Origin of the sequence: Bacteroides caccae (genome assembly GCF_002222615.2) — a bacterium.
GTDB classification, from domain to species: domain Bacteria; phylum Bacteroidota; class Bacteroidia; order Bacteroidales; family Bacteroidaceae; genus Bacteroides; species Bacteroides caccae.
This window is the reverse complement of record NZ_CP022412.2, coordinates 1,384,118-1,441,788: the sequence shown is the minus strand read 5'-3', so window position 1 is coordinate 1,441,788 and position 57,671 is coordinate 1,384,118. Positions and strand designations below refer to the sequence as shown.

At 39.9% G+C, this 57,671-nt stretch carries 58 protein-coding genes and 2 tRNA genes (2 of these 60 running past the window's edge); 20 read left to right on the top strand and 40 right to left on the bottom strand.

Features of this window, described 5'->3' with window-relative positions; genetic code table 11:
- The 5 genes from CGC64_RS05605 to CGC64_RS05585 form a co-directional block, all read right to left on the bottom strand.
- On the bottom strand, positions 1 to 401 hold the beginning of the coding sequence (locus CGC64_RS05605) for a penicillin-binding transpeptidase domain-containing protein (RefSeq protein WP_005679029.1). The gene continues 676 nt to the left of window position 1, outside the view; 401 of the gene's 1,077 nt are visible here — the first part of the coding sequence; the start codon lies at positions 399 to 401; its stop codon lies beyond the left edge, outside the window.
- Positions 402 to 422: 21 nt separating this feature from the next.
- Complete coding sequence (locus CGC64_RS05600; RefSeq protein ID WP_005679028.1) at positions 423 to 767, bottom strand: hypothetical protein; 345 nt, start codon at positions 765 to 767, stop codon at positions 423 to 425.
- 89 nt (positions 768 to 856) lie between these two features.
- A complete protein-coding gene (locus CGC64_RS05595) occupies positions 857 to 1,210 on the bottom strand; it encodes a hypothetical protein (RefSeq protein WP_005679027.1) in 354 nt (117 codons plus the stop codon).
- A 578-nt stretch (positions 1,211 to 1,788) separates the two neighbouring features.
- Positions 1,789 to 2,376 carry a tyrosine-type recombinase/integrase gene (locus CGC64_RS05590; protein WP_005679026.1) on the bottom strand — a complete coding sequence of 196 codons (588 nt, stop codon included), beginning with the start codon at positions 2,374 to 2,376 and terminating at the stop codon, positions 1,789 to 1,791.
- Positions 2,377 to 2,767: 391 nt separating this feature from the next.
- Positions 2,768 to 3,784 carry a DUF3871 family protein gene (locus tag CGC64_RS05585; protein ID WP_004323047.1) on the bottom strand — a complete coding sequence of 339 codons (1,017 nt, stop codon included), beginning with the start codon at positions 3,782 to 3,784 and terminating at the stop codon, positions 2,768 to 2,770.
- 665 nt (positions 3,785 to 4,449) lie between these two features.
- Between CGC64_RS05585 and CGC64_RS05575 the strand changes: the two genes are divergently transcribed.
- Positions 4,450 to 5,040, top strand: coding sequence for a putative polyvalent protein kinase domain-containing protein (locus CGC64_RS05575; RefSeq protein WP_005679024.1), 591 nt, complete (start codon positions 4,450 to 4,452; stop codon positions 5,038 to 5,040).
- Between the two features lie 191 nt (positions 5,041 to 5,231).
- On the opposite strand, the gene CGC64_RS05570 is transcribed toward CGC64_RS05575, so the two are convergent.
- The 13 genes from CGC64_RS05570 to prmC all read right to left on the bottom strand — a co-directional run bounded on the left by CGC64_RS05570 (position 5,232) and on the right by prmC (position 14,378).
- On the bottom strand, positions 5,232 to 5,906 hold the full coding sequence (locus CGC64_RS05570; RefSeq protein WP_005679022.1) for a hypothetical protein: 675 nt from the start codon (positions 5,904 to 5,906) through the stop codon (positions 5,232 to 5,234).
- Entirely contained in the window at positions 5,836 to 6,027 is a 192-nt protein-coding gene (locus CGC64_RS05565; protein WP_008649611.1) for a hypothetical protein, read from the bottom strand. Before CGC64_RS05565 ends, CGC64_RS05570 begins: the two co-directional genes overlap by 71 nt.
- Positions 6,028 to 6,029: 2 nt before the next feature.
- Positions 6,030 to 6,203, bottom strand: a complete 174-nt coding sequence (locus CGC64_RS18920; RefSeq protein ID WP_005679021.1) for a hypothetical protein — start codon at positions 6,201 to 6,203, stop codon at positions 6,030 to 6,032.
- A gap of 277 nt (positions 6,204 to 6,480) precedes the next feature.
- A complete protein-coding gene (locus CGC64_RS05560; protein ID WP_005679020.1) occupies positions 6,481 to 8,304 on the bottom strand; it encodes a DEAD/DEAH box helicase family protein in 1,824 nt (607 codons plus the stop codon).
- Between the two features lie 3 nt (positions 8,305 to 8,307).
- Positions 8,308 to 8,775 carry a hypothetical protein gene (locus CGC64_RS05555; protein WP_005679019.1) on the bottom strand — a complete coding sequence of 156 codons (468 nt, stop codon included), beginning with the start codon at positions 8,773 to 8,775 and terminating at the stop codon, positions 8,308 to 8,310.
- A gap of 83 nt (positions 8,776 to 8,858) precedes the next feature.
- Positions 8,859 to 10,064, bottom strand: coding sequence for a site-specific integrase (locus tag CGC64_RS05550; protein WP_005679018.1), 1,206 nt, complete (start codon positions 10,062 to 10,064; stop codon positions 8,859 to 8,861).
- A 158-nt stretch (positions 10,065 to 10,222) separates the two neighbouring features.
- A tRNA-Leu gene (locus CGC64_RS05545) sits at positions 10,223 to 10,306 on the bottom strand.
- A 16-nt stretch (positions 10,307 to 10,322) separates the two neighbouring features.
- Positions 10,323 to 10,395: transfer RNA gene (locus CGC64_RS05540), tRNA-Gly, on the bottom strand.
- Between the two features lie 92 nt (positions 10,396 to 10,487).
- Positions 10,488 to 11,828, bottom strand: a complete 1,341-nt coding sequence (gene argH, locus CGC64_RS05535) for an argininosuccinate lyase (RefSeq protein WP_005679017.1) — start codon at positions 11,826 to 11,828, stop codon at positions 10,488 to 10,490.
- A gap of 11 nt (positions 11,829 to 11,839) precedes the next feature.
- Entirely contained in the window at positions 11,840 to 12,250 is a 411-nt protein-coding gene (locus CGC64_RS05530) for an SRPBCC family protein (RefSeq protein WP_005679016.1), read from the bottom strand.
- Between the two features lie 94 nt (positions 12,251 to 12,344).
- Complete coding sequence (gene pyrE, locus CGC64_RS05525) at positions 12,345 to 12,983, bottom strand: orotate phosphoribosyltransferase (protein ID WP_005679014.1); 639 nt, start codon at positions 12,981 to 12,983, stop codon at positions 12,345 to 12,347.
- 79 nt (positions 12,984 to 13,062) lie between these two features.
- Positions 13,063 to 13,545 carry a regulatory protein RecX gene (locus tag CGC64_RS05520; RefSeq protein ID WP_005679012.1) on the bottom strand — a complete coding sequence of 161 codons (483 nt, stop codon included), beginning with the start codon at positions 13,543 to 13,545 and terminating at the stop codon, positions 13,063 to 13,065.
- Positions 13,542 to 14,378 carry a peptide chain release factor N(5)-glutamine methyltransferase gene (gene prmC, locus CGC64_RS05515; RefSeq protein ID WP_005679010.1) on the bottom strand — a complete coding sequence of 279 codons (837 nt, stop codon included), beginning with the start codon at positions 14,376 to 14,378 and terminating at the stop codon, positions 13,542 to 13,544. Before prmC ends, CGC64_RS05520 begins: the two co-directional genes overlap by 4 nt.
- A gap of 54 nt (positions 14,379 to 14,432) precedes the next feature.
- Here prmC and ribD point away from each other — a divergent pair, with 54 nt between their 5' ends.
- The 12 genes from ribD to CGC64_RS05455 all read left to right on the top strand — a co-directional run bounded on the left by ribD (position 14,433) and on the right by CGC64_RS05455 (position 27,310).
- Entirely contained in the window at positions 14,433 to 15,479 is a 1,047-nt protein-coding gene (gene ribD, locus CGC64_RS05510; RefSeq protein ID WP_005679009.1) for a bifunctional diaminohydroxyphosphoribosylaminopyrimidine deaminase/5-amino-6-(5-phosphoribosylamino)uracil reductase RibD, read from the top strand.
- Positions 15,480 to 15,612: 133 nt separating this feature from the next.
- Complete coding sequence (locus CGC64_RS05505; protein WP_005679008.1) at positions 15,613 to 17,106, top strand: DUF6242 domain-containing protein; 1,494 nt, start codon at positions 15,613 to 15,615, stop codon at positions 17,104 to 17,106.
- Positions 17,107 to 17,132: 26 nt separating this feature from the next.
- Positions 17,133 to 17,867, top strand: coding sequence for an isoprenyl transferase (locus CGC64_RS05500; protein WP_005679007.1), 735 nt, complete (start codon positions 17,133 to 17,135; stop codon positions 17,865 to 17,867).
- A gap of 30 nt (positions 17,868 to 17,897) precedes the next feature.
- Positions 17,898 to 20,552, top strand: a complete 2,655-nt coding sequence (locus CGC64_RS05495; protein ID WP_005679006.1) for a BamA/OMP85 family outer membrane protein — start codon at positions 17,898 to 17,900, stop codon at positions 20,550 to 20,552.
- A 26-nt stretch (positions 20,553 to 20,578) separates the two neighbouring features.
- Positions 20,579 to 21,094, top strand: a complete 516-nt coding sequence (locus CGC64_RS05490; protein WP_005679005.1) for an OmpH family outer membrane protein — start codon at positions 20,579 to 20,581, stop codon at positions 21,092 to 21,094.
- 56 nt (positions 21,095 to 21,150) lie between these two features.
- Entirely contained in the window at positions 21,151 to 21,666 is a 516-nt protein-coding gene (locus tag CGC64_RS05485) for an OmpH family outer membrane protein (RefSeq protein ID WP_005679004.1), read from the top strand.
- Between the two features lie 105 nt (positions 21,667 to 21,771).
- Complete coding sequence (gene murI, locus CGC64_RS05480) at positions 21,772 to 22,614, top strand: glutamate racemase (RefSeq protein ID WP_005679002.1); 843 nt, start codon at positions 21,772 to 21,774, stop codon at positions 22,612 to 22,614.
- A 76-nt stretch (positions 22,615 to 22,690) separates the two neighbouring features.
- The gene (locus tag CGC64_RS05475; RefSeq protein WP_005679000.1) at positions 22,691 to 22,924 is read left to right on the top strand and encodes a DUF2007-related protein; all 234 of its coding nucleotides are present in this window, start codon (positions 22,691 to 22,693) and stop codon (positions 22,922 to 22,924) included.
- Positions 22,925 to 23,204: 280 nt separating this feature from the next.
- Positions 23,205 to 24,287 (top strand): glutamate 5-kinase, encoded by a 1,083-nt coding sequence (gene proB / locus CGC64_RS05470; RefSeq protein ID WP_005678998.1) that lies wholly within the window; start codon positions 23,205 to 23,207, stop codon positions 24,285 to 24,287.
- A gap of 22 nt (positions 24,288 to 24,309) precedes the next feature.
- Positions 24,310 to 25,563, top strand: coding sequence for a glutamate-5-semialdehyde dehydrogenase (locus CGC64_RS05465; RefSeq protein ID WP_005678997.1), 1,254 nt, complete (start codon positions 24,310 to 24,312; stop codon positions 25,561 to 25,563).
- Positions 25,564 to 25,647: 84 nt separating this feature from the next.
- A complete protein-coding gene (locus CGC64_RS05460; RefSeq protein WP_005678996.1) occupies positions 25,648 to 26,601 on the top strand; it encodes a Rossmann-fold NAD(P)-binding domain-containing protein in 954 nt (317 codons plus the stop codon).
- A 4-nt stretch (positions 26,602 to 26,605) separates the two neighbouring features.
- Positions 26,606 to 27,310 (top strand): DUF5041 domain-containing protein, encoded by a 705-nt coding sequence (locus CGC64_RS05455; protein WP_005678995.1) that lies wholly within the window; start codon positions 26,606 to 26,608, stop codon positions 27,308 to 27,310.
- 116 nt (positions 27,311 to 27,426) lie between these two features.
- On the opposite strand, the gene CGC64_RS05450 is transcribed toward CGC64_RS05455, so the two are convergent.
- The 7 genes from CGC64_RS05450 to rpmH form a co-directional block, all read right to left on the bottom strand.
- The gene (locus CGC64_RS05450; protein ID WP_081447324.1) at positions 27,427 to 27,819 is read right to left on the bottom strand and encodes a rhodanese-like domain-containing protein; all 393 of its coding nucleotides are present in this window, start codon (positions 27,817 to 27,819) and stop codon (positions 27,427 to 27,429) included.
- 13 nt (positions 27,820 to 27,832) lie between these two features.
- Complete coding sequence (locus CGC64_RS05445; protein WP_005678992.1) at positions 27,833 to 28,540, bottom strand: NigD1/NigD2 family lipoprotein; 708 nt, start codon at positions 28,538 to 28,540, stop codon at positions 27,833 to 27,835.
- The gene (locus tag CGC64_RS05440) at positions 28,537 to 29,685 is read right to left on the bottom strand and encodes a 1-acyl-sn-glycerol-3-phosphate acyltransferase (protein ID WP_005678991.1); all 1,149 of its coding nucleotides are present in this window, start codon (positions 29,683 to 29,685) and stop codon (positions 28,537 to 28,539) included. Before CGC64_RS05440 ends, CGC64_RS05445 begins: the two co-directional genes overlap by 4 nt.
- 8 nt (positions 29,686 to 29,693) lie before the next feature.
- Positions 29,694 to 30,668 (bottom strand): D-alanine--D-alanine ligase, encoded by a 975-nt coding sequence (locus CGC64_RS05435; protein WP_005678989.1) that lies wholly within the window; start codon positions 30,666 to 30,668, stop codon positions 29,694 to 29,696.
- Positions 30,665 to 31,738: an RluA family pseudouridine synthase gene (locus tag CGC64_RS05430; protein ID WP_005678987.1), complete on the bottom strand. Its 1,074-nt coding sequence runs from the start codon at positions 31,736 to 31,738 to the stop codon at positions 30,665 to 30,667. Before CGC64_RS05430 ends, CGC64_RS05435 begins: the two co-directional genes overlap by 4 nt.
- A gap of 26 nt (positions 31,739 to 31,764) precedes the next feature.
- A complete protein-coding gene (locus CGC64_RS05425; protein ID WP_005678986.1) occupies positions 31,765 to 32,415 on the bottom strand; it encodes a PASTA domain-containing protein in 651 nt (216 codons plus the stop codon).
- 373 nt (positions 32,416 to 32,788) lie between these two features.
- Positions 32,789 to 32,950 carry a 50S ribosomal protein L34 gene (gene rpmH / locus CGC64_RS05415; RefSeq protein ID WP_005678985.1) on the bottom strand — a complete coding sequence of 54 codons (162 nt, stop codon included), beginning with the start codon at positions 32,948 to 32,950 and terminating at the stop codon, positions 32,789 to 32,791.
- Positions 32,951 to 33,143: 193 nt separating this feature from the next.
- Here rpmH and efp point away from each other — a divergent pair, with 193 nt between their 5' ends.
- Positions 33,144 to 33,710 (top strand): elongation factor P, encoded by a 567-nt coding sequence (gene efp, locus CGC64_RS05410; RefSeq protein ID WP_005678984.1) that lies wholly within the window; start codon positions 33,144 to 33,146, stop codon positions 33,708 to 33,710.
- Positions 33,711 to 33,812: 102 nt separating this feature from the next.
- Positions 33,813 to 35,213: an alkaline phosphatase gene (locus tag CGC64_RS05405; protein WP_005678982.1), complete on the top strand. Its 1,401-nt coding sequence runs from the start codon at positions 33,813 to 33,815 to the stop codon at positions 35,211 to 35,213.
- Between the two features lie 78 nt (positions 35,214 to 35,291).
- Here the strand turns inward: CGC64_RS05405 and CGC64_RS05400 are convergent, their stop codons facing one another.
- The 6 genes from CGC64_RS05400 to pta all read right to left on the bottom strand — a co-directional run bounded on the left by CGC64_RS05400 (position 35,292) and on the right by pta (position 40,867).
- Positions 35,292 to 36,056: a UDP-2,3-diacylglucosamine diphosphatase gene (locus CGC64_RS05400; RefSeq protein ID WP_005678980.1), complete on the bottom strand. Its 765-nt coding sequence runs from the start codon at positions 36,054 to 36,056 to the stop codon at positions 35,292 to 35,294.
- Entirely contained in the window at positions 36,053 to 36,364 is a 312-nt protein-coding gene (locus CGC64_RS05395) for a metal-sulfur cluster assembly factor (protein WP_005678979.1), read from the bottom strand. The genes CGC64_RS05400 and CGC64_RS05395 overlap by 4 nt, the downstream gene beginning before the upstream one ends.
- Before the next feature lie 115 nt (positions 36,365 to 36,479).
- Positions 36,480 to 37,175, bottom strand: coding sequence for a RadC family protein (radC, locus tag CGC64_RS05390; RefSeq protein WP_005678978.1), 696 nt, complete (start codon positions 37,173 to 37,175; stop codon positions 36,480 to 36,482).
- Between the two features lie 314 nt (positions 37,176 to 37,489).
- On the bottom strand, positions 37,490 to 38,479 hold the full coding sequence (locus CGC64_RS05385) for a glycosyltransferase (RefSeq protein WP_005678977.1): 990 nt from the start codon (positions 38,477 to 38,479) through the stop codon (positions 37,490 to 37,492).
- Between the two features lie 141 nt (positions 38,480 to 38,620).
- Positions 38,621 to 39,820 carry an acetate kinase gene (locus tag CGC64_RS05380; protein WP_005678976.1) on the bottom strand — a complete coding sequence of 400 codons (1,200 nt, stop codon included), beginning with the start codon at positions 39,818 to 39,820 and terminating at the stop codon, positions 38,621 to 38,623.
- Positions 39,821 to 39,847: 27 nt separating this feature from the next.
- Positions 39,848 to 40,867 carry a phosphate acetyltransferase gene (gene pta, locus CGC64_RS05375; RefSeq protein WP_005678975.1) on the bottom strand — a complete coding sequence of 340 codons (1,020 nt, stop codon included), beginning with the start codon at positions 40,865 to 40,867 and terminating at the stop codon, positions 39,848 to 39,850.
- Positions 40,868 to 41,061: 194 nt separating this feature from the next.
- Between pta and CGC64_RS05370 the strand changes: the two genes are divergently transcribed.
- From CGC64_RS05370 to CGC64_RS05355, 4 genes are all read left to right on the top strand, one after another.
- On the top strand, positions 41,062 to 41,505 hold the full coding sequence (locus CGC64_RS05370; RefSeq protein ID WP_005678974.1) for a CidA/LrgA family protein: 444 nt from the start codon (positions 41,062 to 41,064) through the stop codon (positions 41,503 to 41,505).
- Entirely contained in the window at positions 41,502 to 42,197 is a 696-nt protein-coding gene (locus tag CGC64_RS05365) for an LrgB family protein (protein WP_005678972.1), read from the top strand. Before CGC64_RS05370 ends, CGC64_RS05365 begins: the two co-directional genes overlap by 4 nt.
- Positions 42,198 to 42,258: 61 nt before the next feature.
- Entirely contained in the window at positions 42,259 to 43,146 is an 888-nt protein-coding gene (locus CGC64_RS05360) for a DUF2156 domain-containing protein (protein ID WP_005678970.1), read from the top strand.
- Between the two features lie 11 nt (positions 43,147 to 43,157).
- Positions 43,158 to 45,341, top strand: coding sequence for a GNAT family N-acetyltransferase (locus tag CGC64_RS05355; RefSeq protein WP_005678969.1), 2,184 nt, complete (start codon positions 43,158 to 43,160; stop codon positions 45,339 to 45,341).
- Between the two features lie 94 nt (positions 45,342 to 45,435).
- Here the strand turns inward: CGC64_RS05355 and CGC64_RS05350 are convergent, their stop codons facing one another.
- Positions 45,436 to 46,278, bottom strand: coding sequence for a TonB family protein (locus CGC64_RS05350; protein ID WP_005678968.1), 843 nt, complete (start codon positions 46,276 to 46,278; stop codon positions 45,436 to 45,438).
- 151 nt (positions 46,279 to 46,429) lie between these two features.
- Between CGC64_RS05350 and CGC64_RS05345 the strand changes: the two genes are divergently transcribed.
- Positions 46,430 to 47,440, top strand: coding sequence for a GNAT family N-acetyltransferase (locus CGC64_RS05345; protein ID WP_005678967.1), 1,011 nt, complete (start codon positions 46,430 to 46,432; stop codon positions 47,438 to 47,440).
- Between the two features lie 11 nt (positions 47,441 to 47,451).
- On the opposite strand, the gene CGC64_RS05340 is transcribed toward CGC64_RS05345, so the two are convergent.
- The 8 genes from CGC64_RS05340 to CGC64_RS05305 all read right to left on the bottom strand — a co-directional run.
- The gene (locus CGC64_RS05340; RefSeq protein WP_005678966.1) at positions 47,452 to 48,585 is read right to left on the bottom strand and encodes a glycoside hydrolase family 88/105 protein; all 1,134 of its coding nucleotides are present in this window, start codon (positions 48,583 to 48,585) and stop codon (positions 47,452 to 47,454) included.
- Positions 48,586 to 48,589: 4 nt separating this feature from the next.
- The gene (locus CGC64_RS05335) at positions 48,590 to 49,885 is read right to left on the bottom strand and encodes an alpha-l-rhamnosidase (RefSeq protein WP_022042780.1); all 1,296 of its coding nucleotides are present in this window, start codon (positions 49,883 to 49,885) and stop codon (positions 48,590 to 48,592) included.
- Between the two features lie 15 nt (positions 49,886 to 49,900).
- Positions 49,901 to 50,923: a glycoside hydrolase family 43 protein gene (locus tag CGC64_RS05330; protein ID WP_005678964.1), complete on the bottom strand. Its 1,023-nt coding sequence runs from the start codon at positions 50,921 to 50,923 to the stop codon at positions 49,901 to 49,903.
- A 27-nt stretch (positions 50,924 to 50,950) separates the two neighbouring features.
- Positions 50,951 to 52,207, bottom strand: a complete 1,257-nt coding sequence (locus CGC64_RS05325) for a DUF2264 domain-containing protein (protein WP_005678963.1) — start codon at positions 52,205 to 52,207, stop codon at positions 50,951 to 50,953.
- A gap of 123 nt (positions 52,208 to 52,330) precedes the next feature.
- Positions 52,331 to 54,238 (bottom strand): family 43 glycosylhydrolase, encoded by a 1,908-nt coding sequence (locus tag CGC64_RS05320; RefSeq protein WP_005678962.1) that lies wholly within the window; start codon positions 54,236 to 54,238, stop codon positions 52,331 to 52,333.
- A gap of 16 nt (positions 54,239 to 54,254) precedes the next feature.
- A complete protein-coding gene (locus tag CGC64_RS05315; RefSeq protein WP_032838377.1) occupies positions 54,255 to 55,793 on the bottom strand; it encodes a BT_3987 domain-containing protein in 1,539 nt (512 codons plus the stop codon).
- Between the two features lie 15 nt (positions 55,794 to 55,808).
- A complete protein-coding gene (locus CGC64_RS05310; RefSeq protein ID WP_005678960.1) occupies positions 55,809 to 56,702 on the bottom strand; it encodes a discoidin domain-containing protein in 894 nt (297 codons plus the stop codon).
- 28 nt (positions 56,703 to 56,730) lie between these two features.
- Positions 56,731 to 57,671, bottom strand: the 3' portion of a protein-coding gene (locus tag CGC64_RS05305) for a RagB/SusD family nutrient uptake outer membrane protein (protein WP_005678959.1). Its footprint extends 697 nt past the window's final position; the window shows 941 of its 1,638 coding nt (coding positions 698-1,638); its start codon lies off the right edge, out of view; its stop codon occupies positions 56,731 to 56,733.

Genomic DNA, 57,671 nt, shown 5'->3' with positions numbered 1-57,671 from the left:
CAATTATGGTCTTTAAGCTCTCTGCCATGAACTTGGTAGATACCATTTCCAGTATCAACTTTATCACTCAACTTCACCTTACCAGTTTCTAAAGCTGCCAATAGTGATATTGGGTGCATCAGACCAGTAGACTGCCATACAGAGAAGTTCTCACATGGTTGGTAGTTCGTACTATCTTTCCTAGTAAGTCCAACCAGAGCTTTTATTTGCCCTGATTGAACTTCCATTACTATAGCCTGCCCAGATAAAGCATCGAGTTCAGATAGTTTATTCTCCAGTAGAGAAGTTACATTTACTTGTAATATACTATCTATTGTGGAGATATTCTCTGTAACTTGTTGCCTAGATTGGCAGGAAACTAATAAGAACAATATTATTAACGCTATAAATTCGTTCTTCATTACCTTAGAGTAGTTTCTGTATTAGTTGTTCCATTCTTTACATACAGAGCAATTAGGGTCATGAATATTCTTTCCGTCTTTTAGTATAAATTGATGTTCATAGTACCCTTCTTTCTCTAGTTGTTTACACTTATTACAGGTAGGATGATGCATTCCTTCTCCGCTTTGTGGTGTCCCATCTCTATTGTAAAACATTATATATTCATGTCCATCCGGTTTCGTAACTTTCTTACTACCTGCCAGTTTCTCATCATTTGGATAGAATACACCGTCCCTATAAGTACCACCCTTTCCTTTACAACTGAATAATGTAATTAGTGCAAATATTACACAGATGTACAATATGTTTACATTTGGTTTCTTCATTGTAAATTCCTCCTTAGCTGATTAATATATAGTTAACCCCTTTGGGATATTAAATAATAATTGTCAATAAATAACTGCGATATTTATGATTAGAATATAATTGTCACAGGCTTATTATTGATTTTAGTATTGCCGTAATATTTCTTCTTAGGATAGTCCTTTAACAGATAATTCTTTGTTTCCTTAGGAATATTGGGATTAGCTATGTCGTCTTCAATCTTACGCATAGGTACATATATACTCATCCATTTGTCTTTATTGAGTATAGCATAATCATCATACAGAGCTATGGCGGTAATTTTACCATTATCTTGTACTTTAATCTTAATAATTACACTGGTATTACTAAAACCTCTAGCTTCTCCATTTACATTTCTAATCTCATCTGCATATATGATACTTGAAATTAGAATCATCACATACAATAGAATTACTTTCTTCATATCATTAATAGATGCCCTTTTGTTCCTTAACAGGCTTTTAGTTATTAATTATAGTGTGAGGAACACAACATAGAGTTGCACACTTCTTTAATAAAGAACTGTTGAGTAGTAAAATAGACTGTCTGTTTCTTATATACCTGTATTTATGCCAACCTGTTCCCTATAGTTAGCTACTACATACAAGAAGCGTGGGAACTATTGAATATTACTGCATTGAGGCTCTGGACTTGCCCTTACCCAATAATAAACAATAGCCCACGCCAGAAGAATATATAGTTCATCCCTTAAGATGAATATATAATACTGACGTGAGCGTTCTTGCCTATTATCTTGGGTAATAGAATTGTCCAGATTCCAATGCAAGATAATATCAAACGCTCTTCGTTAACTATGTCCTTTCAGAACTATCTCCATAGAAGTCTGAAATTGCTACAAAGTTACTAAAAGCTGTTTAATTTGCAAGAACTATTGTTTATTAAAAGTTGAGAGCTGTCTCTGCTCAATAATTCAAGGTTGGTATGAAACTTGCCAAATCCCCATATAAGTAGAAATTCTGAACTTTCATACCAACCCAATTATCAGAAGCTAAGACAGTCATAAGTATTTAATAATTCCTCTTGCCTCAATCCCAAGTATCTCTTAGTAATTGATACACTGGAATGATTGAATAGTTCCATGAGCTTAACAAGTGCAAGCTCTGAATTATCACTGTTCATATTATAAACCTGTCTGCCAAAAGTCTTTCTAAGAGAATGACAACTGAAATTACCTATATGTAACTTGTACTTCTTCTTAATCTCTTTCAGCATGACATTGATTCTCTGAACTGTGTACACTGTCCCCTTCTGACTTATCAATACAGGAGCATTTATGCCAACTGGATTTATATGCTCATAACAATCTCTGATATGTTGCTGTAGCTGCATATTAATCCTAATTGTCCTTTGCTTCCCTGTCTTAATCTCTATAATGGTAAATTCTTCTGCATCTAATATCTGATTCCACCTCAAAGCAAGAATATCAGAAATTCTTAGACCTGTGAAGCAACCCAAAGCGATAAGAAGTGACATCTTATAGTTACTATCCCTTGCCAACTTTCTTACTAGGTTCATTGCTTCGCTCCATTGCAGATAATCTGCTGTTGTACTTGAATATTTAAGTGACATAATGTTCTGTTTTATAGTGAAACTAATAAAAGTGAATATTAATTTTGAGTTGGAATATCTAACTTGCTGATTACTAGCTAAACATTCACTAATAACAGAAGTGAATGTTATACTACTGGCTAATAATAGAGAAAGAGTACCTATATATAGTATATAGATACCCTTATTAGTTCTTCATGTACTACTTCATCGTAATAATCTTGTATATAGTCCAAATAATCATCAAGAAGAATACAACAGGTGAAATTGCACACATAACAAGTAACAAGATAATCCAAGATATAACGACTAATAACGCTTGTAACATAATCTTTTGAATATTAATAGGTAATGAATAATCAAGGGACACCCTTATTATATGGATGCCCCTTTTAAGTACTCTGTAATACCACTAACTAAGAAACCACTGATATTTGTCATCACCGTGTAAAGCGGAACATATACCCGTTGCAAGTTCTGTAGCATTATAGGCTCTATCCAAGAATGAATCTATATAGCTACTCTTATTTGCACCTGTGAGCAAGTTGTAGAATTTCCACATAGACAAATCATTTCCCAAGCTACCAAAGTTCTCGTCATTGATATAAGCCTTAGCCACATTGTTAACCTGTGTATCAGTAAGCAACATTTTAGGTATATCCTTTTGATAGCCTTGCGGTAATGACTGATAAAGTCTCATTCTTCCAAGTAGTTGGCAGAACTGATGCTCTGTCATACTGGTATTGCCTAAAGACTGCATCAAATGTATGTGTTTGGCTGCATCGTATTTGTGGAACATTTCCAATACCGCTTGATATAAATCCCTTGTATTGGTAACTTCCAAGCAACTAAGATAACCGTCTGTAGATACACATAGATTTGTGCAAACCTTACAAGTAAAGCCAATAAACACTTTAAACCGCTCCGCACCTTTCTTCGAATAAAGATTGGTGTGGTTATAAGCTCTTACACCGCCAATAGTAAGGGTTAGCCTGTTACCGTGTACTGTCTCATAGATAGTAGGAACTTCAATAACAAAAGCGCACCTTTCGTAGTAGATAGTCTTGTCACTCTCTAGTAACTGATTGGCTGGCTTATGTATTGCTTCGGGAATGCGACCCTTAATAACATGGCTTACACGAATATCTGGCGATTCAATTTGTTCACCGCTAAAGAATGTATTGGTTGCATCCTGTACCGCTTCAATGAAAGCCACATGAGATAATGTAGCTTCGTTATCCTTGGCAAATACAGGGATAATGCAATCATTCCTTAGATGTTCCAAACTGGCTTCAATCGTATTGGCTTCAATAAATAACGGGCGTTTCTGCTTAATAATTGGCTCTTCAATTATTACCGCTTCTTCTGCATATTCACCAAAGTTTCTACTAGTTCTTTGTACTGGCATAATCTGTAATGTTGATTCCATAATCTGTAATTTATTAAGTTAATATTAGAAATTCCTCTGTCTGAAAGCTAAGCAAGCCACAATCAGTATTAATAATCCAATAAAGAACTGTGGCATTAAGACTACTGGCACAATTAGAATTATTCCAAACGTCAATAAAATCTTTAAATTCTCCATACGCATAATAATAGATTAGTAAATAGTGTATTTAAGGACAAAATGAGGGCTTAACATGAAGTACTATTCATTCACTTCTTTTTGTGCATCTTTATACGTAGGCATATACAAATCGTTGATAAGTCCGCACATTTCAGAAGTTCAAAAGGTTTGTGGGCTGAATAGCAATTCATGCAATCCTTTCATTTTTCCTAATGATTGGTATGGGGGTGTTAGTAGTTTCACAGAAGCTTAGCGCACGATATACATCTGATGCGCTCACTGTCTGACTAATAATTTTACTCTATCACTACATAAAGTTCAAATAGAAACACTACCTAAATCTAAAGGGGCGGGGGTATGATTTTAGATACTACCAAATTGGGGTTGGGGTATATAATATAAATAAATCTCATTAAAAGGTAGTACGCTAATATATCTATATATTGTCAGATTCAAATAGATTGCCTACATTTGCATAAACTCATAATTATATGAATTATGGAATATATTAATGAATTTCACAAGCAATGGATAGAGCGTACCCGCCAATCAATAATCTCTTGGAGCAAGCAACCTGTATCACCGGAAGAAGTAAGGAAGCAACAGGAGAAGTTGAACCAACAGAGGGCTATAAGGGAAGGCAAATTAAAGAACTGATAGTATTTGCCAACGCCAACAACTTATGGATTGACTTGTCACACCTCAATATTACCTACATGGATAAGGGTGGTGAGAATGAAGTATTCCATGACGGTAAATCGTCTGTCATCAAGCTGAATAACTTTGAGTATGCAGGGGATGATTTGGAGAACTTCTTCATTCGCATTAACGCACACAATAAGTTCTTTAGTAATGTACCCTATCAGATGATTGGCTTCTCTTATAACAGCCGTCAAGAGTTCTGTGCAGTTCTCACACAACCTTACATATTGGCAGAACGGGAAGCAACAGAAGATGAAATTGCTGAATACATGGAAGCGCTTGGCTTTGAAATGGATTATATAGACGAGTTCCATAACGACCAATATGAAGTGTTTGATGCCGTTCCCAACAATGTGCTGTACGGTATTGACAAGGACTTGTATTTTATTGATACTCAAATCAGACTAAAGAAGTAATTTGGATATATGTGTAGAGAGCCCCAACCTTATAATATGAATCTCATTAAAAGGTAGTATTCTTATCAAATGTTATCTCTGTCATTATTAATTCGACTTCATAAGCATATAAAGACTATATATTACAGTCAGAGGTCAAATTATACCCTCTCTTAATATAATTAATAACAGGTATAAAATGACCTCTTTACTTACTTATTAAAGCTAAGAATTATATTAGGTAGTAAATCTCCTGTAATGGGATGCCATTCTTTCTTTTGTTTGGCTTCATCATTGCTTATTAGTAATTCATTAGGAGTAAGTTCCAACCTGTCGGGAAACAGTTTTAACAATCCTGCTTGGAATAATTCAATATTATACTTGAATACTGTATTCTTACTTATTCCCAACTTATTAGCTATTCCTATGTTAGTAAGAGGAATAGTATTATTCTCTGCAATTAATAATAGCTTGATATAGTACCCTTTCACTTTCACACTTAGCTTAACTTGGGTAAACTTATGGGATAATGTGATAAAGCCTTTGTAATCCATGGCAGGTATCTTATACAGACTTCTCATTGTAAATTCATATACAGGGTGGTTGATTGGGCTGGGGTATTTCTTTCTTGTCAATATCGTGTCCATACTCTTATTGAAATTCTTTAATACACCTTTCTTCTCACCTGTAATCTTGGCTATATCTTCAATCCGTAGTCTTACATTATAATAGATGTTTCTATATAAGGACAGACAGAAGAATCTATACAGGTTAGGTTCATTTAAAGCATTTAACATTGACTTATTAATAGTAGCATTATGAGTTCTTATGCTTGTCCTGTTTATTAGATGTTGTTTGGCAATATTCATTAGTAGCTGATTGAACATTATCGGTAAATAACAAATCTCTCTTCTCCCGTTCCAACTTGTAATAGTAGGCTGTACCAAAGTAAATCTTGGCTTCCTTCCTGTTGGCAAACTGCTTCCCTGTAGGTAAATGGATTATCATAATTAATCGGTTAGTCTTTGTAATGGGATATATACAGTATAATATCTTCCGTTCCTGTGTACCCTGCGTTTCATGTAGCCATTAAATTGCGCCCACATTCCGATTTGAAGTTTATTGTCCCGTACATTATTCTTCAAGGCTTTAATTCTGATTTCATGATAGGTAAGTTCTTTCATAGTAATTAATAAGATTAGAATAGGTTAGTAGTAATGAATCTCGGTAGGTTGCAGATAATCTGAATGTTATGTCATTTGAGGTACTGCAAAGGTAATAAATGTCAGTGGCATTGCCTAACCATTATACCACAATCGGGAATGACAGACTACAGGATAAAACAAATCCCGATAATCCAAGTTAGTGATAACCGGACTATCAGGATTATAGCATATTCAACCTTTTATGAGGTGGGGCATATAAATTGAACATTCTTCCCTAAAAGGTTGAATGGCTGTACTACACTTTCTCTCTTACAAGCAACAGGGCTTTATCCTTCTTAATCCACACTTCTTTAGTTTCAAAGTATGAATTGATACTTTGGGCTGTTATCTTATTAGGCGGAGTAACTCCCAATAACTCGAATATACGAATCAGTTCTTCTTTAATATAGGTTAGTCTGTACTTCATTCCTACCTTGAATGAGGTCTTTATCAGTTGGATAGTCTCCGTTCCTTTGGCTCCCAACAGGTATTGTGCAACTATCATCCGCTTCTTGATTTCAGGATAGGAGTAATCCAGTTCTTCAATCACTTCCTTGCCTACCAGTTCGTATGCTTCAACTATGAATGAATCCGTTCTTCTCAAATCAGTTTTAAATTCACGTTCCTGTTCTGTAAGGTCATTATTGCCTAGATATTCCAGTAACTTGACAATCTGCGTTCTCCTATCCTTTGTGCTAAGCGTCTTCAACCCCCGTTTGAATCGTAGGTCTTCATCTGTAAGGGCGGGACGGTCAGACAATGCAAATACGGAAGGCGTTAATATATCATTATGCTGTTCATAAGCCCGTTGAAGTGACTTCACATCCCGATAATATCCAGTTACCAGTGCATCATTTATATAGTTGTCAACAGCAAACCAGTTCTTGTTACCGTCTATGTCCAACATCTGATTGAATGGCAAACTGTCCATTGCAGCTTTATATGCTACCCTTGCCCCTTTACTGGCTGCCGCATCATAAAATGTTTTGAGTGTATTATATACTTCCTCGCTTGTCCTGACAAACTCATCCAGTTCTTCCTCGGTTCTCTGTGGCAGTTCGTACTTGCTATTGGTAACGTGGGTGACAGCCGTTATTCCATTCCTGAATCTGCCTATAATCTGGACTACATCGGAATATGGGTCAAACATCGTCTGTTCTGCAAAGTACACATCAGTAACCAGTATGACATAAGGCTTGAAGTCCAGTTCAATATCCACCGCATTAAAGAAGCGACTGGTAAAGAAGTTGTATTGGCTCATCCTCTCTATATCCCAGTTCTCATAACATCGGTTGAAGTTATTCTGCTTTAACTTGTCTATGCTCTTGGGGGCGCAGAATACGGAAGACTTGTCAAACAGTTTAAGTTGGGATATTATAGAGTAGATAATACCTACAGAATTTATGAATATGAAGAAAGGTCTGTCTTTGTCTTGTCCTGTTATGAATGGCATCCAACCAAATTCCTCCCAAACTTCCCTTAATATGTTGGTTGAAGGCTTTATATCAATCTCCTTAGCGTAATCGTATGTAGGTTCAATCTTAATGATACTGAAACCGTTCTCTTCAAAACGTGGGTCACTGAATTTAAGCGGAGTTGCAGATACCAGTGCCTTCCCCTTGAACTTGAAGAAGTCATTCATAGGCAGGACAATATCACTTCTATAATCCACGTCCTTTATAGTCTTGTGAGCTTCATCAATAAGTAGGAAACAGGTATTATATATCTTGCCGTTAAATATCAGAAACGCATCTTTAACCTTCGTGAAGCTTTCGGGTGTAGTGAGTATCTTATAATATTTCCCCCTGCTTGCTCCTAGATATTTGATAATCCTGTCAGTAGTGACACCCTCATAGACACCCAGCAAATTGTCATTCTTATGTTTGTCGGAATTACATTTACCGATTATTACAGGAACGTTCGGTTCTATGATAATGGAATGTCTTTGAGCCTTAATCTCGCTATAAGTCGCACCGATACCTGTCAGGGTCTTATAAAGAATGACATTGGACGGTATTTCTTCCAATACATCTGACAGATGTTTGTCCGGTGAATCAATCTCGATATATGTGGTTTCCATTTATTAAAGTAAAATAAAGTCACGTGCCTTTAGATATTCCAACAGCTCGTCTGTCTTCTTTAATTTAAATATCACCTTCCCGTTATCAAATGCCGATATGGCTCTTACAAATCCGCTTCCGTCTCTAGGCAGAGGACTGAACTGTACTGTCATTTTGCTTTCAATGAAGTTCTTCAACATACATAACTGGAAGTCTTCCTCTTCTTCTATCTCTCCCTGTATTCCGAACGGTTTCGCATCTATGTCCTCAACCTCACCATTGACAAGATAGTTCATAAGCCAGTAAACGTTATCTTCCTTAAAGATAACATATTTAAATGCGCTGACAGTTTTTGATTCAATCCATGCGCATGAGTAATTGGTTATGTCCTCATTGAAGAAGCCTATTGTAAGCTTCTCACCTCTAAGCATAAGTTTCTTTATTTGATTATGCGCATCAGAATTGCCGTAATTGGATAGTTTATGTTTCATGTGTAATGTTGTATAATTAAATGCTTCAAATATATAAATAAAATCCCACCTGCAATAATTACAAGTGGGATTAATTGAAAGTACTATAACAAGTTCTTCATTGCATCATTTAATTGCCTGTTCTCAAAGCTATCCAAATAAATTTGTGTCACCCTTTCCGAACTATGCCCCAACGATTCGCTGATAACAGAAGTAGATACTCCGGAACGTTTCAAAACTGTCGCATAGGAATGGCGGGCGACATAACTGGAAATCTTTAATTCAATACCCAACTCCTTTCCAATATCAGCCAAATATCCATTAACGTTATCCAACACATCATATATCCGGTTTCTTATTTGCCGTGGTGTCCGCTCACGATTATCCAGTACTGGAAATACATATTTACGCTGTGAGGAACGATAGCGGTTCACTATCTCAACAGCCTTCTCTTGTAACGGTAACATTATTAACTTCTTCGTCTTCTGACGAATATACACCAAACGTTCACCGTCAAAGTTCTTATCTGTAAGAAAAGCCATGTCCGTGAAGTTAATGCCACCCATTAAATAAGAGAACGTAAACATATCAACCGCCAATCTCTTATAGAAACGTGCCCTTGACACATCATATTCAATAACCTGCTTCACCTGTTCTTTTGTTATAGCACGTTTAGCTGTCTCCTTATGTAATTTAGAGACTTTGTATTTTTTAAACGGATAACAATCCACCTTCACTATACCTTCAGCCAAAGCCAAGTTATAAACAGCCCGCAATGTCCTAAAACGTATGCCAATGGTATTATCCGCCAAATTACAGCGTCTCAGCCAAGATTCATACGCTTTTAACCAATTTACATCAATTTCGGAGAAGTAAATGTCTAAATGCCCTCTATACTTCAACAGAGAGTTACATACCTGTTGTACAGAAAGCGCATACCCTAACCTACCCTCGTCTTTAAGTTGAGCTATATACTCATTAAACAGTTCACCGACCGTTCTAGCCTTCTGTACAGGCACAACTGCTTCAATCAAAGATGCAGATGAATACTCCCGATTCTCCGCAGAGAACTCAAGCACACATTCAGCATACTTCTGTTCATGCTCATTAATAACCTTTATTAACTGTTCCCTATTGGGACAATTACGCTTAGGACTATTCTTCTTAAAATCCCAATATTTAGGATTTACAGAGATTCCAAGACCGACATACTTCCGTTTGCCGTCTTTGCACACACAAATCATTAATGGATGCTCACCATTACTAAGAGTTTTAGACCTGTAACACAACACATTAACCGTTGCTTTCATACACATTTCCGGTTTACATCTTGGTTTACATAAGTCGCATAAATCAACCTTAAAACGGGCTAAAATCAGGATTTGAGACAGAATGAATCAGTGATAAACGGATAAATAAAAAGCTCCGTAAATCAAAGATTTACAGAGCTTTTAATCAGGAATACTCGTACTCGAAGCGGGACTTGAACCCGCACAGCCGCAATGGCCAAAGGATTTTAAGTCCTTCGTGTCTACCATTCCACCATTCGAGCATCCTTTCAAAGAAAGAGCGGAAAACGAGACTCGAACTCGCGACCCTAACCTTGGCAAGGTTATGCTCTACCAACTGAGCTATTTCCGCGTATTTTCAACGGGTGCAAAGATAAACAGTTTACTTGTTTCTGCCAAATCTTTTCGAAGGAAAGTTTAAAAAACTATCCTTCGAAATGCTGTTTATCGCCCAAGAAGTGCCTTTTCAGCTTCTTCCATCCCACAGAAATTGAAACCTTCAACGGTCTGCTGCATCAATTCGGAGATTTCGGCATTACATAAATTACCAATACTGCCTTCGTGCGTATGATGTACTTCTTTACCATGAGAGAATTTTCCGGCCTCAATATCCAGTCCCACCTTTTTATAAGCATCACGGAAAGGCATACCTTCACGAGCCAAACGATTCACTTCTTCTACACTAAAGATAAGCAGATACTTATCATCGTCAAGAATATGTTCGTTCACTTTTATCTCGTTCATTATATAGGTCGTCATCTGCAAGCAATCTTTCAATTCCTGGAAAGCAGGAATAAAGACCTCTTTTATAATCTGCAAGTCACGGAAATAGCCGGATGGCAGATTATTCGCAATCATCATGATCTGTTGAGGAAGCGATTGCAATTTATTACATTTGGCACGTGTCAATTCAAAGACATCCGGGTTCTTCTTGTGTGGCATAATACTGGACCCCGTAGTACAATCATCCGGCAACTTTACAAAACCGAAGTTCTGACTGTTGAACATACAAGCATCAAAAGCTAGTTTGGATATTGTTCCGGCAATGGTTGCCAAAGCAAAAGCCACATTACGCTCCATTTTTCCACGTCCCATTTGAGCATATACTACATTGTAGTTCAGCGAATCAAAACCGAGCAAACGAGTTGTCATCGTCCGATCCAATGGAAAAGAAGAACCATATCCGGCAGCAGAGCCCAGCGGATTACGATTGCACATCTTAAAGGCAGCCTGTAAGAATAACATATCATCTACCAAGCTCTCGGCATATGCACCGAACCACAGTCCGAAAGAGGACGGCATAGCAATCTGTAAATGTGTATATCCCGGCATCAGTATATCCTTATATCGCTCACTCTGGTTAACCAGCACATGGAAAAGTTGCTCTACCGCCTCAGCGATTTCTTTAATTTGTGTACGGGTAAAGAGTTTCAAATCCAGCAACACTTGGTCATTGCGTGAACGCCCGCTATGTATCTTCTTTCCTATGTCACCCAAACGCCGGGTCAACATCAATTCCACCTGTGAATGTACGTCTTCCACTCCTTCTTCTATCACAAATTCACCTTTTTCGGCCGAAGCATATATATTCCTCAACTCTGCCAACAATTGCACGAGTTCCTCCTTTGTCAACAAACCGATACTTTCGAGCATTGTGATATGAGCCATAGAACCGATCACATCATGTTTAGCCAGATAAAGGTCCATTTCGCGGTCACGACCTACAGTGAAACGTTCGATATCTTTATTCACCTGTACGGATTTCTCCCAAAGTTTCTGTGCCATAAAAACAAGTATTAGTAATTAATAACAGCCAGCATTTCAACCATTTTCTCCAACCCCTCCTGAAGCGGTTTCTGTACCATCGCTTTCATAAACGGATTAATATCTATTTCGATAGTCACTTTCACATTACATTCCTCCTCAGCAGTTTCAACCAGTTGAATCCACATATTAAAAGGAAGCGGTGAATTGGTAGTTGCCAGTTTAATGGATTTACAAGGATCACGTTCTACAATTTGCAGCGTCAACTGCCCTACGGGAGAGACTGTAAAACTCAACGTATCCGAATCAAAACTTAAATCTTCCACTTTATCCTGTGGCAAACGGTCTTTGATAGCTTCCAGATTGCTTAAATCCGAAAGCTTATTATATACACGTTCCTGACTATAAGGTATTACCTTGACACTACTCTCAAAATTTGCCATAAATATCTGTTAGTATAAAATAAAAAAAGAACGACCCGAACAGTTACTGTCCGAATGGTTCTTTCTTTTAAATATTTGAATTAACAATAAAATCTTACTTTCCAGCATCCCAATGCGCGGGGTCCTTACGCCATTCATTCAATGTTTGTATGTCTTCTTTTTCGATATAACCTGTACGAAGTGCCACATCAAGCACCGCTTCATAATTGGTTAATGTCACCAAAGACACTTTCGCATTTTTGAATGCCTCTTCGGCAACCGGGAATCCATAAGTAAAGGCCGCAACCATACCGATTACTTCGCAACCATCACGACGGATTGCCTCTACTGCCTTCAAACTACTACCACCTGTAGAAATTAAATCTTCAACCACTACAACTTTCATACCCGGACGAAGTTCACCTTCAATCAAGTTTTCCAATCCGTGGTCTTTCGGGGTAGAACGAACATACACGAACGGCAGATTTAATGCATCAGCTACTAAAGCTCCCTGCGGAATAGCACCTGTAGCTACACCGGCAATCGCATCCACCTGTCCGAATCGTTCCAATATCAGACGTGTAATTTCAATCTTCACAAAATTACGAAGAGAAGGATAGGACAGAGTTTTACGGTTATCACAGTAAAAGGGGGATTTCCATCCAGAAGCCCATGTGAAAGGGTTAGCGGGCTGAAGTTTAATAGCTTTAATCTTCAACAGTTTCTCCGCAAATAGTCTCTCTAAGTTTTTCATAACTAAACTAACTATTAATTATTTGCCGCAAAAGTACAGAAATTGAACGAGAATAAAAAGAAGAATCCGTTATATTTTTTTAGTCGACCAATTCCTCTTCTTCAGGAACATCGATACAACGCTTGATATCTTTTAGTTCAAATCCACGACTCATCGCAAACCTCATTAACTTTCCATTCAATTCATAGTCATCACTGGCATGAATACTTTTCCGCTTTGAAGCTAACAAGTCGCGCAGAACGGAGAGGTATTCTTCTTCATCAATCTCATTCAGATAACGCCATACCACGTCAGAAGGAATCTTTTTCATATAAAGCCCTTGAGCGATTTTCATCTTTCCCCACTTGGAAAAACGGAACTTATCATTCACAAAAGCACGACAGAAACGTTCATCATCAATAAACTTTTCCGCCTCCAGTTGGTCTAGAATGCGCGCAATGGTTTCATAGGCAATTCCCCAACGTTGTAATTTCTCATTTATCTCTGCCCGACAATGCTCGGCAGTAGAGCAATAAGAGGCTACACGATTCAAAGCCTCTTCATCAGTTAATTGTGCACTCATCGGTTAGCTGTAACTATTCTATCTTTTCCAAATATGTCTTTAATAACACGAACATCACGATATTGGTTCATTTCAAGTATGTGTGCTGTTTCCCGGCCATAAGCCTGGTTGATTTCAAAATAAAGCTTGCCACCCGGCAAAAGTAAGTCGCACCCCAGACGGGCAATCCGACGATAGAACCGCAAAGGATCATCATCGGGGACAAACAGGGCAAGTCCCGGTTCCCAATCAAGTACATTGGCTTCCATATCCTGCTTCTCCGCCTCAGTTATATAAGGTGGATTGCTGACAATAACGTCATAACAAGAAGTCGCGCCGAGTTCATCAGACAGCACATCTCTCCGTCGAAACATAACCCGGGCGTCCAACTCTTTATTATTTTCACTAGCTATGGCTAACGCCTCTTCCGAAACATCCCAAGCCTCTACTTCTGCATCCGGAAGGTTCTGATCCAAAGAGATTGCGATACATCCGCTTCCCGTACCTATATCTAATAGGTGACGGGCACCCGGATTCTCCTTCACTATCAATTCTACCAGCTCTGCCGTTTCCGGACGAGGAATCAAGACACCGGGAGCAACTTTAAATTTCCTTCCGCAAAATTCAGCAAAGCCGCGAATGTACTGTATCGGCTCATTTTTCTGCAAACGGAATATAATGTTTTCTAATTCACGCTGTTTGCATTCGGATAAAATTATATCTTTGCCCATGTAAATATCAAGCGCATCTAAACCTAACATGTCGCAACAGATCAACATCGAAAGAGCTTTTACCTCTTCCGGAGGATAAATATCCTGTAATGACTGACGGATGTAAGTAGTGATACGATTCATATTTTCACAATTTCGGAGTGCAAAAGTAAGAATAATATAGCGAAGAGCACCAAAATGGAAGAAGAAAAATACATGAGGCGTTGCATTGAGCTGGCAAAAAATGGTCTATGTAACGCTGCCCCCAACCCAATGGTAGGGGCTGTCATTGTATGCGACGGACGTATTATCGGCGAAGGTTATCACATTCGTTGTGGAGAAGCGCACGCAGAAGTTAATGCGATTCGTTCCGTCAAAGACGAATCATTATTAAAACGTTCTACTATTTATGTCAGTCTGGAGCCATGTTCCCATTACGGAAAAACGCCACCTTGCGCAGACTTGATTATAGAGAAACAGATTCCACGTATTGTTATCGGTTGCCAGGACCCGTTTTCACAAGTTGCAGGAAGGGGTATCCAAAAACTAAAAGATGCAGGACGGGAAGTAATTGTAGGCGTATTAGAAAGTGAATGCAGACAGTTGATTCGTCGTTTCATCACTTTCAACACGCTTCATCGGCCTTATATTACTCTTAAATGGGCGGAATCTGCCGATCATTTTATTGACTTGGAACGAACGGACGGGCAACCTGTTGTACTCTCCTCTCCTCTGACTTCAATGCTCGTACATAAAAGAAGAGCAGAATCTGTTGCTATCATGGTAGGCAGGCGAACAGCATTACTAGACAATCCTTCTCTGACCGTACGTAACTGGTATGGACGAAATCCGATACGTGTCGTATTAGACCGTACGTTGTCTCTTCCTAATGATTTGCAGCTATTTGACGGCAATGTGCCAACATTAGTCTTTACAGCAAACAAACATCCGGAAGCGAAGAATATCACATATATCACAATCGACTTTAATCACAACCTATTCACTCAGATAATGGAAGAACTCTATCAACGAAAAATACAATCATTACTGGTGGAAGGAGGCAGCCAACTTCTTCAGTCATTTATAGCCAATGAGTTATGGGATGAAATATATATCGAGAAGTGCCCCAACAAGCTATATTCCGGTGTTAAAGCACCTGAAATATGCGATAAATTTAGTTATTCGACAGAAGAACACTTCGGAAGACAGTTTTGGCATTACATTCATCAAGATAAGCTAAAATAGTCCTATTCAGGGAGTTTTACGTCGATAAAATCGACGTTATTATCTATAATTTTATATAAAACTTGCCGGGAATGTTCTTTATCGGAAAAAATGTTTCTATTTTTGCAACTTGTAAATAAACACAATCTTTCAAATGAGAATAAAGTTTTTATCATTTATTGCGAGTTTTTTCATGGTGTCATTCGTTATAACGTCATGTCTTGACGATGATAACAACATCGAATATAGTCCGGACGCGACTATACATGCGTTTGAACTTGATACAACAGGCCTTGGGAAGTATAAATTCACTATTGACCAATTGAAAAGTGAAATCTATAATGAAGATTCACTTCCTGTTCATGCTGATACCATTATTGATAAAATTCTAATAACTAAATTGACTACAGCGTCCGGTGTCGTGACAATGAAAGACCAAAGCGGCAAGGATTCTATCATTAACATCGCAGATTCTATTGATCTCAGAAAGCCTATCAAACTTAAAGTATGGTCAACAGAAGCATTGGCCGGCACTTCTCCTGATCAAACAAGAGAATACACGATTAGTGTACGAGTACATAAGCATGATCCGGATTCATTGAGGTGGAATTATGTTGCTAAAATTAGTAATTCTGAGTCCATTAAAGAACAAAAAACAGTCATTTTAGGAGAGAACATTCTTACTTATTCTGTAGTGGATAATGTCCTCAAAGTATATATTGCACAAAAAGGAAACGCAATGTCATGGGTCTCAAACTCTTTGGAAGAGAATCCATTTAAGAATAGTCTTCCTTCTTCAATATTGTCATACAACAATAAATTATATGCAACAACAGCCGATAATAATGACGGTAACGTGTATGAATCTACCAATGGTATAAAATGGGAGACTTCAGGCTTATTTGAAAATGAACATGTAAATCTACTCCTAGCTCCTTTAAGTAATAAAATAACATACATCAAGACAATAAATGAAACAAAAGTTTTTGCTTCTACTAATGAAATAACTTCCAACGCAAAAACAGACCAAGAACTTCAAGTTGTACCAGATGACTTCCCTATTGGAAACATATCTTATACAACTTATACTACAGCAACTGGTCTTGAAGGAATTATGCTCATCGGAGAACATGCTAAACAGCCAATAGCCGGAGATATTGAAGCTATCGTTCCATGGGGATATATGGGCAGTATATGGGTTTCATTCCCACCAAATAACGAAGAGACAAGCTGCCCGGTACTACAAACCCCTACCATTATGTATTATAACAACCAGTTCTATATCTTTGGAGAGAAATTTGAATCATTCTATACCTCAGAAGCAGGTCTTGCATGGAAAAAAGCAAATAAAAAGTTCTCTTTCCCTTATCAGGACTGGAGCGAAGCTGATTTTAAGCCAAGTAAAGAGCAACCGGAATTCAGAGGTAGAGAAACCTATTCCTCTGTATTAGACGACAAGAATGACTATATATATATTTTATTTAGCGGAGGAACTGCTAGTTTTGAGGAAGAAGTGGAAGATGAGGAAGATGAGGAAAAAAGTAGTAAAGCTACTAAAACACATACCTACACTTATGAATCTGAAGTATGGCGCGGTCGTTTGAACCAGCTATGGTTTGACAAGGATCCGCTAAATGCCGGTAAATAATAAACGTATACGTTTAAAATAAGAAGATGTCCTATATAGAGCAAATAGACAAAACTCGGATCCCCCAACACGTAGCTATTATTATGGATGGCAACGGACGGTGGGCTAAGCAACGGGGAAAAGAACGTACTTACGGTCACCACGCAGGCGCGGAAACAGTGCAGAAAATCACAGAAGACGCTGCACGGTTGGGAATTAAGTATCTGACTTTATACACCTTCTCAACCGAGAACTGGAATCGACCACAGAAAGAAGTGTCGGCTCTGATGAATCTATTGTTAGATTCTATTGAAGAGGAGACATTGATGAAGAATAATCTCCGCTTTCAAGTCATCGGTGATTTCATGAAATTACCTGCTGATGTGCAAGCTAGTCTGAAAGCATGCATAGAACATACAGTTCATAATACAGGTATGTGTCTGGTGTTAGCTCTTAGTTATTCTTCCCGTTGGGAGATAACTGAAGCAGCCCGACAAATAGCAGCACAAGTTAAAGCAGGAGAAATATCTCCTGAACAAATAACAGATGAGTACATATCCTCTCACCTATCAACAAACTTCATGCCTGATCCGGATCTGTTGATCCGCACGGGGGGAGAAATCCGGTTAAGCAACTATATGTTATGGCAATGTGCTTATTCAGAACTTTATTTTTGTGATACCTTTTGGCCGGATTTTGACAACGAAGAACTCTATAAAGCTATCTGCGAATATCAACAAAGAGAACGCAGGTTCGGCAAAACCAGTGAACAAATCAGCTAACATTATTCGAAACATCAAATTATAACATAAATGCATTATCGTATTTCCTTTATATTCGTAACGTTTATCTGTCTGTTCTGTTTTGTAACAACAGGCATTGCGCAAGAAGCCAACACTGATGAAGACTCGAAACCTGTCATCTTATACTCCGGTACACCGAAACAGTATGAGATAGCGGATATCAAAGTCGAAGGCGTGAAGAATTATGAAGACTATGTATTGATTGGAATATCCGGATTATCGGTAGGACAAACAATTACTGTGCCGGGTGATGAAATCACTGGAGCAATCAAACGCTACTGGCGTCATGGTTTATTCTCCAACGTACAAATTACAGCCGAAAAAATAGAGGGTAACAAGATCTGGTTAAAAATCAGTCTAACGCAGCGTCCCCGTATCTCTGAGGTACGTTATCACGGCGTTAAGAAGTCGGAACGCACCGATTTGGAAGGTAAGCTGGGAATGGTAAAAGGTATGCAGATCACTCCGAATACCGTAGACCGCGCAAAGACACTTATCAAACGATATTTTGATGACAAAGGATTTAAAAATGCCGAAGTGATCATTTCACAAAAAGATGATCCTTCCAGCGAGAACCAGGTTCTTGTAGATATCGATATCGACAAGAAGGAAAAAGTAAAAGTCCACGAGATACAAATCGTTGGAAATACAGCTATCAAAGCTTCCAAGTTGAAACGAGTAATGAAGAAAACCAATGAAAAAGGTAAACTTCGTAACTTGTTCCGTACTAAAAAATTCGTACCGGAAAACTATGAAGCGGATAAACAGCTTATCATCGACAAATATAATGAATTAGGCTACCGTGATGCAATGATTGTAAAGGACAGCATATCACAGTATGACGAAAAAACAGTTAACGTCTTTCTGGATATAGATGAAGGTCAGAAATATTATCTCCGTAACGTTGCATGGGTAGGTAATACGCTCTATCCGTCGGAACAATTAAACTACCTGCTTCGCATGAAGAAGGGTGACGTTTACAACCAAAAGTTACTGAACGAGCGTATTTCCACAGACGATGACGCTATCGGCAACTTATACTATAACAACGGTTACCTATTCTATAATCTCGATCCGGTCGAGGTAAATATTGTAGGTGACTCTATCGACCTCGAAATGAGAATCTATGAAGGCCGCCAGGCTACTATTAATAAAATCAATATTAGTGGTAACGACCGTTTGTATGAAAACGTAGTCCGTCGTGAGCTTCGTATCCGTCCGGGACAATTGTTCAGCAAAGAAGACTTGATGCGTTCTTTACGTGAGATTCAGCAAATGGGACACTTTGACCCGGAAAAACTGCAACCGGATATCCAACCGGACCCTATGAACGGAACCGTTGACATAGGTTTGCCTTTGACTTCTAAAGCCAATGACCAGGTAGAATTCTCTGCCGGTTGGGGACAGACTGGTATCATTGGTAAACTGAGTTTGAAGTTCACCAACTTCTCCATAGCCAATCTGCTGCATCCGGGGGAAAATTATCGCGGTATCCTGCCACAGGGTGACGGACAGACATTGACTATCAGCGGACAGACAAATGCTAAGTATTATCAATCGTATAGTATCTCATTCTTCGATCCTTGGTTTGGTGGTAAACGTCCGAACTCATTCTCCGTATCCGCCTTCTTCTCTGTACAAACGGATATCAGTAGCCGTTACTACAATTCCAGCTACTTTAACAACTACTACAACAGTATGTATAGCGGTTATGGTGGTTATGGCATGTACAATTATGGTAACTACAATAACTACGAGAACTACTATGACCCGGACAAGTCTATCAAAATGTGGGGACTTTCCGTTGGTTGGGGTAAACGTCTTAAATGGCCCGATGACTACTTCACCCTTTCTGCAGAGTTGGCTTATCAACGCTACAACCTGAAAGACTGGCAGTACTTCCCGGTAACTAACGGTAAGTGTAATGATTTGAGCATTTCATTGACGTTGGCACGTAACTCTATTGACAACCCGATCTTCCCGCGCTCCGGTTCGGATTTCTCATTATCAGTACAGTTCACTCCACCGTATTCAGCTTTCGATGGCAAGGATTATAAAGGTTACTACTCTAACCCTAAAACAGGTAGTATCACCCAAGACAATATGAACAAACTTCATAAATGGGTAGAATACCACAAATGGAAATTTAAAGGTAAAACATATACCCCGTTAATGGACCCTATTGCTCATCCGAAGTGTCTGGTATTGATGACACGTACAGAATTCGGTTTGTTGGGTCATTACAATGAATACAAGAAATCACCATTCGGTACATTTGATGTCGGTGGTGATGGTATGACCGGTTACTCAAGCTACGCAACAGAAAGTATCGCATTGCGTGGTTATGAAAATAGCTCATTGACACCATACGGTTCCGAAGGTTATGCTTACACACGTCTCGGAATTGAATTAAGATATCCGTTAATGCTGGAAACAAGTACCAACATTTATGTGTTAGGCTTCTTGGAAGCTGGTAACGCTTGGAATGATATCAAGAAATTCAATCCGTTCGACTTGAAACGTTCTGCCGGAGTTGGTGTGCGTATCTTCCTGCCGATGATTGGTATGATGGGTATTGACTGGGGTTACGGTTTCGACAAGGTATTTGGTTCTAAACAATATGGAGGAAGCCAATTCCACTTTATCTTAGGACAAGAATTCTAAAATGTATCACCAAAAAACTAAACGTCATGAGAAAGTCTGTTCTATTTATCACTCTGCTGTTTGCCATTAGTATGGCAGCTAACGCACAGAAATTTGCATTGATCGATACGGAATATATTATGAAGAATATTCCGGCTGCTCAAAGCGCTAATGAACAAATGCAAGAAGCTACGAAGAAATATCAGGCTGAAGTAGAAGTCTTGGCAAAAGAGGCACAGAAAATGTTTCAGGACTACCAAGCGAAATCGTCAACTCTTTCTGCTGCACAAAAAACAAAGAAAGAGGATGAAATCGTAGCCAAAGAGAAGGCTGCCGCTGAACTAAAACGTACTTATTTTGGTCCGGAGGGTGAATTGGCAAAGATGAGAAACAAGCTGATTACTCCGATTCAAGATGAAATTTATGAAGCAGTAAAGGCTGTATCTCAACAACATGGATACGACATGGTAGTCGATAGAGCCTCTGCCGCAGGCATAATTTTTGCAAATCCGCGCATTGATATCAGCGATGAAATATTAAGAAGATTAGGATATTCAAATTAATTTCATACATTTGCAACTGGAAATAACTAAAAATCATTCAAATAAATTATAGAACTATGCTAAAAAGAATCGCACTTGTAATGTTGCTTGCACTCCCAATGGGTGTATTTGCACAGAACTTAAAATTCGGTCATATTAACGCACAGGAAATTATCACTGTGATGCCGGAATTCACAAAGGCTCAAAATGACATTCAGAATTTAGAAAAACAACTTACTGCTGAACTTCAAAGAACCCAAGAAGAATTCAACAAGAAATATCAGGAATTCCAGCAAGCTATCGCTAAGGATTCTCTTCCGGCTAATATCGCTGAAAGAAGACAGAAAGAGTTGCAGGATATGATGCAAAGACAAGAACAGTTCCAGCAAGATGCTCAGCAACAAATGGCAAAGGCACAAAATGATGCAATGGCTCCTATTTACAAAAAATTAGATGACGCTATCAAGGCAGTTGGTGCCGCTGAAGGAGTAATTTACATCTTCGACCTTGCAAGAACTCCAATACCTTATGTTAATGAGACATTAAGCATCAACCTGACTAACAAGGTAAAAGCTAATCTCGGTATTAAATAAGCAATAAGAGTAAGAAATTCTAAAAGGGAAAGGGAAAAGAAGCACAGACTTCTTTCTCTTTCCCTTTTTTTCATGTACATTTGCGTATATAAATTCTCATCCGTTATGAAACAACAGTTACCCTATACACCCGGACCGATCGGAGTATTTGACTCCGGATACGGCGGACTGACTATTCTCAATAAGATAAGAGAGATATTACCTGAATATGACTATATTTATCTGGGAGATAATGCCCGTACACCCTACGGAACACGTTCTTTTGAAATCGTATACGAATTCACTCTACAAGCAGTCAACAAGTTATTTGAATTGGGCTGCCATCTTGTTATATTAGCTTGCAACACAGCCTCTGCCAAAGCATTGCGTAGTATACAGATGAACAATCTACCGAAGATAGATCCGGAACGTCGTGTACTCGGAGTAATCCGTCCCACGGTAGAGTGCATAGGGAATATAACACAAAGCCGACATATCGGAATATTAGCGACAGCAGGTACAATCAAATCAGAGTCTTACCCGCTGGAAGTTCATAAACTATACCCCGATATTCAAGTAAACGGAGTTGCCTGTCCGATGTGGGTACCATTAGTAGAAAATAATGAAGCACAGAATGAAGGAGCAGATTATTTCATCCGGAAATATATAAATCAGTTATTGCAAAAAGACTCACAGATTGACACTGTGATTCTGGGTTGTACACATTACCCTCTGCTACTTCCGAAAATTCAGCAATATATTCCGGATAATATCCGCGTGATCGCACAAGGTGAATATGTCGCCGAAAGCTTAAAAGATTATTTGTGCAGACACCCGGAAATGGATATTAAATGTACTAAAAATAACAGTTGTTTGTTTTATACAACAGAAGCGGAAGATAAGTTCATCGAGTCGGCCTCGACTTTCCTAAACCAACAGATTAATGTAAAACGAATCACGCTCGAATAAAATTCTGGAAAAGAATAACTATTTATTGCCATTTCTTGTTATATTTGTAAACAACAACCCTTAATACCATAAGATCATGAAAGAAGAAGATTACAGCAAGTCGATAGAAGTATTCTCCGGCTCTCCGTGGGAGGCAGAAATCATCAAGGGATTATTAGAAAGCAATGACATTCGCTGCGTTATCAAAGATGGAATTATGGGTACATTGGCACCCTATATTGCTCCGGCAGTCTCTGTCCTTGTCACTGAAGACGAATACGAATCCGCTACCGAACTAATCAGAAGTCGAGCAGAAAAAGATAACGACTAATACACTTCAGGCCTTCTCTGATATTCTCCAGTGAATTGGCCTAGGAGGACCGTATGTATATTTTCACCTCCCGTACCCAAATTGACACAGGGAGTAATATTGATGTGTGCACTTTCAAATATGATGAAGGAAGTCATCTGTTCTACTTGTAGATTCGTATATTTCATTATTTACTTTTTCTCTATCAGGATGCTAAGATAATTCTTTTCAGCCCGTTTTGGTAACATATCGATAAAAAGTTCTATATTTGTACTTTCAAATCGTCAGTAAATTAGCAAAAATGAAACAGGTATTTACACGGGTTGCAGTAAAGGTCGGTAGCAATGTATTAACACGCCGAGATGGGACGCTGGACGTTACTCGTATGTCAGCGCTTGTTGATCAGATAGCAGAATTGCATAAATCGGGAGTGGAGATTATTCTCATTTCGTCAGGAGCGGTAGCGTCAGGACGTAGTGAAGTATCCCCACAAAAAAAACTCGACAGTGTAGACCAACGTCAATTGTTTTCTGCAGTAGGACAGGCAAAGTTAATCAATCGTTATTATGAGCTTTTCCGCGAACATAATATTCCTGTCGGTCAGGTATTGACTACAAAAGAAAGTTTTGGCACACGCCGCCATTATCTCAATCAGAAAAACTGTATGACAGTGATGCTTGCAAATGGAGTAATTCCGATTGTAAATGAAAACGATACGATTTCTGTCAGTGAACTGATGTTCACCGATAATGATGAACTATCCGGACTCATTGCCTCGATGATGAATGTACAAGCATTGATTATCCTCAGCAATATAAACGGAATTTATAATGGTTCTCCTTCAAATCCGGATTCTTCCGTCATTCGTGAGATTGAACATGGAAAAGATCTATCCAACTATATCCAAGCTTCCAAGTCCAGTTTCGGCCGAGGGGGGATGTTAACAAAGACCAATATAGCCCGCAAAGTAGCAGATGAAGGGATTACGGTAATTATCGCCAATGGGAAACGAGATAATATCCTGGTCGACCTGCTTCAACATCCGGATGAAACTCTCTGCACACGATTCATTCCTTCCAACGAACCGGTATCCAGCGTAAAAAAATGGATTGCCCACAGTGAGGGATTCGCAAAAGGTGAAATTCACATTAATAAGTGTGCTACCGAAATACTAAATTCTGAAAATGCAGTCAGTATTCTTCCGATCGGTATTACACGTATTGAAGGAGAATTTGAAAAAGACGATATTGTGCGTATCATGGATTTTCAGGGAAATCAGGTAGGAATAGGGAAAGTAAATTGTGATGCTAGACAAGCAAAGGAAGCTATAGGAAAACATGGTAAAAAAGCGGTAGTACATTACGACTATCTATACATTGAATAATTAATCGAAAGAAAAAAAGTGTATGGTTACTAACTTAAACGAAACCTTCGCTGCCGTACAAGCAGCTAGCCGTGAATTGGCAATCCAGGATGACACAATAATCAATCAGATACTAAATGCAGTAGCTGATGCAGCTATTGCAGAGACACCGTTTATTCTGGCAGAAAATGAAAAAGACCTCGCACGAATGGATAAGAATGATCCAAAGTATGACCGGTTGAAACTGACAGAGGAACGTTTGAAAGACATTGCCACAGATACACGTAATGTTGCAACGCTTCCCTCTCCCTTAGGAAGGGTGTTGAAAGAGACCATACGCCCCAACGGAATGAAACTGACCAAAATCAGCGTGCCTTTCGGAGCAATAGGAATCATCTACGAAGCACGACCTAATGTGAGTTTCGATGTATTCTCCCTTTGCCTGAAAAGCGGAAATGCCTGTGTATTGAAAGGAGGAAGCGACGCCGATTATTCCAACCGGGCCATTATCTGTGTTATTCACGAAGTACTAAAAGAATTCAATATCAATCCACATATTGTCGAGCTACTCCCAGCCGATAGAGAAGCTACAACAGCATTGCTAAATGCAGTAGGTTATATCGATCTGGTTATCCCCAGAGGAAGTAGTAACCTTATCAATTTTGTACGCAACAATGCAAAAATCCCGGTCATTGAAACAGGGGCCGGTATTTGCCACACTTACTTTGATGAGTTTGGAGATGTAAGTAAAGGGGCAGATATTATTTATAATGCCAAAACACGCAGAGTCAGTGTATGTAATGCATTGGACTGTACTATCGTACATGAAAAAAGACTGGATAAGCTTCCTTTGCTTTGCGAAAAGTTAAAAGACAGCAATGTGATTATATATGCCGATCCGCGAGCCTATCAGGCATTAGACGGCCATTATCCTGCCGAACTTCTGCAACCTGCAACGAAAGAAAGTTTCGGCACAGAGTTCTTAGACTATAAAATGGCGGTTAAAACAGTGAAGAGTTTTGAAGATGCTTTGAGGCATATCCAAGAAAACAGTTCCAGACACAGCGAATGCATCGTCACAGAGAACAAGGAACGTGCAGCGTTGTTTACTAAAATAGTAGATGCTGCTTGTATATATACTAATGTCTCTACGGCCTTCACCGATGGAGCCCAATTCGGTTTGGGAGCAGAAATAGGTATCAGTACCCAGAAATTGCATGCACGTGGTCCCATGGGATTGGAAGAAATGACCTCATATAAATGGGTCATTGAAGGAAATGGACAGACAAGATGGTAATATGTATGTAATAGTGAACTATAAACTGTGAATAGCAAACAGTTGAAAGATAAATCGTATAATAACGAATTAATTATAGAAAACATGAAGAAATTTACTTGTGTACAGGACATCGGCGATTTAAAATCAGCCCTTGCAGAAGCATTTGAAATCAAAAAAGACCGCTTCAAGTATGTAGAATTAGGACGTAACAAGACATTAATGATGATCTTCTTCAATTCCAGTCTACGTACACGCCTCAGCACACAGAAGGCCGCTTTAAATCTGGGAATGAACGTAATGGTGTTGGACATCAACCAGGGTGCATGGAAACTGGAAACAGAACGCGGTGTTATCATGGACGGCGACAAACCCGAACATTTACTGGAAGCCATCCCCGTCATGGGATGTTACTGCGATATAATCGGAGTACGCTCTTTTGCACGCTTCGAGAATCGTGATTTCGATTATCAGGAAACGATTCTGAATCAATTTATCCAGTATTCGGGACGCCCCGTATTCTCTATGGAAGCAGCAACCCGCCATCCGTTGCAAAGTTTCGCAGACTTGATCACCATCGAAGAATACAAAAAAACTGTACGTCCGAAAGTGGTTATGACTTGGGCTCCGCATCCGCGTCCATTACCACAGGCTGTTCCCAACTCATTTGCCGAATGGATGAACGCCACCGACTATGATTTCGTCATTACTCATCCCGAAGGCTATGAACTGGCTCCACAATTTGTAGGAAATGCCAAGGTGGAATACGACCAAATGAAGGCTTTCGAAGGAGCCGACTTTATATATGCCAAGAACTGGGCAGCCTATGCAGGCGACAATTACGGACAGATATTGAGTAAAGACCGAGAATGGACTGTCAGCGACCGACAAATGGAGGTGACTAATAACGCTTTCTTCATGCACTGTCTTCCTGTACGCAGAAACATGATTGTGACGGATGACGTTATCGAAAGTCCACAATCTATCGTTATCCCGGAAGCTGCTAACCGTGAGATCTCAGCGACAGTCGTTTTAAAGAAATTACTTGAAAGTCTATAACATCATGTTCAAAAGTAAACTAATAATCATATTGCTATGCCTGTGCGTTGTTGCAGGCATAGCAGATGCCCAAGAAAAAAAGTCTCAAGTAATACAGTCAGAACCACAATTAGAAGACATCTATAATGTACTGGAAGCTATGGACATTCACATGTTCCGTTTTGAATTAAAAGAGTTTCTGAACAAAGTATATACGGTCACTGCCTACATGGATGAGTATGAAAATGGAAAATCCCCCAAACAAGTGCATAATATCAGACTCGGGAAAAACATTCAGTCTTTAAATGCAGTACCAGAAGAACATCGTCAAGCTTTCCGGGAAATAAAACATATTCCGGAAGGCAAGAACGAATGGGAGAATATCAAAGAGATGTCAATATATCTTAGAAAGTCCAATGATTCGACTTCAGTTTGCACTATTAATGTACCGGGAACGATGAAAGGTGGTGCACCATTAAAATTACAGGCAATAGAAAAATACCACTCTTATATTTATTACCCGCGCCTATTTAAATTTCAGCCTATACAAGACACAGACCATTTGAAAATTCCTTTAATTTTATATGGTTCCGCTTGGCTGGACAAGCAACATGACATCATCCGATTTTGTGGAGAAAGAGAAATTGATCCGGAAATGAAAGCAGAAATCCTTAAAGACATACCCCATTATTTTGTAATAGGAATAGAGCTTAAAGCTGAGAAAGAGTGATCAACTTTTTATTTTTAGACATGGACTAAACGAATAGACAATTCTCTATTAATATCACCGCCACACCGTCAAACCAATTAATCCATGTCTAAAACCTATATTTTTCACCACATCGACTAATGCTCAATCTCCTTGCCTGCCTCCTGCCAAGAATTGAATCCCTTATCAAGTTCAAAGACCTTATACCCTTTCTCACTCAGAATATTCGCAGCCTTTTTGCTCCGCTTGCCGCTACGGCAATACACAGCTACCGGTTTATCTTTTTGCAACAGCGAATCTGCCATTGAAGCAAAAGAATCATCCATTACATTGATATTGATTGTCTTTGCAATATGTCCTTCCGAATACTCTGCCAAAGTACGGACATCCAAACGCTGTATATCCTCATTCTGAATGAGGTTATCAAAATCATCCACGTTCATAGACTTGAAATCTCCTTTCTGCTGACAAGAGAAAAGAGAAGAGAGAAATAAAAATAATCCCACAGCTAGTTGATTCATTTTAAACATCATACTCTATTATTCAATTCTTATCCGGAACATATTCAAATCCGGGGTTACAGTACTTACCAGATTCTATTGCAGTGCCGTCCTTATCATACGTATAATATTTGAACTTAATCGTTATCTTTTGACCGGGATTCTCTGCATCCGCATATTTATCCAAAGGAACAGAGAGATAAGCACGACGATTGTAGTACTCCTCATCACCATTCGCATCATGGTACAACAACATATTTACAGTACCATTTGTTTCAAATTCGGACAAATCTTCCACTATGCCGAAAACATGCTGTTTACCACCATTAACCTTGAGATTCAGAATCATATTCAGATAACCTCTTCCCAACCAGATACTGACAACATCTACCGGATCATGCTTTAACCCGTCTCTATAAGTTGGATCATCTGCCGGTTTAGGTGTCGGCGTAACAAGAGATTGCAAAGAATAAATCACAGCTGTAGCCGTGTGCCCGTTCGAAAGCGTTTCATAATTACTCATTACACGCCTGGAAGTATTTGGCGAAATAGCAGAACCCGTACGATCTTTAGATACAGTCAACGCTTCCCCATTATCAGGTATCAACGTCTGTATACTACCATCCGTTCCAGCCTTCACTGTTACAAATTCCAATTTAACCGACGGATAATAATAATCATCCTCCCCACAAGCGGACATCAGCAAAAGTAATCCCCAAAACCAGACTATATGTAACTTTCTTATTCTCATCGACACGCAGCTAAATGGTTTATTAATGGATTGGCATACATTAATAACAACTTCTCACGCAGAAAAGCTTCATCCTTATTAGGAATCTCTATTTTACCCAATTGTTGCTCAATATAGCCTACAAACTGCTGTTTCTCCTCCTGCGAATAAATCCCGGTAAACTCTGTCGTCCCATTCAACCAGTCATAAGCGACGTAATTTCCCGGATACATCCGGTAATTACGATAAATTCTCTGATCAATACAAGCAGAAATAGCAGCAAACAACTCCGGTTTCGGTAACGAGCGGTCTATTTGTTCCAGTTCATCATTTATGCAAGAAGCAACTTGAAAATGCACCTTACCTTTATATCCGAAAAGCCCGGTTTGCATATTAATCAAGTCGTCTTGTGTTGTTTTTTTATATCCTTCTATATCCCTTTTCAACTGAAATTCCCGTGCTTTCAGGAAGTCGCAAGGATCATATTCGTATGAAATGGCAAGCGGAGCAATATTCATTTCCTTCAAGCGATCTATCAAATCTCCTTCACCTCCCATTGCCAGCATTTTCAGGACACTATCTTGCGTGCGGTCATTAGAATCCTTCGCCCGTCCTTCACGCTGTGCAATCCAAATAGATTGATTTTTCTCTGCAATGGTATAATGCATATATCGGGACATCCGCGTCGAAGCCTCCAACATCTGGCGCATCGTAAGTGCCCGCTGAACAATAAAAGACTTGTTGACACGCACCAGCTTCTTTATCCAAGGATAAATAAGTAAGTTATCACCAATAGCAATCTCTACCGTATCCATTCCCTGATCGACCAACAGAATAGAAAGGAAGCCTGAATCCAAGATAATATCCCTGTGATTTGAAATATATGTATAGGCTTTCTTCTTATTCGGCAAAGCATTGTGATCTAATGTCAGCCCATTTGTATGTTCTTCTGCTATCTTCCACAAAATACCATAACAAAATGCTTTCTGGAAATCAAGTTTCGTCTTACACGTACGCATTTTCTGCGCCAGAAGTTCAAATGGAACGTTCGGTATAGCTCCGGTAGCAGCTTTCCGAAAAGCCGGATCGGCAATCAGTTCCTCAAAGATTTGAGGAAGCTCCTCATCATTATAAGGACGAATCTCATTAAACTCTGTCAGATCCATAACGGTAATTAAAATTTATTTTCGATAATATCAGTCATCACATCCTTTATCTCCAGACCGGCAGCACGTACTTGCTGGGGAATAAAACTTGTCGCAGTCATTCCCGGAGTGGTATTCACTTCAAGAAGATTAATCTTTTCACCGGCTGTAACAATATAATCCACACGGATAATGCCGGAACAACCCAATATATCATAGATAGCCGAAGTCAACATCTGCACCCGGTCGGTCAGTTCGTCCGAAATGCGTGCAGGAGTTATCTCGTCTACCTGCCCATTATATTTAGCATCATAATCGAAAAACTCATTATGAGTCACTACTTCCGTAGGCGGAAAAACCACTGACTTTTCCTTGGTTTTATAACAACCGCAAGTCAATTCCGTACCTTCCATAAAAGCTTCCACAAGCACTTCTTCCGCCTCACCGAAAGCTTTAACAATAGCCGGTTGGATTTGTTCTTTCGTCTTCACCTTCGTAACTCCAAAACTGGAGCCACCCAGACTTGGTTTGATAAAGCAAGGCAAACCAATCTTTTCCAAGACATCCTCGTCGGACACCGATTGTCCCTGACGCAATAACAATGATTCGGCAATACGCACTCCAAAGGCTTTCAGATATTGATTGCAAGCGAACTTATCATAGGTAATGGCAGCTGCCAACACTCCACAACAAGAATACGGAATACGCATCATATCGAAATAACCTTGCAAACGTCCATCCTCACCCGGCGTACCGTGAATGGTGATATAAGCAAAATCGAACACAACCTTTTCCGTTCCGTTCATAAAACTAAAGTCATTTCTGTCTACCGGTACTTTATTTCCGTCCGGTAATTGTACCTCCCAGCGACGGCCCTCCATCTCTACGATGTACAAATTATACTTTTCCTTGTCAATAAAGGAGTAAATGCCCTGTGCACTACGCAGGGAAACTACGATTTCAGAGGTATCCCCTCCTGCTACGATAGCAATGTTGCGTTTCATTCTAATTCTCTGTTACTTATATAGCCTCTCCACTTCTCGATAAGCCGGGCCATGTCATCCGGAAGTTCGGAAGTAAAATACATCTCCTCACCAGTGACGGGATGCACAAAGCCCAACGTCATAGCATGCAAAGCCTGTCGGGGACAAGTGTCAAAGCAATTATTTACAAACTGTTTGTACTTACTAAAATGAGTACCTTTCAATATCTCATGACCACCATAACGCTCGTCGTTAAACAGTACGTGCCCGATATGTTTCATGTGAACACGAATCTGATGAGTACGTCCGGTTTCAAGTATGCACTCCACCAAAGTGACATATCCCAACCGTTCCAATACCCGATAATGAGTTACGGCATGTTTTCCTACTGCCGGGTCGGACATCACCGCCATTTGCATCCGGTCCTTCGGATTACGGGCAATGTTACCGACAATCGTTCCTTCATCCTGTTCCACAGTTCCCCACACCAAAGCACGGTACTTGCGTTTGGTTGTCTTATTGAAGAACTGCAATCCCAGATTTGTTTTAGCATCCGGTGTTTTGGCAATCACCAGCAACCCGGAAGTATCTTTATCAATCCGATGAACAAGCCCGACGTGAGGGTCATTAGCATCATAATCAGGCACATCTTTCATGTGCCAGGCCAGTGCATTCACCAAAGTGCCGTGATAGTTTCCGTGTCCCGGATGTACTACCAGCCCTGCAGGCTTATTCACAACCATTACATACTTATCTTCATATACGATATTAAGAGGAATATCTTCAGGAATAATTTCATTTTCATAACGCGGACGATCCATTACCACAGTAATGACATCCAACGGCTTCACCTTATAGCTACTCTTCACCGGCTTGCCGTTAGCCATAACGAATCCGTCTTCGGCAGCCTTCTGAATACGGTTACGCGAAGCGTTGACAATACGTTCGAATAGATATTTGTCGACTCTGACCATCGCCTGCCCCTTATCTACCACTACACGGAAGTGTTCGTAGAGTTGCGATTCGTCACCGACAGGTTCTATATCATCCAAGTCATTTTCCAATTCATCAGGAAGTTCTTCCTCTATCATGCGAGTCTGTTTCTGTTGTTTATCAATTAAAACCAACTATCATCTTGTGTGGATGATGATTCTGACGCCACCGGCTCTTCCGTGTCTAGATCGATATCAATAGAATCTTCTTCCACTGTATCACCGGCTCCATCTCCTACCATTAATGTCAAGGAGGCTCCCATAGGGATTTTCTCCCCTGCCGTTAATTGGCGTCCCTGATATTTCACACCATACACCCAGTCTTTCTCTCCATTGACCAACTGTACTTCGTTCAATTTAAACCCGGCACTCAGCAACTTAGCCTGTGCTTGGCGAAGCGAACTGTTATCAGCAACATCCGGAATCACACGCAACGGCACATCCAAGGTATTAACCGTCAGATAGACCGTACGTCCTTCTTTAACTTTCTCACCGGCCCCCGGCTTCAGTTCAAGAATAATTCCTGCCGCTTTATCCTTAACATACTTAGTATCCGAGATCACCGCCACCAATCCACGATTGCGGAACATCTTTGCAGCCTCTTCCGTAGTCATACCTTTCACATCAGGCACAACCACAGTTTCTCCATGATGGGTGTACACATCCATCCATTTCAGCACACCGAATATCATTACTACCACTACCACAATCATGGCAACAATATTCAGCCAGAAAAATTTATTTGTTTTAAAAGAAAAGAATTCTTTAATAGTCATACGCTTTGCTGTTAATATGCGCCAAAGATACGACAAAATAGTTGAATTTTTGAATAGTAGGCAATGAAAAATGTCCTACCTCATGATGTTAGGACACTTATCATTGCCGGAATTGTTGCAACTATAATCCCCACTCCTATAGATTTCAACAACCTTATTATTTTCATCCGGGGGGTTCATTTCCCGAATATATTCCCATATTATACACAGCTTGTCTACAAATACTGATTCATATCACAAAGAAAAGCAAAAAAGCAACAAACAAGAATAAACAGCTGAATGTTTTAACATTCTATTAGCAAATTAAAAATCAGAAGAAACAAAAAGGCGAAGAATAACTCTTCGCCTTTTTGTTTCTTCTGATGACTAGTGATTACCACTTCTGTCCATTGTACTCATCAGAAACAGTCAGTTTCTTTCTGCCTTTTGCACGGCGAGCAGCTAATACTCTACGACCATTAGCCGATGCCATTCTCTCACGGAAACCGTGTTTGTTTTTTCTCTTTCTGTTAGAGGGTTGAAATGTTCTTTTCATTACTGTATCTTGTTTTTTATGTTATTATTCTACGTAATCGGGCTGCAAAAATAGGCACTTTTTTTAAATTAACCAAGAGATAACTCATTTTTGCTCAAAAGTTTTTGTGTTTTTTACCGATTTAGATTACTTTTGCATCCGAATTCCTACGAAAACAATTAAATAACAATAATATAATAAGAAGAATAGCAGTATGATTAATGCTCAAGACATCAAAAACGGAACTTGTATCCGTATGGACGGAAAGCTCTATTTCTGTATCGAATTCCTACATGTAAAACCTGGTAAAGGTAATACTTTCATGCGTACAAAACTCAAAGATGTAGTTAGCGGATACGTTCTTGAACGTCGTTTCAACATCGGCGAAAAGTTGGAAGATGTACGTGTAGAACGTCGTCCATATCAGTTTTTGTATAAAGAAGGAGATGATTATATCTTCATGAATCAGGAAACTTTCGACCAACATCCTATCGCTCACGATTTGATTAACGGCGTTGACTTCTTGCTCGAAGGCATGACTTTGGACGTTGTCTCCGATGCTTCTACAGAAACTGTACTCTATGCAGACATGCCTATCAAAGTTCAGATGAAAATCACATATACAGAACCGGGCCTGAAAGGTGATACAGCTACCAACACACTGAAACCGGCAACGGTAGAATCTGGTGCAACAGTACGCGTTCCGTTATTCATCAACGAAGGCGAAACAATTGAAATTGATACACGCGACGGTTCCTACGTAGGACGTGTGAAAGCATAATTGTTATATAAATGACATAAAGAAACGGTGGATTTGCTACGGCATCTCCACCGTTTTTTATTAACTTTGTGCCACACTAACTCTATACAAAAATATAAAAGAATGAAAAAGTTAATCTACACGTTATTCTTTGTCCTCATCTCCGTTGTTGCAAACGGTCAGGCAAAGTACGTATTCTATTTCATCGGAGATGGAATGGGAGTCAACCAAGTCAATGGCACAGAGATGTTCCAAGCCGAATTGCAAAACGGGCGTATCGGTGTTGAGCCACTACTGTTTACACAATTTCCGGTAGCTACTATGGCCACTACTTTTTCCGCTACAAATTCCGTTACCGATTCTGCCGCCGCAGGTACAGCACTCGCCACCGGAAAGAAAACCTACAACCATGCAATTTCCGTGAATGAAGAGAAAAATGCCATACAAACAGTAGCCGAGAAGGCTAAGAAAGCCGGTAAGAAAGTAGGTATCACCACTTCGGTCAGTGTAGACCATGCCACTCCCGCTGCATTTTATGCTCATCAACCGGATCGTAATATGTATTACGAAATCGCTCTAGACCTGCCAAAAGCTAATTTCGATTTCTACGCAGGCGGTGGTTTTCTAAAGCCAACCACTACGTTCGACAACAAAAAGGCTCCGAGCATCTTCCCTATTTTCGAAGAAGCCGGTTACACCGTAGCACGCGGTTACAATGATTACAAAGCAAAATCCCAGAATGCCGAAAAGATGATATTGATACAGGAAGAAGGAGCAAATCCTTCCTGTTTGCCTTATGCTATCGACCGTAAAGACAATGATCTGACTCTTGCCCAAATCACCGAAAGTGCTATTGACTTTCTGACTAAAGGTAAAAATAAAGGCTTTTTCTTAATGGTAGAAGGCGGAAAAATCGACTGGGCTTGCCATGCAAATGACGCAGCTACTGTATTCAATGAAGTAAAAGACATGGATAATGCTATCAAAGTAGCGTATGAATTCTACAAGAAACACCCGAAAGAAACTCTTATCGTAGTAACAGCCGATCACGAAACCGGTGGTATCGTATTAGGTACAGGCAAATATGCATTGAACCTGAAAGCACTTCAACATCAGAAACATTCTGCTGACGGCCTTTCCAAACGTATCAGCGAACTAAGAAAATCCAAAGGAAACAAAGTGACTTGGGAAGATATGAAAATATTCCTTGGTGAAGAAATGGGCTTTTGGAAACAATTCCCTATTTCTTGGGAGCAAGAAAAGAAGTTACGCGACGAATTTGAGAAGTCATTCATCAAAAACAAAGTAGTATTTGCTGAAAGTATGTATTCCAAAAGTGAACCAATGGCTGCATGTGCCAAAGAAGTAATGGACGAAATCTCCATGGTAGGCTGGGTAAGCGGCGGCCATTCAGCAGGTTTTGTTCCTGTATTCGCTATCGGGGCAGGTTCTCACTTGTTCAGTGAAAAAATAGACAATACGGAGATTCCCAAAAGAATTGCTAAAGCGGCAGGGTACAAATAAGATATTAAATAATAAGTATTAAGTATTAGTTTGCGCTATAACTGCATAGAATTAATGCTTAATACTTATTATTTATTTCTAAGCTTGTGTCTCTCCTTCTATATAATCTTCAAGGAAAAGGTTTTCGCCGTCGAATACTGCATATGAAAAATAATTAATCCAGTCCCCAAGAATCAACACGCGTGAAGTGGTACTCAACATCAGATCCAGTTCAATGTGACGATGACCATAAATAAAGAAGTTGATATTAGGATGACTTTTCAGATACTCCTTCGTATATAGTACCAGATGTTCCTGGTTTTCTCCCATATAATCCGGTTCCTTTCCGTCAGCCCGTTTCTGTCGGCTGTGTTTTGCCCATGTCAATCCCAATTCCACACTCCAACGAGGATGAAGGGCGGAAAATAGGGTCTGCAATGTTTTGCTGTGAAACATGGAACGAAGTAATTTGAACTTTTTATCCGGGTCACCAAGTCCGTCACCATGAGCAAGATAGAACTCTTTTCCATAGATCTCAGTAGTCAATGGTTCACGGTGCATAATGACACCACACTCTTTGGTAAGATAATCTCCGCACCAAATATCATGGTTACCGGTAAAGAAATGTACTTCTACTCCCATATCCGTCAGCTCGGAAATTTTCCCCAGGAAACGGGTGTAACCCTTAGGTACGACCAACCGGAATTCATACCAGAAGTCGAACATATCTCCCAGCAGATAAACGGCAGCTGCCTTGTGCTTTATACTATCAAGAAAATTCACCAAACGCCGTTCCTGTGTACGCCCATGTTCAATAGCACGGGAACCAAGATGTGCATCGGAAAGGAAATAGACATTCTTCATAAAAAACCCAGTTCCAGTTTAGCCTCCTCACTCATCATATCCTTATCCCATTCCGGTTCAAACACCAGATTAATGGTAGCCGAGTTCACTCCTTCCACAGATTCTATCTTCTGGCGAATATCTTCCATGATAAAATCAGCGGCTGGACAGTTCGGTGCTGTCAGTGTCATATCCAGCACCACTTCCCCATTATCAGAGACATCTATCTTATAGATCAGCCCAAGATCGTATACATTCACCGGGATTTCCGGATCGTACACAGTTTTTAGCATGGCTACAATCTTTTCTTCTATTTCAAACTTTTCCATACGTTCTTATTTATGTATTGCAAAGATAGAGATAAAAAATTAGACACGGAATGCGTACCTAACTAAAAAACATACCGAGAGACTAAATTGTTGCGGGAAATATTCATCAATCGTTTCAGAGCAGCCCTTCATCTGCAAAGCTGTAAAAGCCGTCCTCACAGACTATGACATGGTCTATCAGGCGAATATTCATCGTATCCGCCGCTTTACGGATATGTTCCGTCAATGTCCTGTCAGGCTGGCTAGGCTGAATATTTCCGGAAGGGTGATTGTGCACCACAGCTATTTGTGTAGCCCTTTGCATCAATGCTTCCCGAAGAATGGAACGCACATCGGCATAAGTACCGTCTATACCGCCGGAACTGATACGTATCTTATCAATCAGTTTCGTTGCCTGATTCAACAACAGTACCCAGAACTCTTCTTGCGCCAGGTCGCACATTAGTGGTTGAAAAATCTCGTAGATATCTTTTGAGCAGGTGATCCGAAGTCTCTCTCTGATGTTTTGCAATTTCCGCCGCTTGCCTAATTCAAGGGCGGCCATAACCGTAATGCTCTTTGCCGGTCCCATTCCTTTAAAACGGGAATAGTCGCACACTTCCCACTTCGCCAAAGTATTCAGGTTATTATCACAGGACAAAAGCAGGCGTCGCATCAGTTCGACAGCGCTTTCTTCCGTATTCCCGGAGCCTATTAATATAGCGAGTAGTTCGGCGTCACTCAATGCGGCTGCTCCCTTCTCTATCATTTTCTCCCGCGGACGATCCTCCGGTGCCCATTGGTTGATAGATAACTTGTGTTTGTTTTCCATTTTCTATGTTTTGAAAGTGTAAAGGTAGACTTATTTTATTTAATGGCAGGGGATATAGAAAAGAAAATAAAATACCGGTGGTATTTCCCTATAGGAAACTGAAAGTTTCAAGCCTTGGGAACTTTAGTTTCAAGCGTCTGAAACTAAAGTTTCTCCATGATGAAACTAAAGTTTCCCACCGGTGAAACTATAGTTTCTCTACGGCGAAACCAAAGGTTCCAATGCATGAAACTATTGGTTTTGCCGTATTAATTTATAGTCATATAAGTATCCTAGTTCATAACCGTGAAGACACAATTCAGAATCATACGAGTTTACTTATAAAAGTTCTTTTGAAATGCTTCAAACTCATCTTTTCCTCTGATGCAACGTTGCCACCATGCACGCCAGAAACCTGTACCGTAGCCTATAAGCTGAATAAATGCGGCAGCAATGGAATATATTCCGATACTTAAACTCTTATTTTGAATCGTCGAGTCTATGCAGACCAACAGTGCATAAAGAAGAATAGGCGTGAAACTAAACAGACAAAACGGTGTCCCCAATAATAAAACAGCTACTCCTAATGTAAAGACCGCCGGGAGCAGATGCACCAGTTTCAACGAATCAGGGTACTTCTTGTAAAGATTGATACGGGCAATACCGGAGTTGTGCACTTGTTTGAAGAATTTCTTCAAGTCTGTCCGGCGCTTGTGATATACCCAGGCATCCGGAAAAAGGCGACAGGTATAACCACCTTTAAAAATACGGATGCTGAAATCAATATCCTCGCCGAAACGCATCTTTGAGAATCCTCCCAAGGTTTCATACACCGTCCGACGTACCCCCATATTGAAACTACGGGGATAGAATTTATCCATTTTCTTTTTTCCGCCACGAATACCTCCCGTTGTGAAAAAAGAAGTCATGGAATAATTAATCGCTTTCTGGATATCCGTAAAGGAATCGTGTGCGCGGTCGGGACCTCCGAAAGCATCGGCAGGAGAAGCGAGAAGTTCCGCCTCGATGGCATCGAAATATCTCTCGGGGAGAATCACATCAGAATCCAGTATAATAAGGTATTCACCCTCGCTGCGTTCCGCTCCGTAGTTACGTGTTTGCCCCGGTCCTGAATTTGGCTTAGAGAAATATTTGATATTCAACCGGTCAATATAGCGGTCTGTTACTTCTTTGCAGGGAATGGAAGAACCGTCTTCCACTACAACAACTTCAAAATCTTTAAAGTACTGTGCCGTGAGACTTTGTAATAGTTCATCCACTTCATCGGGACGATTGTAAACGGGGATTATGACAGAGTAACGCATAGTAAAATACTGGATATAACTGTTTGATATGCAAAGTAAAGGAAAAAAAATGAGACTGATACAGGAATGATAAATTTCTATTCATTAAAAAAGGCGACACTTGTATAGAGCCGCCTTATCATATATACAAAAGTATGTTTATTACTTATTCAGAATATCCATTGTATCCGAAGCAATCAGCAATTCTTCATCTGTCGGAATCACTACCACTTTTACCTTAGAAGCAGGAGTAGAAATGACTGCTTCCTCACCGCGAACCTTAGCATTCACGTCATTATCAAGTTCGATACCCATGAATTCCATGTCTTTACAAACTTCACGACGACATTCCATCTGGTTCTCACCTACACCACCTGTAAACAAGATGATATCCACACCACCTAATGCAGCAGCATAAGCACCAATGTATTTCTTGATACGATAATAGTACATCTTCTCAGCCAGAATTGCTTTTTCATTACCGGCAGCACAAGCAGCCAATAATTCACGCATATCGCTTGATACTCCGGAAATACCCAATACACCGCTCTTCTTATTCAGCAAATTAGAAACTCCTGTTGTATTCAAGCCTTCCTTTTCCATGATAAATGTCACTGCACCGGCGTCAATATCACCACTACGAGTTCCCATCATCAAACCTTCCAATGGAGTCAGTCCCATTGTAGTATCAATACATTTACCGTCTTTGATAGCAGCAATAGAGCCGCCATTACCGATGTGGCAAGTGATAATTTTCTTTCCTTCCGGATTCACACCCAGAAATTCACACACACGTTTTGATACATAACGGTGAGAAGTTCCGTGAAAGCCATAACGACGTACACCATATTTCTCGTACAATTCGTAAGGGATAGCATACATGTAAGCATAATCCGGCATAGTCTGGTGGAAAGCTGTGTCAAATACGCCTACCTGCGGAATATTAGGAAGAATAGCGGAAACTGCGTTTACTCCTTTCAAGTTGGCAGGATTGTGAAGTGGAGCCAAGTCGTTACAAGCAGTAAATGCTTCCAATACCTCTTTATTCAGCAATACAGATTCGCTGAAACGTTCTCCCCCGTGTACCATACGATGACCTACGGCATTGATTTCATCCAATGACTTGATAGCTCCATATTCAGGGCTAATCAATGTATTCAGGATAAACTCCACACCCACTGTATGCTCCGGAATATCTTTTTCCAGGATTTTCTTTTCACCATTCGGCAAAGTCAATTTCAGGAATGAACCCTTCAGACCGATTTTTTCAATACCACCTTGAGCAATTACCTCTTTGGTGGTCATGTCGAACAATTTGTATTTAATAGATGAACTACCACAGTTCAATACTAAAATCTTCATATCGTTTTATTATTTAATATCCGTTATTTATTTGTTAGCTTTTGCTGCAATAGCTTGATTAGCAGTGATAGCAATCATACGGTAAACGTCTTCGATAGAGCAACCGCGTGACAGGTCGTTCACCGGGCAAGCAATTCCCTGGAGAATCGGGCCGATAGCGTCAGCATGTCCCAAACGTTGTACCAGTTTATAAGAAATATTTCCTACTTCCAAGCTCGGAACAATCAGAACGTTTGCCTGTCCGGCTACGTCTGAACCCGGAGCCTTACTTGCACCCACTTCAGGAACAAGAGCAGCATCTGCCTGCATTTCACCATCCAAGTCGAGAGTCGGAGCCATTTCTTTAGCGATCTTCGTAGCTTCCACGACTTTGTCTACCACTTCATGTTTTGCAGAACCCTTCGTAGAGAAGCTCAACAGGGCAACTTTCGGATTTTCGATACCTGCCACAGCTTTAGCTGTTTGAGCTGTGCACACAGCAATCTGAGCTAACTGGTTAGCATCCGGTACCGGAGTAACAGCAACATCGCCCATTACCAAAATTCCATTCTTTCCATATTCAGGAGCGTGAGTTAGCAACAACATTGCACCTGATACACAAGTGATTCCGGGCGCTGTCTTGATAATCTGCAAAGCAGGACGCAATACATTACCAGTAGTGTTGCGTGCACCAGCCAACTGGCCATCAGCATCACCGCTCTTAATCATTAAACAACCATAGAACAAAGGATCATTCGTCAACTTACGAGCTTCTTCAATAGTCATTCCTTTCTTTTTACGAAGTTCACACAGCAATTGTGCATATTCTTCGTGTTTCGGAGAAGTCTCAGGATCAATAATAGTAGCTTTACCAATGTTGCCCAATCCCCATTTTACAGCAAGTTCGATGATTTCTGCCGGTTTACCCAGTAGAATAAGGTCAGCAACTTCATCTGTCAAAATCTGATTGGCAGCTTTTAATGTGCGTTCTTCAGTTCCTTCAGGAAGAACAATACGCTGGCGGTTTGCTTTCGCACGCGCCACGATTTGGTTGATTAAATTGAGCATAGAAATATTGAATAATGTTATAAAACCTGGTTACAATTTATAATTTACGGTACAAAAGTACTCAATTTTGTAATATACACATTACAAATCCGCCCATTTTTCGAACCCAAGTCTAAAATATTATAATATTTAACACTGTACTTCTATTTTTTCTACCTTTGCAGCGTTTTCAAACAAATCAATAGGTAATTAGTATGATACGTCAGTGCGCCATTTTATTTGGCTGTTTGGCTTTGGGTGAATTAATAGTTTATCTTACAGGCATCAAACTTCCCTCCAGCATCATAGGCATGCTGCTGCTCACCCTTTTTTTGAAATTAGGTTGGATTAAACTACACTGGGTGCAGGGCTTATCCGACTTTCTGGTAGCTAACTTAGGTTTCTTTTTCGTTCCGCCCGGAGTGGCGCTTATGCTATATTTTGATGTAATTGCTGCCGAATTCTGGCCGATAGTGATAGCAACAATTGTCAGTACCGCCCTTGTGCTAGTCGTTACGGGTTGGGTACACCAGATTGTTCGTAAGTTCAGGCTGGCGCGCCAAATAAAACTGGCGCGTAAACTTCATTTACCGGATCTCCATCTATCGGACAGACTTCGTTTAAAAGATAAAATCAACTTAATGAATAAAGACAAATGAGCTTTTTAGAAAATGACTTTTTCCTGTTAGCTGTCACTTTCGGGATTTTCTTCTTCGCCAAACTACTCCAGAAGAAAACAGGACTGGTATTGCTAAACCCGATATTACTTACAATCGCAGTGCTTATTATTTTTCTTAAAATGACACATATCTCTTATGAGACTTACAACAAAGGCGGACATCTTATCGAATTTTGGTTACGTCCGGCAGTTGTAGCTTTAGGTGTGCCCTTATATCTTCAGTTGGAAATGATAAAGAAACAACTTTTACCGATTCTTCTGTCCCAACTGGCAGGATGTATTGTCGGAGTTATTTCAGTAGTGCTGATAGCCAAACTCATGAGAGCTTCGCAGGAGGTTATTCTTTCACTGGCTCCAAAATCCGTCACTACGCCGATTGCCATGGAAGTAACCAAAGCTATCGGAGGTATTCCGTCACTCACTGCGGCTGTCGTGGTTGCAGTAGGCTTACTAGGCGCTATTTGCGGTTTTAAAACGATGAAAATCATGCATGTAGGTAGCCCGATAGCACAAGGTCTCTCAATGGGAACGGCTGCACATGCGGTCGGAACCTCCACTGCAATGGATATCAGTAGTAAATATGGAGCGTATGCCAGCTTGGGCCTAACCTTGAATGGAATATTCACAGCATTACTGACACCTACTATCCTTCGATTATTGGGTGTTTTGTAATTGAATTGAACAATTTCAAGCAATAATCCGTTATTGAGAAACAAACCAATATTGTCAAATCATGTTAGACTTTCAACCAATCACAATAGAATCTTTCCACGATATTCTCCCATACCTAAAACAACAAACGTACAGAACTTGTGACTTTACAATAGGAGGTATATATATGTGGATTGATTATTTCCAATATGAATATTGTATTGCTGATGATTTACTATTCATCAAAGGATATGCTGAAAATGAAAACAAGAAACTATCTTTTACTATACCTATCGGAGCTTCCTCTTTGTCACATGGTATCTCACTGCTAAAGGAATATTGTGACAATCATCATTTACCGCTATTTTTATCGGCAGTTCCTGAAGAAGGTAAAAGACAAATAGAAATGCTATTTTCATGTCAGTCTACGCCTCTACCTGATTGGAGTGACTATTTATATGACCAGAAAGACTTGTCCATTTTACCAGGCCGAAGATTTAACAAAAAGAGGAATCGAGTTAATAAATTCTACAAAGAATACACTAACATCAGCTATGAACCGATCACGATAAACAATATAGAAGCAGTAAAACAGTTTTTTCGCGAATTTTATAGTATAAATCAAAAAGAAAGTCTTTATTTTGCATATGAGGAAGAGATGGTCAATCAAGTACTCAACAACTATTTTAAGTTGAACTTTACGGGTGGGATATTAAAAGCTGAAGGTTGCATTATCGGATTCAGTATAGGCGAAATAATCAATGATACGTTATTCGTCCATATCGAGAAGGCACTCAAACAATATTCCGGAGCATACGAAACTATCAATTTTTTGTTCGCTCAAAATGCTATCACACCTGAAGTTCTTTATATCAATAGAGAAGAAGATGTCGGAGATGTCGGTTTGAGAAAGGCTAAATTGTCCTATAACCCGATCCATATATTGACAAAGTATAATATCATTTTATAATAATAAGTTACATGATAATTAAACCTATAAAAATAGCAGATATAGACATTGTTGCCCAAGTAGCTGCCGAATGTTTTGCCGACGATCATTTTTATGCTAGCCTACATAGTGACAGGGAACAAAGAAAAGAACTTCTCAAGAAACTTTTTATAGAAAGTATCCATATTTGTATCCTTCATGGACATGCTTATTTTTATGAATCAAAAGGAGAATGCATAGCTTTTGCATTATGGTTTAATTATAACCGGCTCAAAAAATTAGACATTAAAGCATTTAATCATATATTTACTTCTACAGACAACCATTTAGAAGGTAAACTCAAAGAAGAATTACATTCCATTGAAAATATCTTAAATGGCAGTCGTGAATACTTTTATTTACTCGCTATCGGAGTAACGCCTTCTCATCGAAGACAGGGTATAGCCACAACATTAGTTAGAAAAATGTTAGATACATATCCTCAATACAATTTATTCGCAGATGTTTCCAATCAACGTTCTCTTAAAATATATGAACAATTAGGGTTCGAAATTCTGGAAAAGTCAGGAAGCTGTACTTTTATCCGTTTACTTAGTCAACAAAAAGACTACTGTATACCAGAAGATAATAATATTTATCTAGCAATACCAAATACTTGCTCTGCAGAATCATTTTTCAACAAGAAAGTCAAATCCCAGCCAATCACTTTGCCATATATGGAAGTGATAGAAACAGGTTGTCCTTTCTTTCGCCAGTCTCTTTATCAGTCTTGTCCCGCTCGACTAATAAAAATTAGTTATATTGAATTACTGCGTTATCAGCGTTTTATCAATATTCTCAATTTTCAGGAAATAGAATTAACGATTGACAATACTTCATGCTTAGTATATGTTTATTCCGGGCATGATGAGAGAAACATTATATACAATAACGAGATACATCATTCACTTTACTGTAAACAATGTGAATGGTCAATCGTCCCAGATGTATATATATCTGTTCCTATTCTTTATAACAATATAGACAAACTTATTCAGACTCACAATCAGCATGATGAATTTACAATTAACCGGGTATTAACATCATTAGACTTTCGAACAACATACGAAGCCGGCATACCTGTCAAAGACCTTGACAGCAGATGCTTCAAATATAGAATTCACCGTTTCTATTTAGGAAAAGTTACAGTACAGATCCAATCCGAGGATCAGATTTCATTTAACGGACTAGCCAACAAAATAAATATTGGTACACCTGTAGAAATCGGATTAATTATTTCCGTTGATGAAATGACCCAATGCGGTGTTTTACACCTTATTTCTTTATCATGCGGATTGCCAATCACCCAGTTATTGGATTCTGTTTCTAGAAATCAAATCAATATCATAAAGGCTACTTCTCAATCTGAGAATTTTTACCAATATATTAAAAATGAATTTGATCTTGAAAAAAAAGGTACAGCTAAAAGTTTTATTACCATTCCTCAAAAAAGGGAAGAAATTGGTAATGACTTATTAGCTTCCATGTTATTTTGTGAAACACTCTATGAAGACAATGAGTCTATCGGAAAAGTGGCAGATAAAGAAATTGTTCAGAAATTAGTATCACCGACCGGAATTGCTCAATATAACTATGCATGCGTTTTTGCCCATACTAACATAGTAATGCAAATTTCCGACACTCTGCAAGGAAGTGTTACCGAACGAATTATAAAAGAATCTATCACTCTTTTTTACATAGAACTAATTCTTTTTGAAGAAGCTGCCATCTATATAGCTGATGACAGAATTGTCAACTTCCTTACTCAACTTGATCAATACAGTCCTAACCAAGTATTAAAGAATATCAATCTTATTATCAGTAACCACGTACGCACTATTGAATTTTGGGATATACAAATGAATTACCCTTCCTCGAAAAAGTCCGTTGACGACATACGTAGAGCCTTTAAAATCAGAAAGGAGCAAGAAAAGATTGAATGTAATAAAGCACAGTTATTAACTATTCATCAAATTAGAAGCGCTATTGTAGATCGTACCGAAGCCTCCATATTATCTGCTGCCGGTATTATACTAACCGTCATTTCTGTCATAGATATAATAACCGACACATCCAAAAGTCCGATATTATCAGTCGTAGCCTTACTTGTTGGTATATTATTATTGATTAAACGTTCTATTTTTCAAAGAATAATTTCAGTGTCTCGCATCAAATAATTTATATAAGAAAAAAATAAAGAGCAAGTTCAATTGAAAAGTAAAACTTGCTCTTTTAGGAATATCTAAAGGCGGTATATACAGAACAGCCCTATTAATCAGCCATAATCTTTATATCCGGTGACGGAACCCGATACCAATATTCTACTCCCGGTTCTTCTCTTCCCGGGATTTTAAATGTCAACTTAATTAAGTTATCATGCAAGCGTTCAACACTGATTTCGTTTTCAACACCTGCGGGGAAAACTGAGTAAACAGATTTTGTAATGTTCTCCACATAGATACTATCCGACTTTAATTCATATTCGCCCTGAACCAGAATTACCGAACCCATTTTATTAGTATCAATAATGATATTCATGAATGTATTATCGACCGAGATAAATTTCAACAATGGGCCTAGTGACAATCTGTAACCCTTTTCGACCGATTCTACCATACATGTCTGCCATACCCCTTGCATTCTCTTATTCTTTATCTCCTGTCCATTGGGTATCACAAGTTTGAACGGGACATTTTTTGAACTATTTTTTTGTAGACTGAACATAATGGGAACCGTGAATTTCACCTTGACTGTCTTGCCGTCTACTATTCCCGGAGTCCATTTAGGCATTTCTTTTACCACACGTAAAGCCTCTTCATCCAATAAAGGGTCAACACCTCTTATTACCTTTGCCTGACTTAGTGTTCCATCTTCCATAACTACAAACTGAACAATAACACGCCCTGAGATAGCATTTTTCTGTGCTTCCACCGGATATTTGACGTTCGAAGACAAGAACTTCATCATGGCCGGAACGCCACCCGGATACTCCGGCATTTTATCAGGAATCAGGTAAACGCCATTTACATCCACCTTCTGTATCGGTTGCTCCTGTGCAACTAATAGTGAACAAGCAAATAAAGAGATAATCAGACTAAGTAGTTTTGTTTTCATAATATATTAATTTAAGAGTTAGAACAGCAAATCAATTATGCAATAATACCTAAAAAAGAATGAAATCACAAACATTATTGAACATTTCTACTCTCCTCATACATTTTTAAGGTACCTTTGCAGAAATAACGAAAAAAAACCTAAGCATACAATGAAAGAAAAAGTAAAAGCATTATGGAAGTTGTGTTTCGACGATAGTGATCAGTTCATCGATATGTACTTCAGACTACGGTATAAGAGTGAAATAAATGTTGTTATTGAAAGCGGGAACGAAGTGATTTCCGCCCTTCAAATGCTTCCTTACCCCATGAGTTTTTGCGGGAAACAGGTAGCTACTTCTTATATATCCGGCGCCTGCACTCATCCGGACTTTCGGAACAGAGGAGTAATGCGTCAGCTTTTATCACAAGCTTTTGCCCGAATGCTACCGAACGGGATCTTCTTCAGTACACTGATACCGGCAAATCCGTGGCTATTCGATTATTATGCATGCATAGGATATGCTCCGGTGTTTCAATATTCTACGAAAGAAATCATTCTTCCGGAGTTTATTCCTTCCAAAGAAATAAAGGTTGATATCGTGTCCGAATATAAGGAAGAAGTATATTCCTATTTGAATAAGAAACTTGCGGAACGCCCTTGTTGCATCCAGCATACAACAGAAGATTTTGAGGTAATTATGGCTGATCTCGCTATCAGTAATGGTATTTTGCTCGTAGCCAAATTAAATAACGAAATAAACGGAATAGCGATTGTGTATAAAAGAGACGAAAGCGTCATTATCAACGAACTTCTCGTAGAAACTAAAGACGCTGAACATAGTTTATTGTTTCATCTCAAACAACATACCGGATGTAATCGTATGATTCAATTATTACCTCCTGACAAAAAGCAGCCTCAACAAGCATTAGGAATGGCACGCATCATCAATGCAAAAGAAGTTCTACAATTATACGCTGCCACTTTCCCGGAAGATGAAATGCAGATAGAGGTATCAGACAAGCAGTTATCTGTAAATAATGGTTATTACTACTTATGCAAAGGAAAATGTATGTATAGCACCGAACGTTTGCCCGGTGCACACATACAAATGAATATCACTGAATTAACTAACAGAATCCTCCAACCGTTAAATCCCTATATGAGCCTTATGCTGAATTAAAAGTGACTATTTTATTTATTCAGATAACGTACCCGTTCACAAGCTGCCAACAGAAATGCTCCCACTCCAAAATTGGAAGTAGAATTAGCATCTACTACTTGTCCCGGTATAGCCTTTTCGCCGATAGGCTGTACATAACCGATTTTCCCATCAGGTTGAAGGGCAACTGTTATCAAATATTGCCATGCTTTTTCAACTATCGGCTGATATTCGCCGGCATTCAGGAAACCGTTATTAATTCCCCATTGCAGACCATAAGCAAAGAAAGCTGTTCCGCTGGTTTCCGGTCCCGGTGCATGTTGCGGATCAAGCATACTGCGTGTCCAATAACCTTCCGGTTGCTGACAAGCAGCAACAGATTTAGCCAATGTACGGAAACGGTCTATATATTCCTGGCGATATTTATCCGTTTTAGGCAAGTCTTTCAGCACCTTTGCCAGTCCGGCTAATACCCAACCGTCACCGCGTGCCCAAAAATCTTTTTTACCGTTCACACTTTTATGCTTCGGATATACGTATTTTCCATCCCGATAATAAAGTCCGGCTTCTTCGTCGTACATAATACTATCAGCATAAACGAGATATTCATGTAATTTCTCCAGGTAAAGTGGATTCTTGGTGATATTATACATCTTTGTCATCACCGGCATTACCATATACAGTCCATCGGCCCACCACCAATAATCACGGTTAGGTGTACTCATCTGATACTCCATTACTTCGCGGGCACGGGCTATTTTTTGTGTATCCGGCTCCAAATTATATAAATCGGCATAGGTTTGAAAACAAATCTGATAATCTCCGAAAAGTACATAGTCGTCACTTTCTCCATAGCTGTATTTCCAGCAGGTTTTATCGTCCGACTTAGCTCCTTTCCATTGATTATGCTCAGCCCACTCTTTCGAATATTCCAGATATTCCGGTTTCTTTGTCAAGAAATAAACTTCCATATTCCCGGTATGATAGGCGGCATTATCCCAGAAGGACCGACCATGTTCCGGATGATTCATCTGCCAATAGCCATTCACTTTATGAATCATCTCTATCACTTCTCCCGAAGAACCGGTTTTCTTTTCCGCACAACCTGTACATATTGTACTTCCCAAAAGGAAAGCCAAAAAAAGAGTTACATATAAATTCTTCATATTTTTATTTTTTTGTATTCATATCCATTTCCAACACATATACCATTTGAGGTTCAATCTCGGCCATACGTTCGCCGTCCCCCTGACGAGTGTGTTGTACAAAGAGATGTAGTTTCCGTTGTTTCTTCCAAAGCTCCGTATCATGTGAAGGTTCCCAGGCATCCACCGAGAAATCTGTTAGATCCGTTATCGTCCATTGACTGATAGCAAGATCAGTAGCGTGAGCTATTGAAACACAACTTCCCCGTTCTTCGTCACGAAAGATGTAGAAAACTTCCCCTCCCCCTACAACAATACGCGGACGAGCAATAGGAATCATTTTCGTACCGCCGCCTTTCAACGTGAAAGGTGTTTTACGATCGGTTACCTGACGATGATGCCATACCTTCCCATCATTCCAGACAATGCGATATTGAGGTATATTACTGTCAGGGTCCCTCCAATAAGTAGCTATATAAGGATTTCCTCCAGCATCGGCACTCATACTGGTCTGATTGATTAACTCACTATTTTGGGGTAACCGACAAGCGTATTCCGCATTCGACAACTTAATCGGAAGTTCGTATTGTTCTCCGCTTGATTTGTACCATGTCACACCATTATCAAATGAACGGGCATAACAGATATCGTGGTTTGTCTCCACTTGCCAAGTTTCACGCCATACCCAGGAAAGGTGAATCGTTCCTTGCTCGTCAACATATAGCTGCCAATAAGCATTCCGCTTATTTTCTCCGTCTATTAAGACATCTTGAACACGGCTCCACTTATGTTCTTTCAATGAATAATGGTTCATTACCAAATTACCACGTCCGGAAGAACCGGAACGGTAAACAAACAATAAATCTCCATCGGACAAAGAGTAAAATTCCGGATAAGTAACATTGCCTTCATCTACTCCGGTCATTGGCATTTTCTCTCCCAATTCCAAAGAAGTGGGAGCAATGCTCCGGCAGTAATTCAGTTTGTGCCCGTGATGATCAAACGAAATATGCAAATACCCTTCTCCATCTATTATCATACTGATGATATTATGAGCATCTTTCACATTTCCACGATATTGTGTACGGTGCAATGTCCACAGTTCCGAATTCAGTTTACGTTTTCCCAATACAAGATAACCTTCAGCATCATAATAGCTGATATACTGCTCATCACCGTGAGTTATCAGGGAGTTGTTACGGAATACCGTAGTATTGACCGAAGTACAACTATATCCCTTCCCCACTTCAACCAAATGTTGAGGGTAACATAGTACAGGAATAAACATGATTCCGCAAAGTAGTAGCAATATTCGCCTCATGTTCATTCTTCTTTTTTATTTATCAAAAATAGAAAAGTCCCATTTCTCATGCCAGGGAATTGTAATTTTCCCGTCTTTTATCAATACAGGCAACCAGACATAGCGAGAATCCTCCAAATCTTTCTTTTTCCAACGGTCAAACATAGCGATGTATGCATCCTTCTTGCCAATAACAGGCTGAACGTATGTGCTTTGTGCATAGAATGTCTTGTCCGCATCCGGCCCCGTGCAAGGATTACCGATTGTTTTCCACGTACCCATGATAGAATCCGCAACCGCAATCTCCGCTACATTCGGATCCCAGCCTGTACAACCGGAACTCAACATATAGTATTTACCATCATATTTAAAGACAGCAGGAGCTTCACGGGATTCTTTCACAAAATTACGTGTAAAACGTCCGCTCGGTTTCAGATAGTCGTCAGTCAGCAAGCTGATATACATTGTAGCATTGTTCTCCGAAGAGTAGAATTGATAAGCACGGCCATCATCATCCACAAAAACGGTCTGGTCGCGACTCATCGCATTGTTAGGGCGGAAACTTCCCTGATAAATAAATGGCCCGACAGGAGAATCGGAAACAGCAACTCCGGCACAAGCCTTGCTGTAATCGGCACTTTCCACATGTGCCCACATCACAAATTTACCTGTCTTTTTATTATAAACCACTTTTGGGCGTTCCAAGACTTTGGACGGATGCAGATCGTGATCCGGGTCATTTTTAACAGCCGGAAGCACAATACCTTCAAATTTCCAGTTCAGTAAGTCCTTGGAAGAGTAGCAACCTACTCCAGTCACATCCGTACGATAACATTCCCACGTAGCCCATTCGGGCAGAACGGTTTTTCCTTTCTTATATTCACCATACCAATAGTAAGTGCCATTGTGATAAAGAAGCCCGCCACCATGAGCATTGATCGGATTTCCATCCGTATCTTTCCATACTTCGCCGGGAATAAACTCCGTATTCTCCTGAGCCTGTACCGCCACAGGTAATAAGCCTACGCAAATTACAAATAGTAATAATAGTTTAGCCATATATCAATCTCTGTTAGTTAGTTTATTTTAATGAAAAGCATGATCTTTCGGAAAGTCCTTTCCTTCCCAAGCCTTTTTACTGGTCCAATCTTCAGCAGGAGATGTCCAGAATGTATGGTCGGCGGGAAGTCCGAGCGGCAGGAAAGCAAGTGATGCCATATATAGACTGCCATTGTTCGTATACCAGTCGGAAATATTCGGCTGCTTGCCATTGAATCCTAAAGTTAAAAATCCCTTTTCATTGAAGTTACGGTCATCACCAAACATTCTTTTAATAACTGCCGTCATAGCTGCACGAACTTGTCCATCCGGTAATTCCTTGGGCAGCCATCCTCTCCATGCCAATAAAGCTAAAGGCTGCAAAGTTCCTGTACGATAAGTGATAGAGCGACCGAAAACCGGAAGCGCCCCTTCCGGAGAGATAAACCGTTCCAAAATCATTCCGAAACGCTGCATCCGTTTCTTTGCACGGTTATAGTCACAATCCGGTGCGTTCCAAATCTTACTTTTACCAGCATTTGTCATGATTTCCAAAGGTTCTATATACATCGGATGCAAAACAAAACTATTATAATAGTCAAAAGCAAAACCCGGACCATCGGAGTACCAACCATCGCCTACGTACCACTCTTCTACTTTACGCAAAGCGGAAACTATGCGGTAAGTATCACTTGGAGCGCCTGCTTTACGCAAGAATGCTTCGACCGTAGCAGAAAACAACAACCAATTTGTGTAAGGCGGATCTACTCGGCGAAGTTGTGTAAACTCAGCTATATAACGTTGTTTCGTAACACTATCTAAAGGAATCCATAAAGCATCATAGCCTCTTATAAAACTCTCTGCAATATAGGCTGCGTCAACCAACGTTTGCCCTTCTTTTCTCCACAAAAGATAATCGGGACTTTCGGGGTCAACAGCCTGTACGTAACTTTTCAAAGCCCATTCACGCAATTGTTTTCGTTGAATGCTTTCTGCCGTATCATCGTCCGGCAAAGAAATCCAAGGAGCTAACCCAGCCATTAATCGACCAAAGCACTCCATATAGGTTACTTTCTTGTTTCGCCCATCCCATGTAGGACTGACTTCTACCAGCATATTCTGTTGCAGCTTCCCTTCACTCAGATTACTAAGTACCGGAGCAGCCATTCGGTACAACACCCCCGCCCATAATTCACGGTCAGTCGGTTCCTTTACTTGTTTCTTCTTTTTTGCCAATAAGTCCTGTGACGGAATCAGCAAGATTGCGATCAGCAATAGTAATGTACAATGTTTATTCAATCTCATGATATTATTTAGGATTTTCGTACGCAAAGATACTTTATACTCATAAGAGTAAGGTTCAATTTTATATCAAAAAAGGGATACAAAACAACCATTTTTCATACAAAAGCTGTAATATATGCGAGTTTAATCAGGTTTCCACCTATCCACCCATTCTATAAAAGGTATTCCTTTCTCATCAAACCGGACAGGTAGCCAAATGTAACGAGAGTCAGCCAAACTTTCCGGCCTCCAACTATCTGCCATAAAAATAAATTGTTTTTCAGTCCCTTGCAAAGGGAGCACATACGTGCTCTGCCCTCCGAAAGTTTTATCCGCATTCTCTCCGACACAAGGATTTGGTAGTTGTTTCCATTCCCCTAAAATCGAAGTAGCAGTCAACAAACGAGCTTTATTAGGTTCCCAACCCGTACAGCCGGAAGTTATCATCCAGTAGATTCCGTCTTTTTTAAAAATAGCAGGAGCTTCATTATGTCCACCTGGAAAAATACGTATATACTTGCCTGTATGACTAAGATAATCATCAGACAATTCTGCAATCTGCAATGTCAGATTGTCTTCCGAAGAATAAATATGATAAGCTTTTCCATCATCATCCACAAACAAAGTCATATCACGGGACATTTGTCCTCCTTCCAAATCTCTTTTCACAAACATTCCCTTTTCAACTGCATCATACCATTCCGGAGTCCACCATTTTTCATATTCTGAAAGATTCCATTTGATCCGTTTCTCTTTCTTCGTCATATTCAATGGATAGATACTCGAATTTACACGAGCCGAACGAATAAAACAATAAGGTCCAGTTGGTGAGTCACTGACAGCGACGGCAGCACGGGCCGGTCCATACCCCCGGCCTTTCAATTCCAGATGAAACCACATTACGAATTTTCCGGTCTGCTTATTATAAATAACTTTCGGGCGTTCCATGATGCACCCTTTTTCAATATCACTTCCTTTTGCTTCAGATATGGGTAACACCACTCCTTCATAGTTCCAGTTCAACAAATCAGTAGATGAATAACAATTGATCCCTTTTTCGGTCACAAAGCCCGATTCGGGGCGATGTTCACCGAACCAATAATATTTTCCTTCATGATACAAAACGCCTCCACCATGAGCATTAATCACATTTCCCTCCGTATCTCTCCAAACCTTACCAGAAACAATTTTTTTCTCTTTCTGATAAACCCGCACATAATCTATTTCATACTTCATCGGCAAAGCACTCTCATCAATCGGACCACCATTGATACCACCAATAGCCAAATTCAACAAAAGATATTGCGGTTTCGTAAAAGGATTCGTCCTCTTGCCGATACTTCCGTTTACAGTATCCTTTAAAGGAATCTCATTCAACAGTTCATCATCCAAATAGAGTTTGATAACTTCTTCATCCCAATCCATCCGCCAAATGTGAAATTTGGAAGCCCATTCCGGATCTTTCTCCGTAAAATGGATATAGGGTGTGGCCTTACTATTCCATTTAGCCCCCCATTGCTTGTCCGTGCCCCACGCAGCATTTGCCAAAATATGAGGAACTCCTTTGATTTGGTAATATTCCATAATATCTATCTCTCCACATGAAGGCCACTCCATATTACTACCCAATGTCCAGATAGCCGGCCATGCACCTTTCGCCACCGGTATGCGGGCACGTACTTCAAAACGCCCATAGAGAAACTCCTTCTTTCCGGCAGTCGTCACCGATGAAGAAGTATATTCTATAAATTCCCGTTCTTTACGCCAATCGTTACTACCGGGTATGTAAAGAGGATTCTGACGATTCCGCTCTTTCCGAGCTTCGATGACAAGGAAGCCTCCTTTACAAACTGCATTGTCCGGCTGATACCATTGAGCCTCCTCATTGCGGACATAACCCTGTTCATAGTTCCATACGGAAGGGGATAATCTCCCCTCCGTATTAAACTCATCGCTCCAGACCAGCCTCCAATCGTCATTCCGCGCAGTTGCGAGCAAAGGCAAGGTCATCAGTAACAGCAATATAACTGAATAATTTTTCAAATATACCATTGCTTAATCCTATCGTTTATTCAAACTGATAAACACGAACATAATCCACATGATATTCAAGCGGGAACTTAGACAAGTCCGGTTCACCTCCATTGGATCCCAAAGCCAGATTCAACCAGATACATTGTCCGAATCCTTCATCATTCTCTTTACCCGCGTTATTACCTTCATCAAGATATGGATTACGATATGATCCTCTCCACCAATCATCCAGTCCACCAGATCCATTTCCTGTAGTCGCTTTCAAATCCTTAATTTCATTCATCAATTCGTCATCCAAATAAAGTCTCAAGGTATTCTCGTCCTCATCCAGGCACCAGTCCATACGCCAAATATGATACTTCTTCCCCCAATCTTTATCTTTCGCTATAAATTCAGCAACCGGCCTGTTATAAGACTGCCATTTGCCGTTCCAACGGGTGTCCGATCCCCAACAAACATTGGCGTGTACGCTCGGCTTTCCATTTACCAGATAATATTCAAGCAAATCAATTTCGCCTCCCAGCGGCCATTCCCAGCACCAACTGTCAGTGCTTCCACCAGTCGTCCAGATAGCCGGCCATGCTCCCATTGCCGTAGGAATCTTGGCTCTGACGAGCATTCGTCCTTTCCGGAATCTATAATCTTTTGTAATCAGGCAGCTCGAAGTATACTCAGCATATTCACGATTCTTTTTCCAGTCGCTACTTCCAGCTTCATAATTCGTATTTTTTACCCGTTCCTCTTTTCCTGTAATTATCAATGCCCCGTCTTTACAAATAGCATTTTCTTTCTGATACCATTGCAATTCCTGATTACGTTGGAAGCCTTCTTCCCAACGCCATACATTCCAGTCCGGCTCTCCCGTTCCATTAAATTCATCATGAAACTTCAAAACCAGTCCTTCTTCCGTCGTTTCCGGTGCATCATTGGGATCAGGCACATATTCCGGTCCTTTTTCATCTTCAGCCGATTCTACATAGGTCACATTGAAAAGTAACATCAACGTATTTGTTTTAGAATTAATTCCATAAGAGGATGAGCCCTCAATCGCTAACGGAAGTACATACAACAAATTCCTCTCCGCTTCCTGGCAAGCTGCAACCAGTTCACTAGAATAGACTGTTACTGATACGGCATCCGATTTTGTTTCACCAGCTTGTAGCGTTAATGTCTGAGAAGATAAATGATAATAGGACTCCGGAAGTAATTCCGCACCGTCATATTTTGCATAAATGCCTCCTTCCGCCACCTTAGCTAGCACTTTATTCAATGTATCTTTATTCACAACCAAGCTAACTTTAGCTTCTTGTCCGGCTGTGCGTCCTTGATAAAGAGACAAGCTCAACTTATAAGTAAAGTTTTTAACAGGCGTTTCATCCTCACTTTGCCGTAAATCCGTAGTCACGTTACATTCCGCACCATCCCACACTTCACGGGCTTGCGTCAGATTCAACAAATTCAGATCTAGTTGACCTTCATAACTAAAATCTTTATCATCGTCACAGCCATATACTCCACCGATGAGGGTGGCCGCCATACAGGCGACCATCCATATTTTATTCATTTTCATCATAAGTCTCATTTTAAATTAATCCAAAGGAACTGTTTCCGGGTCATACTTTTCAATATCCGCATCAAAAAAGGCAATCTCCCCTATATGAAAATATTTCTTGTTCAACGAACTTGTCAATACATTGAAACGGAAATATTTAAACTTCTTACCCGGCATTACAAAATCAGAAGCGTATTTTGTCTGACGTGTTGTGGGCAATCCACTCAAAGTAGAAACAGTTTCCCAATGTTCACCATCCGTACTAATCTGTAATTCCGCAGAAGTAGGGAATCCGTCCGTGTTACCTGTATCCCGCGTATAATACTCGAATGCAAAATTTTCATGTTCTTCCTTTAAATCGATCTGTATATAATGCGGCAGGTCAACTTGCGGAGAATGCCAGTTGGTGTGAAAAAAAGAGGGATCCGCCGTTTTACCATCTATCAAACGGTCAAAATACCCTTCAGACGCGTCCGGATAATTACAAGATAATTGGTCTACTATCAGACTGACCTGTGTACGGGATTTCTCCGTATACGATGCCGGCATCGCTCCCGACCGTGCTTTCAATTCCTGAACCGCTCCTGCTTCATGAGCCGCATTAAAGGTCTGCAAATAAAAAGTATAGTCTCCGAAACGAGCACGAGTATTTTCTATCAACATTTCCGTTGTTCCTTTAGAAGCAATCTTACAGATATTTTTCTTTTGTAAAGGGTCATAATAGCGAATCTGCATATAAGCGTAATCTCCTTCCGGTGCTTTCCAAGTCAGTTTAATCTGTCCCGGCAAAGCCTCCGACACGACCGTAGAAAGTTCAACGGCAGCGGGACTTCCTCCCCCCGATGTTTCAAATTCTTCAAAATTCTTATCACAGCCAACCAGTCCTAAAAGCGCAAAGGCTGCAATCATATATTTAACATTCAACTTCATAGCTTTTATCTTTTATCATTAATAAAACTTACCAACCCGGATTCTGGCTCAGATTCGGATTCTTACGCATTTCCGAAGCCGGAATCGGAAAGAAATACATTTTATCATCCCAAACCAATGATTTATTTGTCCGCTCATAGAGGAAGTTTCCATCCTCTTTTTGGGTAATCTGCATACGCCCGATTTTAGTGAAGCCACCTTCTTTCCAACGGCGAACATCCCAGAAACGATGTTGTTCAAAAGCCAATTCTACCATTCTTTCTTTTTTATATCGTTCCCAAAATTCAGTGTTAGAAATATTATCCGGGAAATCCGGCATTTGCACATCCGAACGCTGACGCACCTTATTGATTGCGGCACAAGCAGACATCCTGAATTCGTTGTCCGTAGCACCGGCCGCTCCCAAATAACGGTAGATTGCCTCTGCATAATTCAGATAAAATTCTCCCAAACGGAAAACAACCCAGTTATGCCGTTTGCCTCCACTGCCACTCTCCGCACTGATGTCGGTAGACGCATCCAAATACTTCTTCAAATAATAACCGGTCGGTGTTGCATAAGGAAGAGGCAGACCATTCTTACCGCCAATAAATGTTTCCAACGGATTCGGATTCGTATTCGGCCATTTGTCACCATTACATGCGATAGTCATGCCGAAACGCGGATCTTTATCTCCATTATCCTTAGATTCGTAAGCATCCACCAATGTTTGTGTCGGGCAATTACCGGAACTGGCATTCTCCATACCAACCGGGAAATTTGTATATTCCGGACTACTTGTATCTCCAATACGACGAACGAAAATCATTTCAGAAGCTTGATAATTATCCGTACCCCAAATATCCGTATATTTTCCAAGCCGGATACCGTTAGCCGTACAATAATCAATAACAGCTTTATTGGCCACAGCAGCTTCACGCCATAAATTCCGGTCTTCACCACCACTGAACAGTTTGCTTGCTCTATATA

Excerpts from the sequence above, each read along its gene's own strand:
- CGC64_RS05600 (WP_005679028.1), bottom strand. The coding sequence starts at position 767 with ATGAAGAAACCAAATGTAAACATATTGTACATCTGTGTAATATTTGCA.
- CGC64_RS05595 (WP_005679027.1), bottom strand. The coding sequence starts at position 1,210 with ATGAAGAAAGTAATTCTATTGTATGTGATGATTCTAATTTCAAGTATC.
- CGC64_RS05590 (WP_005679026.1), bottom strand. The coding sequence starts at position 2,376 with ATGTCACTTAAATATTCAAGTACAACAGCAGATTATCTGCAATGGAGC.
- CGC64_RS05585 (WP_004323047.1), bottom strand. The coding sequence starts at position 3,784 with ATGGAATCAACATTACAGATTATGCCAGTACAAAGAACTAGTAGAAAC.
- CGC64_RS05575 (WP_005679024.1), top strand. The coding sequence starts at position 4,450 with ATGGATAGAGCGTACCCGCCAATCAATAATCTCTTGGAGCAAGCAACC.
- CGC64_RS05570 (WP_005679022.1), bottom strand. The coding sequence starts at position 5,906 with ATGTTCAATCAGCTACTAATGAATATTGCCAAACAACATCTAATAAAC.
- CGC64_RS05565 (WP_008649611.1), bottom strand. The coding sequence starts at position 6,027 with ATGATAATCCATTTACCTACAGGGAAGCAGTTTGCCAACAGGAAGGAA.
- CGC64_RS18920 (WP_005679021.1), bottom strand. The coding sequence starts at position 6,203 with ATGAAAGAACTTACCTATCATGAAATCAGAATTAAAGCCTTGAAGAAT.
- CGC64_RS05560 (WP_005679020.1), bottom strand. The coding sequence starts at position 8,304 with ATGGAAACCACATATATCGAGATTGATTCACCGGACAAACATCTGTCA.
- CGC64_RS05555 (WP_005679019.1), bottom strand. The coding sequence starts at position 8,775 with ATGAAACATAAACTATCCAATTACGGCAATTCTGATGCGCATAATCAA.
- CGC64_RS05550 (WP_005679018.1), bottom strand. The coding sequence starts at position 10,064 with ATGAAAGCAACGGTTAATGTGTTGTGTTACAGGTCTAAAACTCTTAGT.
- argH (WP_005679017.1), bottom strand. The coding sequence starts at position 11,828 with ATGGCACAGAAACTTTGGGAGAAATCCGTACAGGTGAATAAAGATATC.
- CGC64_RS05530 (WP_005679016.1), bottom strand. The coding sequence starts at position 12,250 with ATGGCAAATTTTGAGAGTAGTGTCAAGGTAATACCTTATAGTCAGGAA.
- pyrE (WP_005679014.1), bottom strand. The coding sequence starts at position 12,983 with ATGAAAAACTTAGAGAGACTATTTGCGGAGAAACTGTTGAAGATTAAA.
- CGC64_RS05520 (WP_005679012.1), bottom strand. The coding sequence starts at position 13,545 with ATGAGTGCACAATTAACTGATGAAGAGGCTTTGAATCGTGTAGCCTCT.
- prmC (WP_005679010.1), bottom strand. The coding sequence starts at position 14,378 with ATGAATCGTATCACTACTTACATCCGTCAGTCATTACAGGATATTTAT.
- ribD (WP_005679009.1), top strand. The coding sequence starts at position 14,433 with ATGGAAGAAGAAAAATACATGAGGCGTTGCATTGAGCTGGCAAAAAAT.
- CGC64_RS05505 (WP_005679008.1), top strand. The coding sequence starts at position 15,613 with ATGAGAATAAAGTTTTTATCATTTATTGCGAGTTTTTTCATGGTGTCA.
- CGC64_RS05500 (WP_005679007.1), top strand. The coding sequence starts at position 17,133 with ATGTCCTATATAGAGCAAATAGACAAAACTCGGATCCCCCAACACGTA.
- CGC64_RS05495 (WP_005679006.1), top strand. The coding sequence starts at position 17,898 with ATGCATTATCGTATTTCCTTTATATTCGTAACGTTTATCTGTCTGTTC.
- CGC64_RS05490 (WP_005679005.1), top strand. The coding sequence starts at position 20,579 with ATGAGAAAGTCTGTTCTATTTATCACTCTGCTGTTTGCCATTAGTATG.
- CGC64_RS05485 (WP_005679004.1), top strand. The coding sequence starts at position 21,151 with ATGCTAAAAAGAATCGCACTTGTAATGTTGCTTGCACTCCCAATGGGT.
- murI (WP_005679002.1), top strand. The coding sequence starts at position 21,772 with ATGAAACAACAGTTACCCTATACACCCGGACCGATCGGAGTATTTGAC.
- CGC64_RS05475 (WP_005679000.1), top strand. The coding sequence starts at position 22,691 with ATGAAAGAAGAAGATTACAGCAAGTCGATAGAAGTATTCTCCGGCTCT.
- proB (WP_005678998.1), top strand. The coding sequence starts at position 23,205 with ATGAAACAGGTATTTACACGGGTTGCAGTAAAGGTCGGTAGCAATGTA.
- CGC64_RS05465 (WP_005678997.1), top strand. The coding sequence starts at position 24,310 with ATGGTTACTAACTTAAACGAAACCTTCGCTGCCGTACAAGCAGCTAGC.
- CGC64_RS05460 (WP_005678996.1), top strand. The coding sequence starts at position 25,648 with ATGAAGAAATTTACTTGTGTACAGGACATCGGCGATTTAAAATCAGCC.
- CGC64_RS05455 (WP_005678995.1), top strand. The coding sequence starts at position 26,606 with ATGTTCAAAAGTAAACTAATAATCATATTGCTATGCCTGTGCGTTGTT.
- CGC64_RS05450 (WP_081447324.1), bottom strand. The coding sequence starts at position 27,819 with ATGTTTAAAATGAATCAACTAGCTGTGGGATTATTTTTATTTCTCTCT.
- CGC64_RS05445 (WP_005678992.1), bottom strand. The coding sequence starts at position 28,540 with ATGAGAATAAGAAAGTTACATATAGTCTGGTTTTGGGGATTACTTTTG.
- CGC64_RS05440 (WP_005678991.1), bottom strand. The coding sequence starts at position 29,685 with ATGGATCTGACAGAGTTTAATGAGATTCGTCCTTATAATGATGAGGAG.
- CGC64_RS05435 (WP_005678989.1), bottom strand. The coding sequence starts at position 30,668 with ATGAAACGCAACATTGCTATCGTAGCAGGAGGGGATACCTCTGAAATC.
- CGC64_RS05430 (WP_005678987.1), bottom strand. The coding sequence starts at position 31,738 with ATGATAGAGGAAGAACTTCCTGATGAATTGGAAAATGACTTGGATGAT.
- CGC64_RS05425 (WP_005678986.1), bottom strand. The coding sequence starts at position 32,415 with ATGACTATTAAAGAATTCTTTTCTTTTAAAACAAATAAATTTTTCTGG.
- rpmH (WP_005678985.1), bottom strand. The coding sequence starts at position 32,950 with ATGAAAAGAACATTTCAACCCTCTAACAGAAAGAGAAAAAACAAACAC.
- efp (WP_005678984.1), top strand. The coding sequence starts at position 33,144 with ATGATTAATGCTCAAGACATCAAAAACGGAACTTGTATCCGTATGGAC.
- CGC64_RS05405 (WP_005678982.1), top strand. The coding sequence starts at position 33,813 with ATGAAAAAGTTAATCTACACGTTATTCTTTGTCCTCATCTCCGTTGTT.
- CGC64_RS05400 (WP_005678980.1), bottom strand. The coding sequence starts at position 36,056 with ATGAAGAATGTCTATTTCCTTTCCGATGCACATCTTGGTTCCCGTGCT.
- CGC64_RS05395 (WP_005678979.1), bottom strand. The coding sequence starts at position 36,364 with ATGGAAAAGTTTGAAATAGAAGAAAAGATTGTAGCCATGCTAAAAACT.
- radC (WP_005678978.1), bottom strand. The coding sequence starts at position 37,175 with ATGGAAAACAAACACAAGTTATCTATCAACCAATGGGCACCGGAGGAT.
- CGC64_RS05385 (WP_005678977.1), bottom strand. The coding sequence starts at position 38,479 with ATGCGTTACTCTGTCATAATCCCCGTTTACAATCGTCCCGATGAAGTG.
- CGC64_RS05380 (WP_005678976.1), bottom strand. The coding sequence starts at position 39,820 with ATGAAGATTTTAGTATTGAACTGTGGTAGTTCATCTATTAAATACAAA.
- pta (WP_005678975.1), bottom strand. The coding sequence starts at position 40,867 with ATGCTCAATTTAATCAACCAAATCGTGGCGCGTGCGAAAGCAAACCGC.
- CGC64_RS05370 (WP_005678974.1), top strand. The coding sequence starts at position 41,062 with ATGATACGTCAGTGCGCCATTTTATTTGGCTGTTTGGCTTTGGGTGAA.
- CGC64_RS05365 (WP_005678972.1), top strand. The coding sequence starts at position 41,502 with ATGAGCTTTTTAGAAAATGACTTTTTCCTGTTAGCTGTCACTTTCGGG.
- CGC64_RS05360 (WP_005678970.1), top strand. The coding sequence starts at position 42,259 with ATGTTAGACTTTCAACCAATCACAATAGAATCTTTCCACGATATTCTC.
- CGC64_RS05355 (WP_005678969.1), top strand. The coding sequence starts at position 43,158 with ATGATAATTAAACCTATAAAAATAGCAGATATAGACATTGTTGCCCAA.
- CGC64_RS05350 (WP_005678968.1), bottom strand. The coding sequence starts at position 46,278 with ATGAAAACAAAACTACTTAGTCTGATTATCTCTTTATTTGCTTGTTCA.
- CGC64_RS05345 (WP_005678967.1), top strand. The coding sequence starts at position 46,430 with ATGAAAGAAAAAGTAAAAGCATTATGGAAGTTGTGTTTCGACGATAGT.
- CGC64_RS05340 (WP_005678966.1), bottom strand. The coding sequence starts at position 48,585 with ATGAAGAATTTATATGTAACTCTTTTTTTGGCTTTCCTTTTGGGAAGT.
- CGC64_RS05335 (WP_022042780.1), bottom strand. The coding sequence starts at position 49,885 with ATGAGGCGAATATTGCTACTACTTTGCGGAATCATGTTTATTCCTGTA.
- CGC64_RS05330 (WP_005678964.1), bottom strand. The coding sequence starts at position 50,923 with ATGGCTAAACTATTATTACTATTTGTAATTTGCGTAGGCTTATTACCT.
- CGC64_RS05325 (WP_005678963.1), bottom strand. The coding sequence starts at position 52,207 with ATGAGATTGAATAAACATTGTACATTACTATTGCTGATCGCAATCTTG.
- CGC64_RS05320 (WP_005678962.1), bottom strand. The coding sequence starts at position 54,238 with ATGGTATATTTGAAAAATTATTCAGTTATATTGCTGTTACTGATGACC.
- CGC64_RS05315 (WP_032838377.1), bottom strand. The coding sequence starts at position 55,793 with ATGATGAAAATGAATAAAATATGGATGGTCGCCTGTATGGCGGCCACC.
- CGC64_RS05310 (WP_005678960.1), bottom strand. The coding sequence starts at position 56,702 with ATGAAGTTGAATGTTAAATATATGATTGCAGCCTTTGCGCTTTTAGGA.